General features: G+C 69.8%; 56 protein-coding genes (2 of these 56 running past the window's edge). 20 read left to right on the forward strand and 36 right to left on the reverse strand.

The genetic code is table 11. The annotated features are described in order from the left end of the window. Both ABD235_RS14510 and ABD235_RS14515 read left to right on the forward strand, forming a co-directional pair. A protein-coding gene (locus ABD235_RS14510; RefSeq protein ID WP_344174308.1) for a CaiB/BaiF CoA transferase family protein crosses the window boundary here: on the forward strand, positions 1-205 show its end. The gene continues 941 nt to the left of window position 1, outside the view; the window shows 205 of its 1,146 coding nt (coding positions 942-1,146); its start codon lies beyond the left edge, outside the window; the stop codon is at positions 203-205. Next, on the forward strand, positions 193-1,620 hold the full coding sequence (locus ABD235_RS14515) for a carboxyl transferase domain-containing protein (RefSeq protein WP_344174313.1): 1,428 nt from the start codon (positions 193-195) through the stop codon (positions 1,618-1,620). Before ABD235_RS14510 ends, ABD235_RS14515 begins: the two co-directional genes overlap by 13 nt. Here ABD235_RS14515 and ABD235_RS14520 read toward each other — a convergent pair. Both ABD235_RS14520 and ABD235_RS14525 read right to left on the reverse strand, forming a co-directional pair. Then, positions 1,613-1,849, reverse strand: a complete 237-nt coding sequence (locus ABD235_RS14520; RefSeq protein WP_344174315.1) for a response regulator transcription factor — start codon at positions 1,847-1,849, stop codon at positions 1,613-1,615. The genes ABD235_RS14515 and ABD235_RS14520 overlap by 8 nt on opposite strands. Next, positions 1,795-2,358: a hypothetical protein gene (locus ABD235_RS14525; RefSeq protein WP_344174317.1), complete on the reverse strand. Its 564-nt coding sequence runs from the start codon at positions 2,356-2,358 to the stop codon at positions 1,795-1,797. The genes ABD235_RS14520 and ABD235_RS14525 overlap by 55 nt, the downstream gene beginning before the upstream one ends. 225 nt (positions 2,359-2,583) lie before the next feature. Between ABD235_RS14525 and ABD235_RS14530 the strand changes: the two genes are divergently transcribed. Then, positions 2,584-3,153, forward strand: a complete 570-nt coding sequence (locus ABD235_RS14530; RefSeq protein WP_344174319.1) for a CGNR zinc finger domain-containing protein — start codon at positions 2,584-2,586, stop codon at positions 3,151-3,153. Here the strand turns inward: ABD235_RS14530 and ABD235_RS14535 are convergent. Together ABD235_RS14535 and ABD235_RS14540 are read right to left on the reverse strand one after the other, a co-directional pair. Next, positions 3,150-5,066: a protein-arginine deiminase family protein gene (locus ABD235_RS14535; protein WP_344174321.1), complete on the reverse strand. Its 1,917-nt coding sequence runs from the start codon at positions 5,064-5,066 to the stop codon at positions 3,150-3,152. The genes ABD235_RS14530 and ABD235_RS14535 overlap by 4 nt on opposite strands. Positions 5,067-5,156: 90 nt before the next feature. Continuing rightward, positions 5,157-6,101, reverse strand: coding sequence for a ring-cleaving dioxygenase (locus ABD235_RS14540; protein ID WP_344174323.1), 945 nt, complete (start codon positions 6,099-6,101; stop codon positions 5,157-5,159). Positions 6,102-6,223: 122 nt separating this feature from the next. Here ABD235_RS14540 and ABD235_RS14545 point away from each other — a divergent pair, with 122 nt between their 5' ends. Continuing rightward, complete coding sequence (locus ABD235_RS14545; protein ID WP_344174325.1) at positions 6,224-6,799, forward strand: nicotinamidase; 576 nt, start codon at positions 6,224-6,226, stop codon at positions 6,797-6,799. Here ABD235_RS14545 and ABD235_RS14550 read toward each other — a convergent pair. From ABD235_RS14550 to ABD235_RS14565, 4 genes are all read right to left on the reverse strand, one after another. Then, positions 6,792-8,327 (reverse strand): AbgT family transporter, encoded by a 1,536-nt coding sequence (locus tag ABD235_RS14550; protein WP_344174327.1) that lies wholly within the window; start codon positions 8,325-8,327, stop codon positions 6,792-6,794. The two genes, ABD235_RS14545 and ABD235_RS14550, sit on opposite strands and share 8 nt — an antisense overlap. A 1-nt stretch (position 8,328) precedes the next feature. After that, complete coding sequence (locus ABD235_RS14555) at positions 8,329-9,300, reverse strand: CE1 family esterase (protein WP_344174329.1); 972 nt, start codon at positions 9,298-9,300, stop codon at positions 8,329-8,331. Positions 9,301-9,420: 120 nt separating this feature from the next. Then, positions 9,421-10,170: a creatininase family protein gene (locus tag ABD235_RS14560; RefSeq protein WP_344174332.1), complete on the reverse strand. Its 750-nt coding sequence runs from the start codon at positions 10,168-10,170 to the stop codon at positions 9,421-9,423. After that, on the reverse strand, positions 10,167-10,859 hold the full coding sequence (locus tag ABD235_RS14565; protein WP_344174334.1) for a FadR/GntR family transcriptional regulator: 693 nt from the start codon (positions 10,857-10,859) through the stop codon (positions 10,167-10,169). Before ABD235_RS14565 ends, ABD235_RS14560 begins: the two co-directional genes overlap by 4 nt. Positions 10,860-10,982: 123 nt before the next feature. Here ABD235_RS14565 and ABD235_RS14570 point away from each other — a divergent pair, with 123 nt between their 5' ends. Beyond that, the gene (locus tag ABD235_RS14570; RefSeq protein ID WP_344174336.1) at positions 10,983-12,461 is read left to right on the forward strand and encodes a M1 family metallopeptidase; all 1,479 of its coding nucleotides are present in this window, start codon (positions 10,983-10,985) and stop codon (positions 12,459-12,461) included. Then, complete coding sequence (locus tag ABD235_RS14575; RefSeq protein WP_344174338.1) at positions 12,461-12,688, forward strand: PLD nuclease N-terminal domain-containing protein; 228 nt, start codon at positions 12,461-12,463, stop codon at positions 12,686-12,688. Before ABD235_RS14570 ends, ABD235_RS14575 begins: the two co-directional genes overlap by 1 nt. A gap of 37 nt (positions 12,689-12,725) precedes the next feature. Here the strand turns inward: ABD235_RS14575 and ABD235_RS14580 are convergent, their stop codons facing one another. Beyond that, positions 12,726-14,588, reverse strand: coding sequence for a bifunctional metallophosphatase/5'-nucleotidase (locus ABD235_RS14580; RefSeq protein WP_344174341.1), 1,863 nt, complete (start codon positions 14,586-14,588; stop codon positions 12,726-12,728). Positions 14,589-14,690: 102 nt separating this feature from the next. Here ABD235_RS14580 and ABD235_RS14585 point away from each other — a divergent pair, with 102 nt between their 5' ends. Continuing rightward, positions 14,691-15,470: a polysaccharide deacetylase family protein gene (locus tag ABD235_RS14585; RefSeq protein ID WP_344174344.1), complete on the forward strand. Its 780-nt coding sequence runs from the start codon at positions 14,691-14,693 to the stop codon at positions 15,468-15,470. Here ABD235_RS14585 and ABD235_RS14590 read toward each other — a convergent pair. Beyond that, on the reverse strand, positions 15,467-16,093 hold the full coding sequence (locus tag ABD235_RS14590) for a hypothetical protein (RefSeq protein WP_344174346.1): 627 nt from the start codon (positions 16,091-16,093) through the stop codon (positions 15,467-15,469). The genes ABD235_RS14585 and ABD235_RS14590 overlap by 4 nt on opposite strands. Before the next feature lie 423 nt (positions 16,094-16,516). Continuing rightward, positions 16,517-17,338, reverse strand: coding sequence for an SCO6745 family protein (locus ABD235_RS14595; protein WP_425553116.1), 822 nt, complete (start codon positions 17,336-17,338; stop codon positions 16,517-16,519). 227 nt (positions 17,339-17,565) lie between these two features. Between ABD235_RS14595 and ABD235_RS14600 the strand changes: the two genes are divergently transcribed. Next, positions 17,566-17,931, forward strand: a complete 366-nt coding sequence (locus ABD235_RS14600; protein ID WP_344174351.1) for a DUF2255 family protein — start codon at positions 17,566-17,568, stop codon at positions 17,929-17,931. Between the two features lie 155 nt (positions 17,932-18,086). On the opposite strand, the gene ABD235_RS14605 is transcribed toward ABD235_RS14600, so the two are convergent. After that, positions 18,087-19,283 carry a homogentisate 1,2-dioxygenase gene (locus ABD235_RS14605; RefSeq protein WP_344174353.1) on the reverse strand — a complete coding sequence of 399 codons (1,197 nt, stop codon included), beginning with the start codon at positions 19,281-19,283 and terminating at the stop codon, positions 18,087-18,089. A gap of 74 nt (positions 19,284-19,357) precedes the next feature. On the opposite strand from ABD235_RS14605, the gene ABD235_RS14610 reads away from it, so the two are divergent. The 3 genes from ABD235_RS14610 to ABD235_RS14620 all read left to right on the forward strand — a co-directional run bounded on the left by ABD235_RS14610 (position 19,358) and on the right by ABD235_RS14620 (position 25,288). Next, a complete protein-coding gene (locus ABD235_RS14610; RefSeq protein ID WP_344174356.1) occupies positions 19,358-20,206 on the forward strand; it encodes a hypothetical protein in 849 nt (282 codons plus the stop codon). Positions 20,207-20,221: 15 nt separating this feature from the next. After that, positions 20,222-21,424: a fumarylacetoacetase gene (gene fahA, locus ABD235_RS14615; protein WP_344174358.1), complete on the forward strand. Its 1,203-nt coding sequence runs from the start codon at positions 20,222-20,224 to the stop codon at positions 21,422-21,424. 96 nt (positions 21,425-21,520) lie between these two features. Then, a complete protein-coding gene (locus ABD235_RS14620; protein WP_344174360.1) occupies positions 21,521-25,288 on the forward strand; it encodes an endo-alpha-N-acetylgalactosaminidase family protein in 3,768 nt (1,255 codons plus the stop codon). Between the two features lie 54 nt (positions 25,289-25,342). On the opposite strand, the gene ABD235_RS14625 is transcribed toward ABD235_RS14620, so the two are convergent. From ABD235_RS14625 to hppD, 7 genes are all read right to left on the reverse strand, one after another. Further along, positions 25,343-25,768, reverse strand: coding sequence for a hypothetical protein (locus ABD235_RS14625; RefSeq protein WP_344174362.1), 426 nt, complete (start codon positions 25,766-25,768; stop codon positions 25,343-25,345). A gap of 83 nt (positions 25,769-25,851) precedes the next feature. Then, on the reverse strand, positions 25,852-27,120 hold the full coding sequence (locus ABD235_RS14630; protein ID WP_344174364.1) for a HAMP domain-containing sensor histidine kinase: 1,269 nt from the start codon (positions 27,118-27,120) through the stop codon (positions 25,852-25,854). A gap of 37 nt (positions 27,121-27,157) precedes the next feature. Next, a complete protein-coding gene (gene cseB / locus ABD235_RS14635) occupies positions 27,158-27,823 on the reverse strand; it encodes a two-component system response regulator CseB (RefSeq protein WP_344174366.1) in 666 nt (221 codons plus the stop codon). A 39-nt stretch (positions 27,824-27,862) separates the two neighbouring features. Next, positions 27,863-28,474: a hypothetical protein gene (locus tag ABD235_RS14640; RefSeq protein WP_344174368.1), complete on the reverse strand. Its 612-nt coding sequence runs from the start codon at positions 28,472-28,474 to the stop codon at positions 27,863-27,865. A 164-nt stretch (positions 28,475-28,638) separates the two neighbouring features. Then, positions 28,639-30,015 (reverse strand): FAD-binding oxidoreductase, encoded by a 1,377-nt coding sequence (locus ABD235_RS14645; RefSeq protein WP_344174371.1) that lies wholly within the window; start codon positions 30,013-30,015, stop codon positions 28,639-28,641. Between the two features lie 70 nt (positions 30,016-30,085). Further along, positions 30,086-30,556 (reverse strand): hypothetical protein, encoded by a 471-nt coding sequence (locus tag ABD235_RS14650; protein WP_344174373.1) that lies wholly within the window; start codon positions 30,554-30,556, stop codon positions 30,086-30,088. A gap of 134 nt (positions 30,557-30,690) precedes the next feature. Further along, on the reverse strand, positions 30,691-31,893 hold the full coding sequence (gene hppD / locus ABD235_RS14655) for a 4-hydroxyphenylpyruvate dioxygenase (protein ID WP_344174375.1): 1,203 nt from the start codon (positions 31,891-31,893) through the stop codon (positions 30,691-30,693). Positions 31,894-32,048: 155 nt separating this feature from the next. On the opposite strand from hppD, the gene ABD235_RS14660 reads away from it, so the two are divergent. Further along, entirely contained in the window at positions 32,049-32,519 is a 471-nt protein-coding gene (locus ABD235_RS14660; protein WP_344174377.1) for an Lrp/AsnC family transcriptional regulator, read from the forward strand. 35 nt (positions 32,520-32,554) lie between these two features. Here ABD235_RS14660 and ABD235_RS14665 read toward each other — a convergent pair whose 3' ends face one another. Then, entirely contained in the window at positions 32,555-33,199 is a 645-nt protein-coding gene (locus ABD235_RS14665; RefSeq protein ID WP_133977902.1) for an IclR family transcriptional regulator, read from the reverse strand. Positions 33,200-33,254: 55 nt separating this feature from the next. Here ABD235_RS14665 and ABD235_RS14670 point away from each other — a divergent pair, with 55 nt between their 5' ends. Next, positions 33,255-34,004: a hypothetical protein gene (locus ABD235_RS14670; protein WP_344174382.1), complete on the forward strand. Its 750-nt coding sequence runs from the start codon at positions 33,255-33,257 to the stop codon at positions 34,002-34,004. A 6-nt stretch (positions 34,005-34,010) separates the two neighbouring features. On the opposite strand, the gene ABD235_RS14675 is transcribed toward ABD235_RS14670, so the two are convergent. Next, positions 34,011-35,246: an MFS transporter gene (locus ABD235_RS14675; protein WP_344174384.1), complete on the reverse strand. Its 1,236-nt coding sequence runs from the start codon at positions 35,244-35,246 to the stop codon at positions 34,011-34,013. 88 nt (positions 35,247-35,334) lie between these two features. Between ABD235_RS14675 and ABD235_RS14680 the strand changes: the two genes are divergently transcribed. Then, positions 35,335-35,523: a hypothetical protein gene (locus ABD235_RS14680; protein WP_344174388.1), complete on the forward strand. Its 189-nt coding sequence runs from the start codon at positions 35,335-35,337 to the stop codon at positions 35,521-35,523. On the opposite strand, the gene ABD235_RS14685 is transcribed toward ABD235_RS14680, so the two are convergent. Then, positions 35,524-36,228, reverse strand: coding sequence for an SDR family NAD(P)-dependent oxidoreductase (locus ABD235_RS14685; protein ID WP_344174390.1), 705 nt, complete (start codon positions 36,226-36,228; stop codon positions 35,524-35,526). A 159-nt stretch (positions 36,229-36,387) separates the two neighbouring features. On the opposite strand from ABD235_RS14685, the gene ABD235_RS14690 reads away from it, so the two are divergent. Beyond that, positions 36,388-37,251, forward strand: coding sequence for a helix-turn-helix transcriptional regulator (locus tag ABD235_RS14690; RefSeq protein ID WP_344174393.1), 864 nt, complete (start codon positions 36,388-36,390; stop codon positions 37,249-37,251). Positions 37,252-37,620: 369 nt separating this feature from the next. Here the strand turns inward: ABD235_RS14690 and ABD235_RS14695 are convergent, their stop codons facing one another. Both ABD235_RS14695 and ABD235_RS14700 read right to left on the reverse strand, forming a co-directional pair. Further along, on the reverse strand, positions 37,621-39,423 hold the full coding sequence (locus ABD235_RS14695; protein WP_344174396.1) for a DEAD/DEAH box helicase: 1,803 nt from the start codon (positions 39,421-39,423) through the stop codon (positions 37,621-37,623). Between the two features lie 51 nt (positions 39,424-39,474). Then, positions 39,475-40,059: a Uma2 family endonuclease gene (locus ABD235_RS14700; protein ID WP_344174399.1), complete on the reverse strand. Its 585-nt coding sequence runs from the start codon at positions 40,057-40,059 to the stop codon at positions 39,475-39,477. A gap of 129 nt (positions 40,060-40,188) precedes the next feature. On the opposite strand from ABD235_RS14700, the gene ABD235_RS14705 reads away from it, so the two are divergent. Continuing rightward, positions 40,189-40,458: a DUF3039 domain-containing protein gene (locus ABD235_RS14705; protein WP_344174401.1), complete on the forward strand. Its 270-nt coding sequence runs from the start codon at positions 40,189-40,191 to the stop codon at positions 40,456-40,458. A gap of 46 nt (positions 40,459-40,504) precedes the next feature. Here the strand turns inward: ABD235_RS14705 and ABD235_RS14710 are convergent, their stop codons facing one another. From ABD235_RS14710 to ABD235_RS14720, 3 genes are read right to left on the reverse strand one after another with little or no spacing between them, the layout of a single operon-like run. After that, a complete protein-coding gene (locus ABD235_RS14710) occupies positions 40,505-41,062 on the reverse strand; it encodes a YqgE/AlgH family protein (RefSeq protein WP_344174404.1) in 558 nt (185 codons plus the stop codon). Positions 41,063-41,069: 7 nt separating this feature from the next. Next, positions 41,070-41,429 (reverse strand): VanZ family protein, encoded by a 360-nt coding sequence (locus ABD235_RS14715; protein WP_344174407.1) that lies wholly within the window; start codon positions 41,427-41,429, stop codon positions 41,070-41,072. Between the two features lie 29 nt (positions 41,430-41,458). Continuing rightward, a complete protein-coding gene (locus ABD235_RS14720; RefSeq protein WP_344174410.1) occupies positions 41,459-42,895 on the reverse strand; it encodes an NAD-dependent malic enzyme in 1,437 nt (478 codons plus the stop codon). Positions 42,896-43,025: 130 nt separating this feature from the next. On the opposite strand from ABD235_RS14720, the gene ABD235_RS14725 reads away from it, so the two are divergent. Next, complete coding sequence (locus tag ABD235_RS14725) at positions 43,026-44,021, forward strand: LacI family DNA-binding transcriptional regulator (protein WP_344174412.1); 996 nt, start codon at positions 43,026-43,028, stop codon at positions 44,019-44,021. 20 nt (positions 44,022-44,041) lie between these two features. Here ABD235_RS14725 and ABD235_RS14730 read toward each other — a convergent pair whose 3' ends face one another. The 4 genes from ABD235_RS14730 to ABD235_RS14745 all read right to left on the reverse strand — a co-directional run bounded on the left by ABD235_RS14730 (position 44,042) and on the right by ABD235_RS14745 (position 49,165). Next, positions 44,042-45,049, reverse strand: a complete 1,008-nt coding sequence (locus tag ABD235_RS14730; RefSeq protein ID WP_344174414.1) for a substrate-binding domain-containing protein — start codon at positions 45,047-45,049, stop codon at positions 44,042-44,044. A 16-nt stretch (positions 45,050-45,065) separates the two neighbouring features. Continuing rightward, positions 45,066-46,091 (reverse strand): ABC transporter permease, encoded by a 1,026-nt coding sequence (locus ABD235_RS14735; RefSeq protein WP_344174417.1) that lies wholly within the window; start codon positions 46,089-46,091, stop codon positions 45,066-45,068. Continuing rightward, the gene (locus ABD235_RS14740) at positions 46,088-47,635 is read right to left on the reverse strand and encodes a sugar ABC transporter ATP-binding protein (RefSeq protein WP_344174419.1); all 1,548 of its coding nucleotides are present in this window, start codon (positions 47,633-47,635) and stop codon (positions 46,088-46,090) included. Before ABD235_RS14740 ends, ABD235_RS14735 begins: the two co-directional genes overlap by 4 nt. 381 nt (positions 47,636-48,016) lie before the next feature. After that, entirely contained in the window at positions 48,017-49,165 is a 1,149-nt protein-coding gene (locus ABD235_RS14745) for a CaiB/BaiF CoA transferase family protein (RefSeq protein WP_344174421.1), read from the reverse strand. 46 nt (positions 49,166-49,211) lie between these two features. On the opposite strand from ABD235_RS14745, the gene ABD235_RS14750 reads away from it, so the two are divergent. Next, on the forward strand, positions 49,212-49,625 hold the full coding sequence (locus tag ABD235_RS14750; RefSeq protein WP_344174423.1) for a DUF6855 family protein: 414 nt from the start codon (positions 49,212-49,214) through the stop codon (positions 49,623-49,625). Here the strand turns inward: ABD235_RS14750 and ABD235_RS14755 are convergent. The 4 genes from ABD235_RS14755 to ABD235_RS14770 all read right to left on the reverse strand — a co-directional run bounded on the left by ABD235_RS14755 (position 49,622) and on the right by ABD235_RS14770 (position 53,795). Next, a complete protein-coding gene (locus ABD235_RS14755) occupies positions 49,622-50,140 on the reverse strand; it encodes a dihydrofolate reductase family protein (RefSeq protein WP_344174425.1) in 519 nt (172 codons plus the stop codon). The two genes, ABD235_RS14750 and ABD235_RS14755, sit on opposite strands and share 4 nt — an antisense overlap. Positions 50,141-50,224: 84 nt before the next feature. Further along, the gene (locus tag ABD235_RS14760; protein ID WP_344174427.1) at positions 50,225-51,175 is read right to left on the reverse strand and encodes an alpha/beta fold hydrolase; all 951 of its coding nucleotides are present in this window, start codon (positions 51,173-51,175) and stop codon (positions 50,225-50,227) included. A gap of 2 nt (positions 51,176-51,177) precedes the next feature. Continuing rightward, positions 51,178-51,993, reverse strand: coding sequence for an SDR family NAD(P)-dependent oxidoreductase (locus ABD235_RS14765; protein WP_344174430.1), 816 nt, complete (start codon positions 51,991-51,993; stop codon positions 51,178-51,180). Further along, positions 51,990-53,795: a hypothetical protein gene (locus ABD235_RS14770; protein ID WP_344174433.1), complete on the reverse strand. Its 1,806-nt coding sequence runs from the start codon at positions 53,793-53,795 to the stop codon at positions 51,990-51,992. The genes ABD235_RS14765 and ABD235_RS14770 overlap by 4 nt, the downstream gene beginning before the upstream one ends. A gap of 93 nt (positions 53,796-53,888) precedes the next feature. Between ABD235_RS14770 and ABD235_RS14775 the strand changes: the two genes are divergently transcribed. Continuing rightward, on the forward strand, positions 53,889-54,653 hold the full coding sequence (locus ABD235_RS14775; protein WP_344174436.1) for a MerR family transcriptional regulator: 765 nt from the start codon (positions 53,889-53,891) through the stop codon (positions 54,651-54,653). On the opposite strand, the gene ABD235_RS14780 is transcribed toward ABD235_RS14775, so the two are convergent. Further along, the gene (locus tag ABD235_RS14780; RefSeq protein ID WP_344174439.1) at positions 54,650-55,642 is read right to left on the reverse strand and encodes an aldo/keto reductase; all 993 of its coding nucleotides are present in this window, start codon (positions 55,640-55,642) and stop codon (positions 54,650-54,652) included. The genes ABD235_RS14775 and ABD235_RS14780 overlap by 4 nt on opposite strands. Positions 55,643-55,751: 109 nt before the next feature. On the opposite strand from ABD235_RS14780, the gene ABD235_RS14785 reads away from it, so the two are divergent. Further along, positions 55,752-55,831 carry the 5' portion of a fibronectin type III domain-containing protein gene (locus ABD235_RS14785; RefSeq protein WP_344174440.1) on the forward strand. 1,432 nt of this gene lie beyond the right edge of the window, so 80 of the gene's 1,512 nt are visible here — the first part of the coding sequence; its start codon is at positions 55,752-55,754; the stop codon falls past the right edge of the window.

Here is a 55,831-nt window from a genome sequence, read left to right on the forward strand (position 1 = left end):
GCTCGACGAGGTGTACGAGTGGGAGCAGACGGCGAGCCAGGGACTGCTGATCGACGTCGAACATCCGTCGCTGGGGTCGGTGCGGTTGCCGGGGCCGCCGTTGCGGTTCTTCGGGGCTGACGGCGACGAGAGGACGCGACGGGATCACGGAGCGCCGCCGACGCTCGACCAGCACGGCGAGGAGATCCGGAGGTGGGTGTCGTGAGCGCCCGGCCGAGTGCGCGGGAACTGATCGAGGTCGTGCTCGATCCGGGCTCCTTCGAGTCCTGGGACGAGCCGGCCGACCTGAGTGGTCACTCCCCTGCCTACCTGGAGCAACTCGAGGCGGCCGCCAAGCGGTCGGGGGCGGACGAGTCGGTGCTGACCGGGCGCGGGCTGATGCGCGGGCGGCCGGTCGCCGTACTGGTGAGTGAGTTCGCGTTCCTGGCCGGGTCGATCGGGCGGGCGGCGGCGGCGCGGATCACGTCCGCCGTACGCCGGGCGACCGCGGAAGGCCTGCCGATCCTGGCCTCGACAGCGTCGGGCGGAACGCGCATGCAGGAAGGCGCCCCGGCGTTTTACGAGATGGTCCGGATCTCGCGCGCGCTGATGGAGCACAAGGCCGCCGGCCTGCCGTACCTCGTCCACCTCCGCCACCCGACCACCGGCGGCGTCTTCGCGTCCTGGGGCTCACTCGGCCACGTCACCGTCGCCGAGCCCGGCGCCCTGGTCGGCTTCCTCGGCCCGAAGGTGTACCAGGCCCTGTACGACGAACCGTTCCCCACCGATGTCCAGACCGCGGAGAACCTGGCAGAACACGGCGTCATCGACGGCGTCGTCGAGTCCGTCGACCTCCCGGTGCTGCTCGACCGAGCCCTCGGCATCCTCGTCGATCCCCCGGCACCGCCCGAGCTCGCCCGACGGACAGCCGCTACCCTCCCCGTCAGTGAGACCGTCGCGGAGGCTGACGGGTTCGTCGGCGGCTGGGACGCGGTGACCGCGACCCGGCGAGCTGATCGAGCCGGAGTGCGCGAGTTCCTGCGCTTCGCGTGCAGCGGCACGGTCCGGCTGACCAGCGCGGACGCCAACGTGCTGGTCGCGCTCACCCGCATGGACGGCCGCCCCTGCGTCCTCGTCGGCCAGGACCGCGAGTCCGACCGCCCACTCGGCCCGGCCGCGCTCCGCACTGCCCGCCGCGGCATGCGACTCGCCGAGGATCTCGGCCTGCCCCTCGTCACCCTCATCGACACCGCCGGCGCGGAACTCTCCCGCGCGGCCGAAGAAGGCGGCCTGGCCGGCGAGATCGCGCAGTGCATCGCGACGATGAGCACGCTGACCGTACCGACCGTCTCCGCCCTGCTCGGCCAGGGCACCGGCGGCGGCGCGCTGGCGTTGCTCCCGGCAACGACCGTGATCGCCGCCGGCCACGCTTGGCTCGCGCCGCTACCGCCCGAGGGCGCCAGCGCCATCATGTACGGCGACACCACCCACGCCCCCGCGCTCGCGACCGCCCAGCGGATCGCGGCCACGGACCTCCGCGCCGCCGGCATCGTCCACCACGTCGTACCGGAACTCCCCGACGACACCGCGGAGTCACTCACCACAGCCCTCGCCGCCGAGATCGCCCACCACCTCAGCTGAGCTTGCTCCGCGCGTAGCGAACCCCAGCAGCGAACCGGGTCCGAACCTGCAACGCCTCCAGCAACCGAGCCACCTCGTACCGCACCGATCGCACACTCAGCCCGATCCGCTCAGCGATCTGGTCGTCGGTGCAGCCCTCGCACAGCAACTCGGCGATCACCTGCTGCCGACTCGTCAGATCAGCCTCCGGCTCGGCCAGCTCACTCGCCCGTACGGCGGTCTCCCGCACCGCCCGCAAGTACTGCCCGGCCGCGTTGACCGCCTCCAGCCGCCGATCAGCATCAGGCTGCGCTGCCCGTCGACGACCGGCCCCTCGAGCACCACCCGCTCGCCGTCGAACACCTTCAGCTGGATCGGCCCGTACGCCAGGTGGTACGGCATCTCCTCGGCCGCGATCAGGAACTCCGTCATCGCGTCGGTCCCACCGGTCACGTCGAAGAAGCTCGTCATCCGGACCCCACGCTCGACGAGGACCTGGTTCAGCTTGTGACTCGGCGCGAAGCTCTCGACGCTCTGGCACTGCGTGGAGGTCACCGCGGTCAACTCGGAGCAGTCCCAGCACAGGTCGTGCAGCCACTCCCGCAGCCCGACGCTGTCCCGCCCGAAGACCTCGACCTCGACACCCTGCCGGCGCCCCGCCAACCACTCGTCACAGAACCGGGCGCGCACCACCTGCAACCGCAACGAGGCGTCCCACACCTGCTGCCGTACCGGGAAATGAGCCAGTACCCGTTCCACAATCCCCACCCCCGTGGCGAATCCGACCTCGACGCCGGGAATCCTGCCACGCCCGACGATCACCCGCCGCGCTCGGAGTGTCGCCCGCGGCAACCACTCCGGCATCAAACGTTGGCTTGGCGCCGGGCCGGCGTGGTCGGCACTGCGGCCGAAGAACAGCAGAAGCGGCCGGTGATGGACGCAGCGTTCGTTGCGTCATTCGACGTCACCTGTCAAACTGGTGACGTGGAGCATGCCTTTCCCTGCGGGAACACCGCCCTCGACTTCGTCGGCACGCTGAAGGCGCGCCGCAACGCCGTACCGCTGGAGACGCTCACCGGGCCCGGCAAGCTCGAGGCCTGGTACCGCGAGGCCGGCGTCGTGGCCGGCAGCGAGGTCACCTGCGCCGCCGACGACGTGCCCCAGGCCGTCACGGTTCGCGAAGCGATCTACACGCTCGTCTTCGCCCGGCTCAACGAGCTCCCGTACGACGACCACGCGGCCGAGATCGTCAACGCGGCCGCCCGCGTCCCTGCGGCGGTCCCCCAGCTTCTCCACAACGGCCACCGCATCGAGGCCACCGCCGAGCAGGCTCTCTCGTCCGTCGCCCGCGACGCGATCGCCATCCTCGGCGGCTCGGACGCCGAGCTCCTCAAGGAGTGCGGACGCCCCGAGTGCACCCAGGTGTACCTGGACCGCTCCCGAGGCGGCCGCCGCGAGTGGTGCGCGATGGAGACCTGCGGCAACAAGATGAAGGCCAAGGCCTACCGGGCGCGGAAGAAGGACCAGACCCGCCCGGTGTCGGCCAGGCCTTAGTTCCACCACCTCGTCGACAGCGAGTCGCGCAGGGTGTTCGTCGCGCAGTGGATCTCACCCTCGGACACGTGCTCCGAGGTCAGGTCGTCGGCGTAGGTGACCTGGTAGCCGATCCCGCCCAGCGCCTTGCCGATCGCCGTCGCGAAGACGTCCTGGCCGTCGACCACCGGCCCGTACGGCTTCGGCGCGACGTACCGGCCGCCGTTCAGCACCAACCCGTTCACCGCACCTGGGATCTCCGCCACCGCGTCCCGCATCGCGTGCAGCTTGGCGATCGCCTGGTCCTTCTCCGGCCCGTCCTCCAGCTGGCTGATCTCGGTCTCGAGCATCCCGTAGTCCATCGACTTCGCCGTGAACAGCGACGGCACCCGCACCAGGTCCGCGTCGGTCAGCCCGGCCTGCGCCTTCAGCACCTCGACGTTCGCCTGGATCTTGGCCGCGGCCCGCTCGTTCGTCTCCACGAACTGCTGGTCGGCCAGGAACTCGGAGGTGCTCCGCTGATCGATCCGCAGGTCGTACGGCCACTCCAGCTCCGGCAACCCACCGTGCATGATCTCCCCGCCGTGCCCGCTCTTCTGTACGCCGCGCAGCAGTTCCAAGCCGGCCGCAGGATCGGCGACCAACGCCTTCCATCCCCACCGGCTCCCCGGCACCACCACGAACTGCAGGAACTCGTCGACATGTCCCACGGTCAGCCACGACGTGTCCAGCGCCAGCGGGTCCTGCATCCCCTGCGACTTCAGCAGCGTCACCATCTCCGGCGCCGGCCCGGTCTTCCCGTGCTCGAACCCGTCGCCGCCGATCACGATCCGCCCGACCGGATGCCCAGGCGTCGGCGGGATCGTCTCGAGGTTCCCCATCGAGTCGTAGCTGTCGTTCTCCTCCGGCACCGGTACGTGCTCGACGTGCACGCCCGCGACATCAGCCCCCGCGAGGTCGGTGAAGATCACCCGCGACCCGACCCGGCGCGAGTCGTTCACCGACCCGAGCAGCACCTTCATCCCCTGCGGCTTCCCACCCGGACCGGGGATCGACATGTACGCCGGCTCGAACAGATCCTGTGTCCAGCTGTCGTCCCCCTGGTCGAGCAGCTGCACCCCACCCGGTACGCCGGTCTGCTTGACCACCTTGTCGACCTGCTTGCGCCAGGCCGCCCCCACCTTGTCGCTGTCTCCCGCGGCCCCGGCGAACACCTTCTGCACCCGCTGCGTGTTGAGCTGGGTCAGCACCGGCGCCTCCTTCAGCGCAAGGGCCCCGGTCGCCGACGAACCGTTGCCGCTGACAACAAGCTTCAGCGTCGCCGTACCGTCCCACGCGGCCGCGTCCCGGACGATGTCGCGCCCCTCGATCCCCAGCTCGACCCCGTGCCGCACCTCGTCGGCCGTCAGCACGGTCGACGGCGACCACCCCGACGTCCGTTTCACGAACACCCGCACGTGATCGGTCGACACGGTGATCCGGCCCGTAGCACCGGCCGGCGCACCAACCCAAGGCGCAGTCCGCACCCGAGCCAGGTCCTTTGCGTCCTGAGCCCCGTTGACCACCGCATCGGCAGCGTCGTTGCAGGCCGCCATCGTCCGATCCGCGACGTTCTTCTGCCGCTGGTACGTGCGAACGAGCTCCTGGTACAGCCGCTCCGCCTTCTCCTTGTCCGGTTCCTTCTCCAGTTCCTCCTTGCGCTGGTAGAAGGCGTCGTCGTACGCCGCCTCCTGCGCGACCGCGTCCTTCGCCACCGTCCGCGCCTTCGCCCGGCACCGCCCGGCGTCGTCGTCCAGATTGGCCAGGAACAACACCGAGCCACCAGTCAGGTGGTCCCCGTGCAGTGCGGCGACCGGCCCACCGACAGCTCCGGCGGGCAGGGCACTACCGAGCAGACCGGCGGCCACCGCGCCGGTCAAGAGAAGACGTGACATGCGGTTCCTTATGACTCGGGAATGGGTCGAGTCACAGGCTCGCGAAGACTTTTCCGGATCCTGTCAGGATCCGGTCCGCAGCCGGTCCTTTCAGCTGGGCAGCTCGATGGACGGCAGCGTGTTCTCGATCTGCTCCCGGTTCGGCTCCAGCCACGGCGGCAGCTTGAGCTTGCGGCCCAGCTCCAGCAGCGGCTCGTCGACGGTGAACCCCGGCTGGTCGGTCGCGATCTCGAGCAGCACGCCGCCCGGCTCGCGGAAGTAGATCGACGTGAAGTACTGCCGATCGAGAATCTCGGTCACCTCGGCGCCCGACTCGATCAGCTGCTCCCGCCACTCTGCCTGCGTCTCCCGATCGGGCGCCCGGAACGCGACGTGGTGCACCGTGCCGCCCGCCTGCAGGCCCTTCTCGCCGGCGCCCGCGGCAACGTCGACCAGCGTGCCCGGGTTGTCGCCCGACATCGTGAACCGAGCCCGTCCGCCGCTCTCGTCACCCAGCGTCATCCCGAGCATCCCGCCGAGCAGCTCGGCCGTCGGCTCCAGCTCGGCCTCGGTCACCGTGATCGCGTGCAGCCCGCGGACCGCGTGCTCGGCCGGAATCCCCGCCGCGCCGTCCCAGCCCGACCGCGAGTCGCCCTCGGCCGCGACCAGCTCGATCACCAGCCCGTCGGGGTCCCGGAACGCGATCACCTCTTCGTCCGTACGCCGTACGGGCGCGTCCGCGTCGACCTTGAGCCCGGCCAGGTGCTGCTGCCACCACCCGAGGCTCTCCGGCGGGATGCTGAACGCGGTCGCCGTCGCCAGCCCGGTCCCCTGCTTGCCGTCCGGCGCCTCCGGCCACGGGAAGAACGTGAGCAGCGTCGACGGCAGACCCGCCTCGTCCCCGTAGTACAGGTGGTAGAGCTCGGGCCGGTCGAAGTTGACCGTCTGCTTGACCAGCCGCAGCCCCAGCACCGTCGTGTAGAAGTCGATGTTGCGCTGCGGATCGGTCGCGACCGCCGTGACGTGGTGCAGGCCGTGCGGCGTGATCGGGTTCATGCTCTCAGCATCCCTCACCGTCGTGCACGCGCATAGGTAGGCAGCAGGGCCGCTCGTGCTGCTCCTCACCGCGATCCGCGGCCGCGGCTTGTACCGTAAGGGCAGGAGAGAGGAGTCCCGCGATGACACGGGCGCTGATCGTGGTCGACGTGCAGAACGACTTCTGTGAGGGCGGCAGCCTGGCCGTCGCCGGAGGCGCGGACGTCGCGTTCCGGATCGGGCAGCTGCTGCACGAGTGGCACGAGGCCGACCCGAACGACCGCAGGTACGGCTACGTGGTGGCCACCCGCGACCACCACATCGAGCCGGGCGACCACTTCTCCGACGAGCCCGACTTCGTGAACTCCTGGCCCCGGCACTGCGTGGCGGGCACCGACGGCGTCGGCTTCCACCCGAACCTGGACCCCCAGCCGTTCGACGCGATCTTCGACAAGGGCGAGTACGCCGCGGCGTATTCGGGTTTCGAGGGCAAGTCCCACGACGGGGACGGCCTGGCCGCCTGGCTGCGGGACAAGGGCGTCACCGAGGTCGAGGTGTGCGGGATCGCGACCGACTACTGCGTCCGCGCGACCGCCCTGGACGCGCACCGCGAGGGCTTCACGACGACGGTGCTGACCGGGCTCACCGCAGGGGTGGCACCGGCCAGCACCGAACAGACTCTCGTCGAGCTGCGGACCGCGGGGGTCGCGCTTACCTGACCGGCGCTCCCGGTCCCAGCGGGATGCCGAGCGCCCACCAGGCCAGGAAGAGCAGCGTCCAGGCGATCGTCATCGCGACCGCCAGCGGCACCGTGTACGACGCCAGCGTGCCGACGCCGGCGTCCTTGCGGTAGCGCTGCAGGAAGCCCAGCGCCATCACGAAGTACGGGCTCATCGGCGTGATCGCCGTCGACCCCGAGTCCGCGATCCGGAACAGCGCCTGCGTGGTCTCGGCCGGCACGTTCAGCAGCAGCATCATCGGCACCAGGATCGGCGCGGTCAGCGACCACATCGCCGAGCCGCTGGTGACCAGGATGTTGATCAGCGTCAGCAGCACCAGGATGCCGAGGAAGATCACCACCGTCGGCGCCCCGATGTCTCCCAGCCAGCGCGCCGACTCGGCCGACAGCAGGTCGCCGATACGGCTCCAGCTGAAGTAGGCCAGGAACTGGGCGATCGCGAAGAACAGCACCAGGACCGGCGCCATCTGCTTGATCCCCTCGGCCATCAGCTTCGGGACGTCGCCGGCCTGCTTGATCGTGCCGACGGTCACGCCGTACGTGATGCCGACCAGGCCGAACAGGACCGCGACGACCATCGCGATGCCGTCCAGGAACGGCGACTCGACGATGCTGCCGTTCTCACCGCGCAACGGCGAGTCGTGAGGCAGCAGCATCGCGACGATCGCGACCGCGGCGACCAGGAACACGATCCCGGCCCGGCGCAGGCCGCTGCGCTCGCGGTCGGACAGGTGCAGTGCGTCCGGGTCGTCGCCCGGCGCGTCCGGGTCGGCGTCCAGGTCGGTCCGCTTGCTCAGCACCAGCCGGACCACGAGCGTGATCACCAGCGACAGCAGGATCGACGAGGCGATGTTGAAGAACCAGTTCGACAGCGGCGAGATCGACGCGTCCGGGTCGACCGTCCTGGCGGCCGCCTCGGTGATGCCGGCGAAGATCGCGTCGTTCGGCGTCGGGATCGGGCTGGCGTCGTACCCGGAGGCGATCGCGGTGTAGGCCACCACGATGCCCAGGATCGGCGACCGGCCGACGGCCCGGAAGGCCAGCCCGCCGAGCGGGACCAGGATGATGTACGCCGCGGCCGACGCGACGTGCGCCATCGTGCCGGCGAAGGCGACCGCGAACACCACCATCGAGGTGGGCACCCGGGACACGCTGACCTTCATCAGCGACTGCAGGAAGCCGGTCCGCTCGGCCAGCGCGACACCCATGATGACCACCACGATGGTGGCCATCGGCGGGAACTCGGCGAAGTTCGACACCGCCGTCGAGACCGCCATCTGCAGGCCGTCGCCGGACAGCAGGTTCTGCACCGCGACGGTCTTGCCGTCCTTGGGCGAGACCACCGACACGTCAAGCACCGAAAGGATCCAGCTGACCACCGCGAGGATCGCGGACAGGATCCAGAACAGCCAGAACGGGTGCGGCAACGCGTTGCCCGCCTTCTCGATCACCGCCATCGCCCTCACCAGGCGGGGCAGCTCCTTGGCCTCCTCGGTCGCCGTGCTCATCTCAGCTCCTCAGCTTGTGCGCGCGGAAGAACGCACCGATCAGCTCGTGCGCCTCGAAGGTCTGGGTGACGTAGCCCGGACCGGACGCCGCGTCCGAACCCGGCCAGCTGTGCCCGCCGTCGGTCACGGCGACGTGCACCACGTCGGCCTTGCAGCCCTTGTACGTCGCGGTCAGGACGTCGTCGCCCTGGGTCGTCAGGCGCGGCTCGGGATCGCAGTGGTTGCGGACCGCCCAGTCGCGGGTCCAGGTCTGCACGCTCGGCAGGTCGCGCGACCCGTCGCCGCCGTACGGGATGGTGGTGTCGCCGGTCCCGTGGATGTCGAGCACGGGGATCGGCCGGCTCGGCGCGCAGCGGCCGCCCTCGATGTAGAACGCGCCGGCCACCGGGGCGATCGCGGCGAACCGGTCGGCCATCCGGCAGGCCAGGATCCCGGTGAAGCCCGCGCCGTTGGACTTTCCGGTCGCGTAGACCGCGTTCTTGTCCACGCAGTACGCCGCCTCCAGGCTGTCCAGCAGGTCGGCGGTGAACTTCACGTCGTCGACCCCCGCCTTCGAGTACGGCGCGCCCTGCCAGGCCTGCTTGTCCTCGTCACCGAGCACACCGTTGGGGTAGGCAACGATCGCGTCGAGCTTCGACAGGTCCGAGAAGGCCTCGGTGAACGCACCGGTCTTGCCACGGCCGTGGTAGACGACGATCAGCTGCTGCGCCTTCTTCGCGTCGTACTTGGCGGGCAGGTGCAGGCGGTAGGTGCGCTCGATGCTACCGCTGACCAACGTGTAGTCGGCGCCGGTCCCGGGCTGCTGAGCTGTTTGCTTGGAGCAACCAGTACTGCGGTCGGCCGCAGCGTCCTGCTGCTCCTGCGCGGTCCCGGCCGCCGGGGCGGCGATGGCCGGGACCAGCGGCGTACCGGCCACGGCGGTCACCAGGCCGGCCGTGACCAGGCCGGCGAGGGCAAGGCGATGGAGTCTCATCAGGGGTGCCTCCTCGGGCGTGCGGCCTGCGGGCGGGCAGGCTCGCGCCTGGAACGCATCGGGCGTGTCCAGTGAGTGTGCGGAATCGGCCGGTCGCGGCGGCGCCGCGACCGGGCTGGGTCAGGCCGAGAGGAGCTCGTCGGCGAAGGCTGCGATCCGGTCGGCGGCCGTCTCGACCAGGAGACGACCCTGCTCAGCGGTGGCGCGTCGGGGATCTCCCAGGACGCCACGCTTGTGGTACTCGTCGAACCCGACCGACATCCGTGGTCCCTGCTTGGTGCGGGACAGGCGGGCGGGGGTGCTCAGTTCGTCGAACGTCAAGGCGCCGGGCTCCAGTTGCTCGGCGTGGACCAGCTCGGGCGCGAGGTACAGCATCTGGGCGGTCTCCGCCTCACCGGCGTGACCGTGCACCTCGCTGACGTCGGTGATCAGGTCGGAGACGATCTCGGTCAGCGGGGTCCAGGCGAAGGTCAGGTCGCTGCGCACGTACTCCTGTGCCAGCACCGACAGCGCGGCGTTGTTGCCGCCGTGCCCGGTGACGACCAGGAACTGCCGCCAGCCGTGCTGGAACAGGCTGTCCACGAGCTCTCGTACGACGGCGGCGAAGGTTGCCGGGGACAACGTCATCGTGCCGGCGAAGGCCATGTGGTGCGGCGAGACGCCGTACGTCAGGGGCGGAGCCACCACGGCCCGGCCCGCCAGCCGCTCGGCGACCAGGTCGGCCACGCCGACGGCGCGGACGGTGTCGGTCGACATCGCCATCCCGCCCCCGTGCTGCTCCTGGGCGCCGACCGGGATGATCACCAGCGGCGCCGTACGGACGGCGTCCTTGGCCTGGTCCGTGGTCATCTCGGCGAGTCGGTTGATCACGGGAGCTCCGGGAAGGTGGCGGCCTCGACGGCGGCGCGGATGTTGTCGAGGTGCTCGCGGGTCAGGCACTCGGCCTCCTGGGCGTCCTGCGCGCGGACGGCGTCCAGGATCGCGCGGTGCTCCTCGTGGTCGCGTTCGCGGTTGTCGTACAGCTGCCGGATCTGCTGCTGCTCGCGCAGCCGGACCTTCAGCAGCGAGGTCAGCACCTCCTCGAGCAACGGGTTGCCCGAGGCGGCGGCCAGCTCGACGTGGAAGTTCAGCGCGAACGCCGGTCCGCCGGGCGGCACGAGCGCGTTGGTGACCGCGGCTTCGAGGCGTTCCAGGTTCTCCGCGCCGCGTGCCAGCGCCGACTGACGGGCGACGGCCGGCTCGATCACCAGGCGGGCGCCGATCAGCTGCAGCACCGACTCCTTGGTGATCGGCGGGCGGTGCGGGTTGGCCAGGACGACGTTGTTGATCGTCGGCCCGACATACGTGCCGGAGCCGTGCCGGAACTCGACCGCACCGGTCGCCTCCAGCTTCCGCAGCGCCTCGCGAATGGTCGGCGTGGTCAACTCGAACCGCTTGGCCAGCTCACGCGCGGACGGGATCGCGTCCCCCGGGCCGAGATCCTGGTCCCGGATGATGCCCAGGATCGCCTCGGTCAGGCGATCGGACAGGCTCGGCGTCTCCGCGGTTGAGTAAGTCACAAAGTGACTAAATCACTTAGCCTTTCGCCACGTCAAGACCTCGTCGACCTACGACTTCCGTAGGGCCTGAGCCCGGCCCTGGGGTCGATGTGCGGTCTGGTCCGGTTCGGCCAGGCTGGTCCCATGCCTACTCCTCACCGCATCACGGCGTTGCTGGCAGCAACCATCGGACTCACCCTCACCACCGGCGTCGCGGTCGCAACTCCCTTCACCCCGGGCGCCCACAGCGCGGGCGACCGGCTGTTCCCCACCCTCGGCAACGGCGGGTACGACGTCCAGGACTACGACCTCAGCCTGCGGTACCAGCCGGACCGTACGACGATGGCCGCCTCCGTCACCGTGCGCGCTCTGGCCACGCAGGCGCTGTCGTCGTTCAGCCTCGACTCGGTCGCCCAGCAGATCACCGCGGTCCGCGTCGCCGGCCGCGCGGTTCCGTACCGGCTGGATCCGGCGGCCGAGAAGTTGATCGTCACCGCGCGGATCCCTCAGGACGCGTTCTTCACGGTCAGGATCGACTACGTCGCCGACCGGTCGAAGAACCCGGCACCGCCCGGCACGACACTCCCGCCAGGAGTCGACTGGCCGATCGAGGCGTGGGTCAAGACTCCCGACGGCTTCTCGACGTTCGGTCAGCCGAACCGCGCGCACCAGTTCTTCCCGTCGAACGACTACCCGAGCGACAAGGCCCGCTACACCGTCCGCCTGACCGCGCCCAGCGATCGGACCGCGGTGTCGGCCGGGCGGCTGCTGGCGTCGTACCAGCACGGCGGTGAGAAGACCTGGATCTACCGGACCGATCACCCGATCAAGCCCGACGTGCTGCCGATCGCCGTCGGGCGGTTCCGCGAGATCAAGCAGACGGGTCCGCACGGGCTCCCGGTGCGCAGCTACGTCTCGCTGGCGAAGGCTCCTGACGGCAAGGCCTACTCGGACGCGATGGAGTTGACCGCACGCGAGACGCCGGCGCAGCTCCGTTGGATCGAGCAGCAGCTCGGGCGGCCGTTCCCGTACGAGAAGTACGGCGTACTGGGACTGATGAGCGCGTACAACGGCGTCGCGCTCGAGACTGCGACTCTGTCCACCTTCGGCGGTGGCCTGTCGCTGCCCCCGAAGGACGAGGCGCCGACGCTGGTGCACGAACTGGCCCACCAGTACTTCGGCGACTCCGTTGCCATCCGCAACTGGGACGACATGTGGCTCAGCGAGGGCCACACCCGGTACTACGAACGCAAGTACGCCGCCGAGCGCGGCTTCATCGACCTCGACGCCGAGCTGCGGTCGTCGTACGCGGCCGACCAGGCCAACCGCGACGAGCAGGGCCCGGCCGGCCACCTGAAGAACTCCGGATCCGTCCTCTTCGACACCGACGTACCCGGCCAACTGATGCTCACCGGCCTGAACCTCCTGGTCGGCGACGCCACCTTCCGCCGGATCGAGCAGACCTTCTACGACCGCTACCGCGACGGCGTCGCCTCCACCGCCGACTACGTCGCAGTAGCCAACCAGGTCTCCGGCCGCGACCTCACGGCGTACGTCGACAGCTGGCTCTACGCTCCGACCACGCCACCGATGCCGGGCCACCCGGACTGGAAGGCCGCCTGATGAACTCCCTCGCCCTCAGCAACGACACCCTCGGCACCCTCGGCGGCGCCGGCATCATCGCGATCCTCGCCGCCTACGCCCTGCTCGTCCTCGGCGCGCTCGTCAGCTCGCTCACCGCCCCGCAGTCCGGCGGCATGAAGCTCGTCTGGCTCGTCTTCATCATCGTCGCGCCGTTCATCGGCAGCCTGCTGTGGTTCCTGTTCGGCAAGCGCAGCACCTACGCCTGACCTGTGGCCGCCGCCCTGGTGGGCGGCGGCCACCTGCTCACGCGGTGACGACGATCGGCGCGCCGTTCGAGACCAGCGCCCAGTCGGTGGTGGCGAACGCCGCCGGGTCGACCGAGCCGGTGGCGGTGACGTAGTCGATCATCAGCTGGCGGATCTCGACCTGCTGGTTGTAGAGGACCGGCGCCTTGGAGATGTGCGGGAAGTTGCCGCCGCCGGACTGGCGATAGTTGTTGACGGCAACGACGAACTGCTGGTCCGCGGCGACCGGCGCGCCGTCGTACGACAGGCCGGTGATCCGCGAGCCGACCGGCTTGGCGATGTCGATCCGGTAGACCAGCGGCTTGGTCAGGCCGCCCACGATGTCGTAGTTGTAGTCCGGCGTCCCGTTCGGCGCGGTCGGGGTCGGCGCGTTGGTGACTTGGTCCGGCGTGAACGGCCCGGTGCCGCTGACCTGCTTGAAGTACTGCGCGCTGAACTCCAGGTACTCCTGGACCTGCGCGCCGGTCAGCTTCACCGCGAGCAGCGTGTTGTCGAAGATGTAGAGCCCGGCGACGTCACGCACCGACACGTCCCCGGCCGGGATCGCGGCCGCGCGGTTGAACGGCGCCGCGATCGCGAGCACCGGCAGCGTCGCCTCCGGCGTACCGGCGATCGCCTTGCTGACCGCGTCGGCCTGGACGAAGTTGACGAAGTCGAGCGCGGCCGTGTCCTCCCAGGGCGCCGTCGCGGCCGACATCGCCGTCGTACAGGTGCCGATCTTGGAGTTCACGTACCCGATCACCTGGTCGTGGTCCTTCTGCAGCAGCCCGACCACCTTCGGGTCGGCCGCGACCGTGTTCGCGTTGAGCACCTGGCTGTGCCGCGCGACGACCTTCCACCGGCCGCGCTGCTGCTGCAGGTCGAGGTCGATCTGCGCCAGCCGCATGCCCCACTTCAGCGGCTCGACCAGCACGACCTGCTCGCCGGTCTGCTGGTTGGTGACGAACCGCTCGGCGATCTCCTGGTGCGCGTGGCCGACCAGGACGGCGTCGATGCCCGGGACCTGCTCGGCCATCGGGCCGGCCGCGTTCTCCGGCACCGGCAGCGCGTCGCCGTACGACGAACTGAGGTCGATGCCGCTGTGCGCGGACACGATCACGACGTCGGCGCCCGCGCGGCGCACCCGCGGCACCCAGTACTTGGCCAGCTCGACGATGCCGCCGAACTTGATCTTGTTCTCGACCGTCGCCTTGTCCCAGATCGCGATGCCTGGGTTGGTCAGGCCAAGGATGCCGACCGTGATCGGCCGGCCGGTGCCGGGCACGTGCACGCGCTTCAGCACGTACGGCGGGAAGACCGGCAGCCCGGTGGTCCAGTCCTGCGCGTTCGCGCCGAGCAGCGGGAACTTCAGCTGCCGCTGGAACTTGCGGAGGATGTCCAGGCCGTAGTTGAACTCGTGGTTGCCGAGCGCGGCGGCGTCGTACCCGATCGCGTTCATCGCGGCCGCCATCGGGTGGACGTGGCCGCCGGTGATCGGCTCGATCTTGGCGTAGTAGTACGCCAGCGGGGTGCCCTGGATGGTGTCACCGGCGTCCAGCAGCAGCGGCGCCGGGCGGTGCCGGTCCTTGGCGATCTCGGCGCGGGCGGCCGTGACCAGGGTGGAGATCTTCGCGAGACCGATGTCGTTGTGCGCCGAGTCGTCGTACTCGGTGTTCTTGAAGTAGTCCCAGTTGAAGACGTTGCCGTGCAGGTCGGTGGTGCCGAGCACGCTCAGGCGCACGGTCTTTTGACCATGTCCGCCTCCGTGGGTCTGCCCGGCGTACGCCGGGGCCGCCTGGTACCCCGCAGCCACCAGCGCGGTCGCCGCCGCGCCCGAGATCATCGTGCGCCTGCCCATCGTCCGGTCACCGTTGTCCGTCATCTCTCCGCCTCACGCGTCGTTGGTCACAACGCCCGCCACGATACGGGCGACACGCGCCGTGACAACGCCGGGATGGCCCGGGGCTGCGAGAGGATGCCGCTCATGCTCGTGCCGCCGCCCGGCAAGCTGATGCTCGCTGCTGCCGTCCTCCTCGGGGCCGCCCTCGCCCAGGCCGCCCAACCCGCCGACCACCCGGTGACCGTCGCCGCGCCGCCGATGCGGCCGGTCGCGGCCCACGGTCCGCTCGCCGTCCACCTGGCCGATGCCAAGCCCGGTACGAAACCCCGGACGACGAAGCCGCCGACACGGAAGCACCAGCGCACGGACAGCTGGAACCCGCAGGCCGGGGGCAAGGTGCTCTACCTGACCTTCGACGACGGCCCGCAGCCGGTGTACACGCCGAAGGTGCTCGCCGTACTGGCCAAGCACCACGCGCAGGCGACGTTCTTCGTCCTCGGCCGCGAGGCCGCTGCGCACCCGGCGCTGGTCGAGACCACCCGCCGGGCCGGCCACAACATCGGCAACCACACCTGGGACCACCCGATGCTCACCAAGCTGTCGCCCACGCGGTTGCGCCAGGAGATCTCCGCCGGCGTGAAGTCGATGTGCTTCCGCCCGCCGTTCCGCGACACCAACGCCCACGTCGCGGCCGTCGCCGCGGAGTACCACCAGCACCAGGTGCTGTGGGACGTGGACACCCGCGACTGGGAGAAGCCCGGCGTCGACGCCATCGAACGCGCCCTGTTGCGCGGCGCGCGTCCCGGCGCGATTTTCCTCATGCACGACGGCGGCGGCAACCGTTCCCCAACCGTCGCCGCGCTGGACCGGGCGCTCACCAAGCTGTCAGCCAGGGGCTACACGTTCCGCTCGCTGCCCTGCTAGCGGAGCATCGCCGTCTTCCCACCCGAGTAGTGCTGGAGCGCCTGATCGATCACGTGGATCGGCTGATCAAGCGCGTTGACCGCGAACATCCCCGTCGGCTTGAGCAACGGATGCGGCTTCACCACCGCCCGCACCGCCGGCTGATCCAGCCCGCGCACCCCCGCGGTGGTGGCACCGACCCCACGCTGCAGCCGCAGCTCCAGCACGTACTGCCCGAACACCTTCACCTGCTGAAACCCCCGCACCGACTCCCACGGCAGCATCACGGCGTACGAGCCCCCTTCGCACGCCAGCTCCAGCGCCTTCGGCGACATCCGCATCGCCACCGGCTGCAACTCGTTGGCCGCGAACCACCGCTCCCGATCCTTCACCAACCGCAACGCCAACGCCGTACTGGCCACCAACGGCACCATGCTCGCGATCAGCAACAGCATGAACGGCCACATCCCCGACCCCTGGAACGCCAGCAGCGCGTACACCGCAATCCCGATGCCCAAGGCCCCGATCCCGGCGGTCACCCAGGCCCCCCGCCGCAGCCCCTTGTGCACAGCCTCCCGCCGCCGCAGCACCGCCTCCCGATCGATGCCGACCACAAACGTCTGCACCGGAACCTGCTCGCTCATCCCCCTAGCCTCCCAGGCCGGCAGCCCACTCGCCTGTCGACACCGCCAACCGCCGGATAGCGCGCCAGGCCGCCTGTGGCTGAGGTCGAGCCGCGCACTGAGGCCGGCGTGTGCCCTGCGAGCGGCTGCTCTCCTCGGCGAACGTGCACCACTCACCAACCTCGGTGGATCCGCAACGATCACGCTCAGCCTGCCGGTAACGGCGAGCGTCCGCACAGGTTGGTGAGTGGTGCAGGTCCGCCAACCCCACCGCCGTCGCCGTGCACCACTGATCAACCTCCGCCGAAGTACCCCGTCGCCGCCTAGCTGAGCGTGATCGCCGCAGATCGGCGGGGGTTGATCAGTGGTGGGCGTCGGTGCGCCCGGCTCGCGAGCACACCATGGACCCGGATCCAGCCATGCACTCCCCCTTGCTACCGGCGCTCAGAACGGACGGGCGGCGTTGACCTTTTCGATGATCGGGGCGAGGCCGGTGACGAGTTCCTCGATCTCGTCGGGCTCGAGGCAGGTGTACGCCGGGGCGGCGAGCTCGTCGGTGAGGTCCTCGATCTCGGTCCGGAGCTTGCGGCCGGCCGGGGTGAACCAGCCTTCGTCGTCGACCAGTCCGCGCCGGCGGAGTCCGTCAACCACTGCCTCCAGCTCCTCGTCGTTCAGCGGGTCGAGCCGGCCGAAGTCGCGCGGCTTCATGTCCCACAGGAGCGCCTGCAGTACGTGCGATTCCTGGCCGTTGATCCCGGCGGCGACCAAGGCGGCCAGGTGACCGTCGCCACGGTGCTCTCGCAGCAGAGTCGCCGCGTGCCACAAGCGGGCGACGGGCTCCTCCGGCACCGGCAACGACCGGAGCCCGGCGAACAGCATCCGCCCATCCACCGGCACGCTGAACGCGGCCTTCAAGAACAGGTCCGCAGACCGCGCGATCACCGGGCTGTCCGCCAGCTCCCCCAGAATCGCGCGCAACGCCTTCACGCACCCCCGCTCCCGAGCGGCGAGCACCTCCTCCGGCGTAGCGACCTCCCAGCAACTCGGAACACAAGCCGCAACCTCACCCGGCGCGAAGTTGTAGAACAAAGCATCCACAACCTCAGCCGGCACCCGGCCCAACGGCGCCGACCGCGAGGCGAAGTACAGCGGCCAGTACCCCTCGTACCCGAGCGCCTGCAGCTCCTCGTTCGGCTCATCAGCCATGTAGGCGACCTCGTGAAGCGGAACGAAAAGCTCCTTGAGCCGCCGAGCAACGGTTTCCATCTTGGGTGACTCTCCTCGCGTCGGACCGGTCCGTCACCGGCCTCTCACACTGTCTACGAAGTGCCCATCGGGATTCCGACAAGCTTGCCCGGAAATTTCTGAGGGGTAATGACAGGGTCTGGCAGCCCCGTCAGGACGACGTAGCGTGAAAGGGGTGCCGTCCACGGCCACCGTGGAAGGTCCGAAGACCACCGTTGGCCGACGTCTAGCTGAAGGAGCCTCAGCACATGAGCACCTGGACCGCGGAAGAGCTGGCCACCCTCGACCGGATCGACGAGATCCGCGTCGCCGGACGCCGCAAGGACGGATCACTGCGCACCCTCACCATCGTGTGGCACGTCGTCGTCGACGGAAGCCTGTACGTACGGTCGGTCCGCGGCGCCGAGGGCGCTTGGTACCAGGGCGTCGTCCATCACCACGAGGGCGCGATCGCCTGGGACGGCGAGACCCGCGCCGTCAGCTTCATCCCGGACACGACCGTCGACGATCAGCTCGACGCGGCGTACTACAAGAAGTACGGCACCGGATCCTCGAGCCAGGCGATCACCAACGCCGCAGCCAGAGCCACCACCCTCCGCGTCGAGCCGAGGTAGCACGCGGCAACCATCGAGACCACTTCGGCGACGAGGCCGTCGGCGCGCCGGCGCGCTGAGCTGTGCGCGCGCCAGCCCGCAGTTGAACCCAGGGTGGGCGGGAGCAGGCACCGTAGTGAGCGCCAGCGAACGGAGGCGCCCGCGTGGGGGAAGCCTCAGCCCCCGAGGCGCCGGCCTGACCAAGTCCAGGCGTAGACGCCGTCGTCGACCGCCGTACCGCCCTCGCCCAGCTCCAACGGGCGGAAGGTGTCGACCATGACGGCCAGCTCCTCGAAGGACTCGGCACCCAAAGACGCCTCGATCGCAGAGGGTTGGGGCCCGTGGGCGTAGCCGCCGGGGTGCAACGAGATCGAGCCGAGGCCGATGCCGGAACCCTTGCGGGCTTCGTAGTCGCCGCCGCAGTAGAACATGACCTCGTCCGAGTCGACGTTCGAGTGGTAGTACGGCACCGGCACCGACAGCGGGTGGTAGTCGACCTTGCGAGGCACGAAGTTGCAGATGACGAAGTTGTGGCCCTCGAAGACCTGGTGGACCGGTGGCGGCTGGTGGATGCGGCCGGTGATCGGCTCGAAGTCGCTCACGTTGAAGGTGTAGGGATAGAGGCACCCGTCCCACCCGACGACGTCGAAGGGATGGGTCGCGTAGGTCATGCGCGAGCCGACGATCCCGCCCGGCCCGTTGCCGCGGTGCTTGACCAGGACCTCGACGTCCACACCGTCCACCACGTACGGCGTCGCAGGCGTCACCAGATCCCGCTCGCAGTACGGCGCGTGCTCGAGGAACTGCCCGTACCGCGACAGGTACCGCTTCGGCGGCGCGATGTGGCTGTTCGCCTCGATGCAGTACGCGTGCACCCCGTCAGCGCCCGGCAACCACCGATGCGTCGTCGCCCGCGGGATCAGCACATAGTCGCCCTCGCGCGCCTCCAGCACCCCGAACACCGTCTCGACCGTCGCCGAGCCCTTCTCGACGTACACGCACTCGTCGCCGATCGCGTTCCGGTAGTACGGCGACGGCTCGCCGGCCACGACGTACGAGATCCGGACGTCGCCGTTCCCGAGCACCAGCCGCCGGTGCTCGACCACGTTCGAACCGGCCGGCCCGTCGAAAAGGTCGTGCAGTTTCAGGTGCCGAGGCGTCAGCGGGTGGTTCGCCGTGGTCGAGAGGTCCGGCAGCGACCACACCTGGCTGTCCACGATCGCCGACGGCACGCCGGAGTGGTACAGCAGCGACGAATCCGACGAGAACCCCTCCTCGCCCATCAGCTCCTCGTAGTACAGCGCGCCGTCCGGGTTCCGGAACTGGGTGTGCCGCTTCGGCGGGACCTGCCCGACCTGCCGGTAGTACGCCATGACTCCTGCTTCCGCATCGCCGTTTATCGGACACGACTGTCCGCTTACCGAAAGCATCCGTTAGGCTCGGACCCATGTCAACCGTCCCACCGCTGTTCCGGCACCTGGTCGACGACGCCTCCATGTTCCCGCCCGGGAACCTCCCGCTGCCCGAGGCCGTGCCCGCTCACCGCGCGTACGCCGGTACGCCGTACGCCGACCTGGTCGGCGCGTTCGTCACCTCTGACCAGGACCTGATGAAGGTCGCCGCCGAGGTCGCGAAGACAGGCGATGGCCCCCTGAACGTCTCCGTGGTGGTCACCGGCGGCGCCGGCGGCATCGAGCCCGCCATCCGCTACGGCGACCGCTCGAAAGACCTCACCGTCACCGCCATCGAGGTCCGCCTCCGCGACGAGGACGACCTCTCCCGCAACGCGCTCCGCGTCGTCCGCGCCTGCGACGACTGCCTGGACGAGGAAACCGCGTTCGTCGAGATCGGCCTCGACGGCGCGTGGGAGCGCGCTCTCGACGTCGTCGCCGACGCCGGGTACAACGCGAAGCTCCGCACCGGCGGCCTCGACGCCACACTGTTCCCCGGCAGCGATCAGGTCGCCGCCTTCATCACCGCCTGCCTCGACCGCGAGGTCGCGTTCAAGTGCACGGCCGGCCTGCACAACGCGGTACGGCACACCGCGGCCGACACCGGCTTCGAGCACCACGGCTTCCTGAACGTCCTGCTCGCCACTCGCGCATCTCTCGACGGCGCCGGCCTCGACGACCTCACCGCGCTGCTCGACGAGCGCGACGGCAAAACCCTGGCCGCCAAGGCCACAGACATCAACGACCAGCAGGCCGAGAGCACTCGCCGCTGGTTCACGTCGTACGGCTCGTGCAGCATCACCGAGCCGTACGACGACCTGAAAATGCTTGACCTCCTCGGCTGAGAACTGGAGCGCCCTGTGACCTGGATCGACCTTCCCGACGCCACGCCGTTCGGCCCGGACAACCTGCCGCTCGGCGTGTTCCGGCTCGGCGACGAGGAGCCGCGGATCGGCGCCGCGATCGGCGACCACCTGATCGACCTGGCGCCGGTCGCGTCGGCGCAGATGCTGGACGGGTCGCAGCTGTTCAACCAGCCGACCCTGAACGCGTTCCTCGCGCTCGGCCGCCCGGCCTGGAAGGCGACCCGCGAGTGGCTGCTCGACCTGGTCCGCAACGAGAACAACCGCGACGCCGTCGAACCGCATCTCGTCCCGCGTGACGCCGTGACGATGCTGCTCCCGTTCGAGGTCGCCGACTACGTCGACTTCTACGCCTCCGAGGTGCACGCGACCAACCTCGGCCGTCTGTTCCGCCCCGATTCCGAGCCCCTGCTGCCGAACTGGAAGCACCTCCCGGTCGGCTACCACGGCCGGGCCGGCACGGTCGTTGCCAGTGGCACTGACATCGTCCGCCCGTCGGGCCAGCGCAAGGCGCCCACCGACACCGAACCGTCGTACGGGCCGTCCCAGCGGCTCGACATCGAGGTCGAGCTCGGCTTCGTCGTCGGTACGCCGTCCGCACTCGGTACGCCGGTCGGCGTCGACGCATTCGAGGACCACATGTACGGCGTGGTGCTGGTCAACGACTGGTCGGCGCGCGATTTGCAGGCGTGGGAGTACGTCCCGCTCGGGCCGTTCCTCGGCAAGTCGTTCGCGACCTCGATCTCCCCGTGGGTGGTGTCGCTGGAGGCACTGAAGGACGCCATGGTCCCACTCCCGCAGCAGGACCCCCCGGTGCTCCCGTACCTCCGAGGAGACCTCCAGAACCCCGACATCACCTTCGAGGTCCGCTGGAACGGCCAGCTGGTGAGCACCCCGCCGTACCGGGAGATGTACTGGTCCCCCGCGCAGATGCTGGCCCATCTCTCGGTCAACGGCGCCTCCGTCCGCACCGGCGACCTGTACGCCTCCGGCACCGTCAGCGGCACCGCGAAGGACCAGCGCGGCTCCTTCATCGAGCTCAGCTGGGGCGGCCGCGAGCCGGTCACCGTGAACGGCGAGGAGCGCACGTTCCTGCAGGACGGTGACGAGGTCACGATCACGGGGTGGGCGACCACGAAGGACGGCCGGAGGATCGGCCTCGGCGAGGTCACCGGACGGATCACTCCTGCGCGAAAGTGAACAAAACCTGTTCGTAGCTGTTCGTTTCTATTGACTACTGCTCGGTCCTGAGCACAGAATCCTCGACGACCCGCCCGTCGTCCGAGGAGTGCGCTCGTGATTCCCATCCGTCCAGCGGCCGCCACCGCCGCTCTCGCGCTGACCGCGGCGCTGCTGGCGGCGCCGTCAGCCGGCGCCGCCGCCAGCCGAACCACCGGCCCGCTGACCCTCAGCTCGACCGAGCTGACCGTCACCGTCGCCGCCGACTTCCCCCGCGTCGTCCAGTACGCCGACAACGCCTCCGGCCGGATCCTCGGCGGTCAGCCGGACGCGATCTCGACCGTCACGATCAACGGCACTGCCCGGACGGCGCACCTCAAGAGCCCGCCCACCGTCGAGGGCGCCAGGGCCGTCTACCACCTCGCCTTCGACGCGCTCCCCGGCGTCGAGCTGGACGCCAGCCTCGCGCTCGCCGGCCGCGTCACCACGTTCGCGATCGACGCCGTCCGCGACACCGAGGCCGGCCGGGTCGGCACGATCGACATCCCCGACCACGACCTCGTCTCGGTCTCGAGCACCGAAGCACAAGCGACCACCGCGTTCACCACGCTCGACCCCGACTCCACCCGCACCGCCGACAAGATCACCCCGGTCACCGCCGCCACCCCGGCGGAGTCGGCACCGACCGGAGCGGCGTACGCGTTCGTGAGCACCAGCGGGCTGGCCGCCGGGATCGAGTCCAACTCGACGTACGACAAGCCGTCCGGCCAGTCGGTCGACGACGGCGCCCGGTTCTGGCACCGCGCTCGTAAGGCCGCCGACGGCACCACCCGGGTCGGCGTCTGGAGCGGCCAGTGGACCTACCGCGCCGACACCTCGCCGTCCACGGAGCCCTTGCCCTGGGCAAAGGTCGTGGTGACTCCGGACGCCAACCAGGACAAGACGGTCGACTGGCAAGACGGCGCGCTCGCGTTCCGCGCGATCATGACCGAGCCGAAGGGTGGTGAATTGGTCAAGGACCGGGTGATCACGCACATCCCGTTCAACTTCGCCAGCCAGGCCACGCACCCGTTCCTGCGCACGCTCGACGACGTCAAGCGGATCTCGCTGAGCACCGACGGCCTCGGCCAGCTCGCGCTGCTCAAGGGCTACGGCTCGGAGGGCCACGACTCGGCGCACCCGGACTACGGCGGCAACTACAACGTCCGGGCCGGCGGCCTGACCGACCTCAACACGCTGCTGAAGAAGGGCAAGGGCTGGAACGCCGCGTTCGGCGTCCACGTCAATGCCACCGAGTCCTACCCCGAGGCCAACGCCTTCAGCGAGGACCTGGTCGACAAGTCCAGCAAGGGCTGGAACTGGCTGAACCAGAGCTACTACATCAAGCAGCGCCCGGACCTTGCCACGGGCAACATCGTGAAGCGGTTCCAGCAGTTGCGCGACGAGACCGACAAGAACCTGCAAGAGCTCTACATCGACGTCTACTACCAGTCCGGCTGGCTGGCCGACGGTCTGACCCGGCAGCTCGCCGACCAGGGCTGGCAGATCGCGACCGAGTGGGCCGACCGGCACGAGCGGACGTCGCTGTGGTCGCACTGGGCCAACGACCTGGACTACGGCGGCGCGACCAACAAGGGCCTGAACAGCCAGATCATCCGGTTCGTCCGCAACCACGAGAAGGACGTCTGGAACGCCGACCCGATCCTCGGTCAGAGCTCGCTGGTCGAGTTCGAGGGCTGGACCGGCGAGACGGACTGGAACAAGTTCTCCGCCAACGTCTGGCAGAAGAACTTGCCGGCCAAGTACCTGCAGCAGCAGAAGATCACCGACTGGAACGCGAGCGACATCCGTTTCACCGGCGGTGTCCGCGGCGCGGTCGAGAACGGCAAGCGCACCCTGTACGCCGGTGACGCCAAGGTCCTCGACGGCGACAAGTACCTGCTCCCCTGGGACGGCAACAAGAAGCTCTACCACTACAACCCCGAGGGCGGCCTGACCGCTTGGCGCGTCCCGGCGCAGCTCGCCACCGCGACCAAGTTCACCGTCTACAAGCTGACCGACACCGGCCGCGTGAAGGTCAGCACGGCCCCGGTCCGCAAGGGCGTCGTCACCCTCGACGCCGTCGCCGGGCAGCCGTACGTCCTCTACCCCGACCAGGCACCGCAGCAGGTGGCGGCGAACTGGGGCGAAGGAAGCCACCTCAAGGACCCCGGCTTCAACGCCGGCAACCTCACCGCGTGGAGCCCGACCGGTTACGCCAAGATCGACACCCTTGGCACCGGCCAGCACGTCGCCGTACTCGGTCCTGAGCAGACCTCGCTCAAGCAGCGCATCACCGGCCTGACCCGCGGAAAGACCTACAGCGCCTCGGCCTGGATCGAGATCGAGCCCGGCAAGTCACGCCGTACGACGATCAGCGCGGGCGGAGTCAGCAACACGATCACCCGCTCGACCGCGCAGAACCGGGTCGCCTCGGACGACAAGAGCGACGCCTACTACCAGCGCGCCCGGGTCGTCTTCGCTGCCGCCGGCAACAGCACCGACCTGACCATCGCGGCCGCGGCCGGATCGGCCAAGGTCCGGATCGACGACGTCCGGGTCGTGGAGACGAAGCGGCCGGCCGCCGGACTGGTCGACGACTTCGAGAACGTCGACCAGGGCTGGGGCCCGTTCGTGAAGGGCGACTCCGGCGGTACGACGGACCCGCGCACGAGCCTGGCCCGCAAGCACGCGCCGTACACGCAGGCCGGTTGGAACGGCAAACTGGTCGACGACGTGCTCGACGGCGACTGGTCGCTGAAGTCGCATGAGGAGAACCAGGGCCTGGTCTACCGGACGACTCCGGCGACGGTGCCGTTCACGCCGGGCCACAAGTACAAGGTGAGCTTCGACTACGAGAGCGGCCAGGCCGGGCACTACGCCTGGATCCAGGGCGTCGACCGGCCCGCCTCAGTCGAAGTGAAGGCGACTCCGATCGGCGCGCAGCGAACCAAGGCGACGTTCAGCCAGGAGTTCGTGGCCGGTTGCGGCGGCGACTACTGGGTCGGCCTGCGCAAGCTGTCCGGCGGTGGCGACCAGGCCGACTTCGTCCTGGACAACTTCGCCGTCACCGATCTCGGCAAGTCGTCCGAGGCCGCCGACTGCACGTCACTGGCGCTGTCCGGCCTCAACGGTCTCGTCTCAGGCGAGGCCAACGACGTCACCGCGACCTTCACCAACAACGACACGGTGGCGGCGACCACCATCACGCTGGGCCTTCAGGCACCGGCCGGATGGACCGTCGAGGCAACGACTCCGGCGACCCACGCATCGGTTGCCGCGGGCACCAGTGTGACCACGGTCTTCGCGGTCACCCCACCCACCGGTACGCCGGAGGGCAAGTACCCGCTGTCGGCGACCGGCGGCCGCGCGACCACCACGGCGGAGGCGACCCTGCTGCCGCCGGGGATCGTCCCGCAGTCCCGGATCAAGATCACCGACGTCTCCAGCGAGGACCCCGCTACGGACGGCCCGGCGACCGCGGCACTGGACGGAAACCCCAGCACGCTGTGGCACTCGGCCTGGTCCGAGGTCCCGACCCCGGCGACGTACCCGCACCACATCACGCTCGACCTCGGGACGTCGTACGCGGTGGACGGTTTCAGCTACCTGCCCCGGCAGTCGGGCACGAACGGGATGTTCAAGGGCTACGAGCTGTACGTCAGCACCGACGGCCAGAACTGGGGTACGCCGGTGAAGACCGGTGAGTTCCCCAACTCGACCGCCGTGCAGCGGCTCGAGTTCCCCGCGGTCACCGGCCGCTACGTGAAGTTCGTCGGCACCAGCTCGCTCAACGGCGCGGTCTTCGGCTCGGCCGCCGAGCTGAACGTCTACGGCACGCGCTAGTACGACGACAGCGGCGCCACCTCTCCCCCGGGAGGTGGCGCCGCTGTGCGTGGCTCACTTGGTGACGGTCACGCTCACCGCGGCGCTGGCGGCCTTGGCGGTGACGACGCGGAACTTGTTCACGCCGACGCGACCGCTCTGCACCCACACCGAGTAGGTGGCCTTCGAGGTCACCTTGGTGGTGGCCGGGAAGTTGACCCACTTGCCGTTCTCCAGCCGCTGCACCTGGACCTTGGTGTTCGCCGCGATGCCGGTGGTCTTGCCGGTGAACGCGACCTTGGCCCACGCCTTGGCCGTGGCCTTGTCGGACTTGATGCTGATCGTCGGGGCGGCCGCGACGCTCGACGCGACCTGGGCGCTGTGCCCGGCGGTCGGAGCGGCGGAGGCCTGAACGGTGCCGAGGGCAACGGCTCCGCCGGCCACGGTGAGGCCCGCGAGCACGGCGACGGAACGGCGGACGAGCTGAGAACGAACGCGCATGATTTTCTGATTTCCCCTCGTATGGAACGGATTCCGGTGAACCCGACGTGAGAGGAGACGCTGCCCCGGCAGCAGAAGTTGTGTTAAGAATCCGTCTCAGGTGACGGCGGCAGGACCAGCCGGGCCAGTGCGCCACCGGTCGGCGCGGCCCCGAACGTCAGCTCGGCCCTGAGCACCTTGGCGTGGCCGGCCGCGATGGTCAGCCCGAGTCCGTGCCCCGCGCCCCGCTCGGCCATCCCGGAGCGGAACCGTCGGGGGCCTTCGGCAATCAGTTCCTCCGGGTACCCGGTGCCGTGGTCGACGACCTCGACGGTCCGGCCCTGCACGGTCACCTCGATCGGCGGGCGGCCGTGCCGCAGCCCGTTGACGATCAGGTTGGCCAGGATCCGCTCGACCCGCCGCGAGTCGGTCGACACCGTCGCGTCCGGTCCGGTCAGCCGTACGACGACGCTGTCCGGCGCGATCGCCTGCTGCATCCGCAGCCGGCCGACGGCCGAATCGACGAACGCCCCGAGGCCGATGTGCTCCAGATCGGCCTGCTCGACGCCGGAGTCGAACCGGGCGATCTCCAGCAGGTCCTCGACGAGGCCGCGCAGCACCTTGGCGCGGTCGCGGACCAGTTCGCTCGGCCGGCTCGGCGGCAGCAGTTCGGCCGCCGTCAGCAGGCCGGTCACCGGCGTCCGGAGGTCGTGCGCGACGTCCGCGGTGAACCGTCGCTCGGCCTCGAGCTGGCCACGCAGCGAGCTGGCCATCGAGTCGATCGCCGTCGCGAGCGCGTGCACCTCGTCCTTGTTCCGGCTGCTCACCTTGCCGTCGCGTTTGCCGATCGTCTCGACCGCCGAGGCGTCCAGCTCACCGCCGGCGATCCTGCGCGCCGTACCGGCCACGGCGACGATCCGCCGGGACAGGCTGCCGGCCGCGACCACGCTGACCAGAGCGACCATCGCGACCGTGCCGATGCCGCCGATGATGAGGGCGCGCCGGAGCGCACGCATCGAGGCGTCCTCGTTGTCGTAGTCCTGCACGATCGACAGGACCTTGCCGCCCTTGACGCCGACCGCGGCCCACATCTTCGGGTTCGGCGACCCGGTCTTGAACGTCGCCCGCTTCCCCTGCCGGACCGCCTCGAGCAGCTGGTCCGGTACGGCGGGATCGTCCAGCTGCGACCCGAGCACCTCGACCTCGTTGAGGTTGTAGGTGTCGGCGGCCGCCTTGATCCGTTCGTCGGCCAGTCCCCGCGTCCGGTCCAGCCGCGACGACTCGGCCTGCGTGTAGACCGCCACGCAGAGCACGAGGATCGCCAGCGAGGAGACCAGCAGGAAGATCAGGCCGAGCTTGCTCCGCAACCCCACGGGTGTCCTCCGTCCCTCGGGTCAGGTGCGGAGGAGCCTACGCGCGAAGCTTGTACCCGAAACCGCGGACGGTCTCGATCCGGTCGGCGCCGATCTTGGTCCGCAGCCGCTGCAGGTGCACGTCGACCAGCCGGCCGTCGCCGCCCCACTCGTAGTCCCAGACCCGCTGCAGCAACGTGCTGCGGCTCAGCACCACACCCGGGTTGTTCGCGAACTCGATCAGCAGCTTGAGCTCGGTCGGCGTCAGCTGGACGGTGCTGCCGCCCCGGCGTACCTCCAGAGCCTCGCGGTCCAGCTCCAGGTCGCCGAACGACTCGACGCCGGCTCCGGTCGCCGGGCTCGGCCGCTCCGGGTCCACGACCGCGCGCCGCATCACCGCGCGCAGCCGGGCGACCAGGACCTGCGTGTCGAACGGCTTGGTCACGTAGTCGTCCGCGCCGGCTTCCAGCCCCAGTACGACGTCCAGCGCGTCGCCGCGGGCGGACACCATCACGATCGGGACCAGGCTGGTCTCGCGGATTCGGCGGCACACGGAGATGCCGTCCAGGCCGGGCAGCATGATGTCGAGCATCACCGCGTCCGGGTGGATCTTCTCGAAGCTCTCGATCGCTTCCAGGCCGTCCTCGGCCGTGGTGACGTCGTAGCCGTGCCGCTCGAGGGTCAACTGAGTCGCCTCACGGATCACCGCGTCGTCCTCGACCATGAGGATGCGCGCTGCCGGTTCTTCCGGTACCACTGAAGTTCAGTCTCCCTTTTGGTCCTGCGAGCTCTCCAACAACATCTGCCGACCATTCCAACGGTAGACCTGCAGCCGAGTTACAGATGGGCAGCACGGTTTGTCGTTCGTGCCGAAAACTCCGGACTCCACGACGAGCTGACCGCTCCGGCTGGCACTGATCTTGACCTGGTCTCCCCTCAGACCCCAAATCCGGCGCGGACCGGTGGGCTCGGCGGCCATCAGGACTGCACCGTAGGTGAAGCTCCTGTCCAACTGGATGTAGACCACGAGCTGGGGGTACTGCGACTTCGTGACGTTCACCGTGGGGCCGCGGCTCATGCACCGCTCCACCACGACGCAGGTGTCCAGGATGCTGCGGAAGAAGGGTTCGAGCTTCTTGTCGGCCAGCAGCTTCAGCCGGACCTGGCCGAGGCTGACCGTGACCGGAGCCGTACGGCGGGGGTCCGGTGTCTGCTGGCCGAATCCCTTCGTGCTCGGCGTGGCGGCCGGCGCCGGCGACGTACTGGTCGCGGGCTCGGCGCCCTCGACCCGCAGGCCGCTCCCGTTCGCGCACCCGGCCGAGAGCATCAGGGCGACCGCGGCCAGCGCTGCCGGCAGCATCTGCCTAGCTCGCATGGGTCGCCTCCTGAAGTGCCTCACCGAACAGTTCTTTCCCCCGTGTCCCAGTGATCGGACAACTACCTTCCATAGTGCGGCCCCGACGTCACAGCCGGCGGCCACAAACGTCCAGTGGCCTCGGCAGTTCCGTTGCGGTTGAGTCACAAAAGGTGGAACAACTCTCAGCTCACGACCACCTTGCCCGGATTCAGCACGTTCTGCGGGTCCAGCGCGGCCTTGATCGAGCGGTGCACCGACAGCGCCACCGGGCCGATCTCCTCGGCCAGCCAGTCGCGCTTCAGCACTCCGACGCCGTGCTCCCCGGTGATCGTTCCACCCAGCTCCAGGCCGATCTCCATGATCTTGTCGAACGCGAGCTGCGCCCGCCGGGCCTGCTCGGGATCAGCCGCGTCGAACACGACGGTCGGGTGCATGTTGCCGTCGCCGGCGTGGCCGAGCACGCCGACGGTGATGTCGAGATCGGCGGCGACCTTCTCGGTCGCGCCGATGAAGTCGGCCAGGCGGGACCGCGGGACGCAGACGTCGTCGATCATCGTCGTCCCGAGCTCGTCGAGCGCGAGCAGCGCCGCCCGCCGGGCCTCCAGCAGCAGGTCGCCTTCGGCCTCGTCGTCGGCCTCGATGCACTCGATCGCGCCGTACTCGCGGCACAGCTTCGCCACGGTCGCGATGTCGGCCGCGCCCGCGGCACCACCAGCGTCGGACTGCGCGATCAGCATCGCCGCCGCGTCCTCGGGCAGGTCCATCCGCTTGTACGCGTTGACCGCGCGGATCGTGGTCCGGTCCATGATCTCCAGCAGGCTCAGCGAGACCCCGGACCGGATGATCTCGACGATCGCCTCACCGGCCGTCACCCCGGAGCCGAACAGCGCCGCCATCGTCCGTGGCTTGGCCGTCTCCGGCCGCAGCGCCAGGGTCGCCTCGGTGATGATCCCGAGCGTCCCCTCGCTGCCGACGATCAGCTTGGTCAGGTCGTAGCCCGCCACGCCCTTGACCGTCCTGCGGCCGGTGCGCAGGATCTCGCCGTTGGCGAGCACGACCTCGAGCGCGAGCACGTAGTCCGTGGTCACGCCGTACTTCACGCAGCACAGCCCGCCGGAGTTGGTCGACAGGTTGCCGCCGATCGAGCAGAACTCCCAGCTGGACGGGTCCGGCGGGTAGAACAGGCCCTGCTCGGCGACCGCGCGCGACAGCACGGCGTTGAACACGCCGGGCTGCGTCACGACGTACCGGTCGACGGGCTCGATCGCGAGGATCTTGTCCATCTTCTCCAGCGAGACGACCAGGCAGCCGTCCAGCGCGTTCGCGGCGCCGGACAGGCCGGACCGCGCACCCTGCGGAACCACAGGCACGCCGAACTCGGCCGCGACCCGCATCGCGGCCTGGACGTGCGCGGTCTCCCGGGCCAGTACGACGGCGGCCGGCATCCCGGCCGGGCAGAACATCGCCCGGTCGTACCGGTAGCTCTCCATCCGGTCCGGATCGGTGACCAGTGCTTCCGGAGGCAGGACCTGACGCAACCGCTCGACAACCTCACTCATGGCTTCGAGCCTAGTAGGCACTCGGTGCCGTGGCAGCTTGTCGTCTCGCGGATGTGTCGTGCGCTCGCGGTCAGCGGGTGCGGGCGGTCCGGTTCTCGGAGATCTTGTCCCAGCCGCTGCCGAAGTTGCGGAACTCCCGGGCGACCGCCGTGAACGTCGTACTGGTGTCGCGCGACTTCACCTTCGGAGTCCGGCAGGTGCGCTGCCCGGCCACCACCGCGCCGGTGCCGCCGCTGCTGTCGCAGGACAGCATCCGGCCGTTGTTGGACCCGCCGGTCTGCACCAGGTACGCACTCGTCATCGCGTACGACGGCAGCTTCGCGTCCATCACGACCTCGGCCCAGTACTGCGAGCAACTGTCCCGCATCAGCTTCACGTCGCCCCAGCCGGGCGGCTTGTTGTCGCGGAAGATCTGCGCTGACGAGATCGGTTTCGCACCCGGGCAGCTGGCCTCTTCGACGGCCTGAGCTGGTAAGGCCAGAGCGATCGTGCCCGCTCCGGCCAGGCCCGCGGTGCTGAGCAGAATGCCCAGTGTCTTCATCGGAAACCCTTCCTGGACGTGCGCCCCGACGCCCGTCCACTGGGCAGCGTACGCGAACCGCCCCTGACCTGACAGTCAATCCGGTAATCGGACGTTGAACGGTCGGTATCAGGGGCGGTACCCAGCGTGTCGGCTCAGAGGTTGCCGCGGCGCTCCTGCTCGCGCTCGATCGCCTCGAACAGCGCCTTGAAGTTGCCCTTGCCGAAGCCGAGCGAGCCGTGCCGCTCGATCAGCTCGTAGAACACCGTCGGCCGGTCGCCGAGCGGCTTCATGAAGATCTGCAGCAGGTAGCCGTCCTCGTCGCGGTCGACCAGGATCTTGCGCGACTGCAGCTCCTCGATCGGGACCCGCACGTGCCCGATCCGCTCCCGCAGCTCCGGGTCCTCGTAGTAGGAGTCCGGCGTGGCCAGGAACTCGACGCCGTTGGCCCGCATGATGTCGACGGTGCGCAGGATGTCGTTGGTGGCCAGGGCGATGTGCTGCGCGCCGGCGCCGTCGTAGAACTCCAGGAACTCGTCGATCTGCGACTTCTTCTTCGCGATCGCCGGCTCGTTCAGCGGGAACTTGACCCGGTGGTTGCCGTTGGCCACCACCTTGGACATCAGCGCCGAGTAGTCGGTGGCGATGTCGTCACCGATGAACTCCGCCATGTTCACGAAGCCCATCACCTTGTTGTAGAACGTCACCCACTCGTCCATCAGGCCGAGCTCGACGTTGCCGACCACGTGGTCGATGGCCTGGAACAGGCGCTTCGGGTGGCCCTCGGGCCGCTGCACCTGGGTCTCGGCGGCGACGAAGCCGGGCAGGTACGGGCCGTCGTACCGGCTGCGGTCGATCAGCGTGTGCCGCGTGTCGCCGTACGCCGCGATCGCCGCGCGGCGGACCGTGCCGTGCTCGTCGGAGACGTCGTGCGGCTCCTCGAGCACGGTCGCACCCTGCTCGCGGGCGTGCTTGATGCACTTGTCGACGTCCGGCACCTCGAGCGCGATGTCGGAGACGCCGTCGCCGTGCTTGCGGTGGTGGTCGTTCAGCGGGCTGTCCGGCGTGACACCGCCGGTGATCACGAAACGGCCGGAGCCGGCCTTCAGCACGAACGCCTTGTGGTCCTTGTTGCCGTGCTCGGGGCCGGAGTACGCGACCAGGTCCATCCCGAAGGCGAGCTGGTAGTACTTCGCGGTCTGGGTCGCGTTGCCCACCACGAAGACGACGGCGTCCATCGCGGTCACCGGGAACGGGTCGCTGCTCTCGTCGTACGGGACGAGGCCGACGAGCTGCTTGAGCTGGTCCAGATCCAGCTCGGCGTCGAGCTCGGCGGGGGTGAGGTCGGTGCTGGTCATCGCGGGTCCTCCCGGTCGGTGGCTAGCTTGCCTGGGAGCCTCGCTGGTGGCGGACAGGTTGCGCAACAGTTCTCGTTTTGACTGGTCAGCTTGTGCAGTATTCTCAGGTTACTGTTGGGCTATTTGGTCACCCTGACCACTGCTTGGAGGCTGGCATGACGGTCGACGCCCTGGACGCCCGGATCCTTGATCTGTTCGCCGCCGAGCCGCGGGTCGGCGTCCTCGAGGCGTCCCGCCGCCTCGGCGTCGCGCGGGGCACGGTGCAGGCCCGCCTCGACCGCCTCCAGCGCGACGGCGTCGTCCGCGGCTGGGGCCCCGACGTCGACACCGCCGCCATCGGCTACCCCGTCACCGCCTTCGCCACCCTGCAGATCGAGCAGGGCTCGGGTCATACGACGGTCGCGGCTGCTTTGGCTGCCATTCCGGAAGTGCTCGAGGTCCACACGATCACCGGCGCCGAGGACCTCTGGTGCCGCATCGTCGCCCGCTCGAACGCCGACCTGCAGCGCGTGATCGACCAGGTCGTCATCGTCCAGGGCATCCAGCGCGCGTCGACGGTGATCGCGCTGGCCGAGCAGATCCCCCACCGGGTCCTGCCGCTGCTGCGGGCGGCGACCTCCAAGTAGGCCGGCTCGTGACCTCGCCGAACGCTCCATGGAGTTCAGGCGAGGCGCTTGGCTACTTCTACTGCGGCCCGGGCCACCCGCGGGCCGACGAAGTCGCGGTCCAACTTGCCGAGCACGACCACGCCGATGCTCGCCTCGACACCCGGCACACCCAGCACCGGGCTCGACACGCCCTGCGCGCCGGCTTGCAGTTCACCCGCGGTGATGACGAACGGACGTCCCGCCGGATCCGGCTTCCGCCGGCCCGCCAGGATCGCCTTGCCCGCCGCGCCCTGGTCGAGCGCGTGCCGCGAGCCCATCCGGTACGACACGTGGAAGTCGGTCCAGCTCGGCTCGATCACCGCGATCGCGAGCGCCTCCTCACCGTCGGCGACGGTCAGGTGCGCGGTGGCGCCGGTGTCCTCGGCGAGCGATCGCAGGACCGGGAGTGCGGCGTCACGCAGCGTCGGCTGGACGCGGCGGCTGTAGTGCAGCACCGCGAGTCCGAGGCGGGCCCGGCCCTCGCTGTCCCGGCGTACCAGGCGGTGCAGCTCCAGCGTGTTGACCAGGCGGTAGACCACCGTCCGGCTGACCCCCAGCGACGCCGCCAGCTCGGTGATCGACAGGCCGTCCGGGGCGTCCGCCAGCAGCTCGAGGACGGTCAGTCCCCGATCGAGCGTCTGGGACGTCTCTGCCGGCACAGCCGAAGCGTATCCGCTTTTCGGGCGCGGACCGATGGCGCCGTATCTTGCTGCCGTGCGAAATTACTGGTCACTCCTCCCGGCCATCGCCGTCGCGGTCGTCCTGATCCTGCTGTACGCCGTACCGACGCTGATCAATCCGCAGTGGACGACCACCGTGCTCGGGCTGTTCCAGCAGCACCCCGAGGACGCCGATCCGGCCGGCCGGCGGATGACCCCGAAGCGGATCCGGTCCCGCCGGATGCTCGCCGGACTGCTCGTCGTGGTCGCGCTCGCGCTGGTCGGGTTCAACGTCTCGCTCAACCGGGAGGCGAACGGCTGCTACCAGGCCGCGATCGCCTGGGGCGCGGTCCCTCGCGACCCGGTCGGCAACCAGGAGCGCACCACCGACGACCCGTGCGTGAACATGATCTACGGCTCGTTCATCGGCGACGGCTCCGGCGAGGTCTTCGAGGACAAGCAGCAGCCGGTCCTGATGTACCAGCTGATGGGTGACAAGAAGCCGAAGTACGTGAAGTGGGTCCAGAACCGGCCGTCGTACGACGACGGCGACCTGCTGATCGGCGTCGGCGCCGACTGCTCGCTCGACCTGAAGGTCGACGAGGGCGAGGACAAGATCACCGCGGTGATCGACATGGAACAGCCGTGCCCGGTCGACGACCAGATCTCGCTGACCCCGATCAAGCTGAAGAAACCGATCGGCGACCGCAAGCTGGTCACCGTCGGCGGCAAGGAGCTCCAGCAGATCAACCCCGACCTGGACTCCTGGCCGACGGTGCTGAAGAAGCTCGTCACCGGAGGCTGACCGGCCTCAGCGCAGGGCGCGGACCTCGGCGTCGTACTCGCGGAACGGGCGGTTGCGGGCGAGCAGGATCAGCAGGCCGACGATGCACGCACAGGCGCCGCCGGCGAGCGCGATCGTCGGGGTGGTCAGGTCGGCCGTCGTACCGGCCACAAAGTCGCCGAGCCGCGGCCCGCCCGCGACGACCACGATGAACACTCCCTGCAGGCGTCCGCGCATCGCGTCCGGCGCCGCCGACTGCAGGACGGTGTTCCGGTACGCCGAACTGACCATGTCGGCCATCCCGGACATCGCCAGCAGGGCCACGCCGAGCCAGATCGTCCGCGCGAACCCGAACAGCCCGACCGCCGCCGCGTACGCCGTGATCGCGACCACGATCGCGATGCCCTGCCGACGGACCCGGCTCACCCAGCCGGAGAACAGCACGCCGAGCAGCGCCCCGATCGCCGGCGCCGCCTGCAGCAGGCCGACGGTCTTCACGCCGCCGCCGAAGAACGCGCCCGCGACCGCCGGGAACAGCGCCCGCGGCTGCGCGAACACCATCGCGAGGATGTCGGCCAGGAACGTCGCCAGCAGCGCGGGCGCCGCCCGCAGGAACGTGAACCCTTCGAGCACCGACCGGATCCCGGCCCGCCGGACTTCACCGGTCGGCGGCACCGGCGGCAGCCGGAACAACGCGTAGAGCGCGGCCGTGAACGTGATGACGTCGACCAGGTACGCCGCCGCGAACCCGTGCCACGCGATCACCGACGCCCCGAGCAGCGGCCCCGCGGTGAACCCGAGGTTGAACGCCGCCTGGCTCAACGTGTTGGCCGCCGGCAGCAGCTCGGGCCGGATCAGCCGCGGGATGATCGCCGACCGCGCCGGGTTGTTCACCGCGAAGCAGGCCGACTGGACGGCGACCACGGCGTACAGGACCCAGACCTGTTCCCAGTCGAGCACCGATTGCACGACCAGCACCATCGAGAGCAGCCAGAGCCCGGCCGAGCTCACCAGCGCGAGCGTGCGCCGGTCGATCGCGTCCGCCATCGCACCGCCGTACAGGCCGAAGACGATCAGCGGCACCAGCGCGAACAACCCCACCAGCCCGACCGCGAACGTCGACTCGGTCAGCGCGTAGACCTGGATCGAGACGGTCACCGCGGTCATCTGCTGGCCGAGCTGCGAAACCGTCGATCCGATCCAAAGCCGCCGGAACTCCGGTGACTCCTTGAGCGGTCGGACATCGGTCAGCAGGCGCGGCACGTAGGTAACCTATGTCACGAGGTGACGTCCCTTACCAGGACCTCCAACTCGTGGGCACCGGACGCCGTGCGGCTGCGTCTACTCCCGTATGACGAACCAGCCGCAAGCCCCTTCGCTGACCTGCCCGCTGTGCCGTTGCCCCCAGTTCCAGCAGGAGGAGGCCCGCAGCGACTCCCGCTGGGGCTTCACGTCCCACCGGATGACGCTGCTGGTCTGCCAGAACTGCCGGTACGTGCTGCACTTCTACGACAAGAACTCGATCTTCGACTTCGACTGATCACCAGGGCAGGCGGCCCTCCTCGGCGTGGAGCTGTCCGGTCGGACCGTCGGCCGGCAGCGTGGCCAGCCGTACGGCGACCGCCGCCCCCTGGGCCGGCGTCCTCGGCGCGTCCCAGCCCCCCATGTCGGTCGCGCAGTTGCCGGGGTCGGCGGCATTGACCAGGATGCCGTCGGCCCTGAGCTCGTTGGCGAGCATGACGGTCACCATGTTCACCGCCGCCTTGGACGCGTTGTACCCGGTCGTGAGCACGCTGGACATCCGCGACTCCGGATCACCAACGCGCGTCAGCGACGACAGCTCAGTCGACAGATTCACGACCCGCGCCCGCTCAGCCCGCCGAAGCAACGGCAACATCGCCTGCGTAGTCGCCACCAGCCCCAGCACGTTCGTCTCGAACCCCGCCCGCAGCGCTTCCACCGGCACCTCACTCACCGGCCCGTCCCCGTCCGGAATGATCGCCGCGTTGTTCACCAGTACGTCGAGCCGCCCGTACGTCTGCTCGATCCACCCAGCGGCTTCCTTGCTGGTCTGCGCGTCGTTCACCTCAACCCGCACCGCCGCCGCTTCAACCCCGTCCGCAGCCAGTTCCTTCACCACCGCCTCGGCCCGCCCGAGATCCCTCCCGCCAACCACCACGATCCACCCGAGCTCCCCGAACTGCCGAGCGATCTCCCGCCCGATCCCCTTGGTAGCTCCCGTCACAAGCACAACCTTCTGCTGAGTCATGCCCCAACCCTCAGCCGCTTTCGCCGCCCCCGGCAGAGTCCGTCGATCCAGGGACGCCCGGTCCTCCCCAGCCCGCGTCCAGCCAGGGACCGGGCGTCCCTGGCTGGTTGTTCGGCGTCCTGAGATTCTGGACGGGTGGACAGGGCCCAGCTAGCAGACTTCCTCCGGATCCGGCGTGAACGGCTTCGCCCGGAGGACGTCGGACTGCCCGCGGGACTCCGCCGCCGTACGCCGGGGCTGCGGCGCGAGGAGGTCGCTTCGCTCGCGACCATGTCGACCGACTACTACACCCGGCTCGAGCAGGCCCGCGGGCCGCGGCCGTCCCGGCCTGTCCTGGCCGGGCTCGCTCGGGCGCTCCAGCTCTCTACCGCGGAGCGCGACCACCTCTTTCGGCTGGCCGGCGAACAGCCGGGTCCGCCGCCAGGGCCGCCCGTCGACGTGCGGCCCGGCGTGCTGCGTATGCTCGCTCGCCTCGACGTCGCTGGTCTGGTCCTCGATGCCAAGTACGACGTACTGGCGTGGAACCCGCTCGCGGCCGCGCTCATCACCGACTTCTCCGCGCTTCCGGTCCGCGATCGCAACCTGCTCCGCCTGCGGTTCCTCAGTGGGACCGACCAGAGCGAACTGTTCGGTGGCGAGCAGACCGCGGAGTTCGCCCGCGAGGCTGCCGCGGAGTTGCGGGCGGCGACCAGCAAGTACCCGGACGACACGTCGATCAGGACGCTCGTCGCGGATCTGTGTGCGGGGAGCGAGGAGTTCGCTCGGATCTGGGCGCTGCATGAGGTCGGTACTCAGCAGACGATGTGCCAGACGCTCCACCATCCTGTGGTCGGCCGCATCGAGGTTGTGTGCGAGGTGCTCGTCATTCCTGAGCGCGATCAGCGGGTGATCCTCTACACCGCTGAGACTGGCTCGGATTCCGATCAGGCGCTTCGGTTGCTGGAGGTCATTGGGACCCAGTCGCTCGTTGCTCGGCCGTCGTTCCGTGGTGGGTCGTGAGCACTCGTTGGTGGGTGCGAACTGGTGGTCGGCTGACCGGCTGGGGCTGAGGTTGCTGGTTGGCTGACCGCGCTGTGGTTGGCGCTCGGTGGGCATGCTCGCGTGGGTCGGGCCTCGCGGCGCCGGCTGCCGGTTCGGCTTTTGGGTGCGGGTAGGTGCCACCTGTGAACTTCTTGCCTACCTCCGCCGGTCTGCCGTCTGCAGTGGTCTGTTTGGGCAAGAAGTCAGCAGGCGTCACCTTGGGGCCGGTGGGTGAGGTGCTCACCTTTGGCTTCGGTGGGGGGCGGTTGTGGCTGAGGTTGCTGGTCGGCTGACCGGCTGGGGCTGGGGCTGGGGGTCGCCTGCTTGCTGACCGGCTGTGGGACGGGCTCAGGCTCGGCGTTGGGTGGCCCAGTCTCGGATTAGTTCTATGCGCTCCTTCAGTTGGGTGGAGGAGGCGTGGGCGGCCGCTGGGCCGCCTAGTTTGCGGCGGAGGTCGTTGTGGATGACGCCGTGGGGCTGGCCGGTGCGGTGGTGCCAGGCGGCTACCAGGCCGTTGAGTTCTCGGCGGAGGAGGGCTACCTGTTCGTGGGTGGCCAGTTCGGTGGGGGTGGGGTCCGCGGATGCGGAGCTCACTCCTCGTTGGGAGCGTTTTTGCTGGGCTATCGACTTGTCCTGGCGCTTCTTCAGGAGCTCGCGGACCTGGTCGGGTTCCAGCAGGCCGGGGAGGCCGAGGAAGTCCATCTCCTCGTCGGAGGCGAGGTCGCCACCGGTGCCGTAGTCGCCGCCGTCGAAGACGACGCGGTCGAAGCTGGCGTCGGAGCCGAGCGCCTCGAACTTGGCGTCGAGGTCGTCGCTGGCGCCCTCGGCCTGGTTGGCCTGCTTGATCAGGTCGTCCTCGAGGGCGAAGATGTCGCCGTCCTCGTTGCTGTTCTTGCGACCGAGGACGTGGTCGCGCTCGACCTCCATCTCGGCGGCGAAGCCGAGCAAGCGGGTGACCGACGGGACGAACACCGACGCGGTCTCGCCGCGCTTGCGGGCACGGACGAAACGCCCGACGGCCTGGGCGAAGAACAACGGAGTGGAGGTCGGCGTCGCGTAGACCCCGACGGCCAGGCGCGGGACGTCGACGCCTTCGCTGACCATCCGGACCGCGACCATCCACCGCGACTCGTCGCCGGAGAACTTCGCGATCTTCTTGCTCGCCGCCTTCTCGTCGGACAGCACGACGGTCGGCGCCTCGCCGGTCAGCTCGCGCAGGACCTTGGCATAGGCCCGAGCGGTGTTCTGGTCACCCGAGATCACCAGGCCGCCCGCGTCCGGCATGTGCCGCCGGACCTCGGTCAGCCGCTTGTCCGCGGCCGCCAGTACGGCGGGCATCCACTCGCCGGTCGGGTCGAGCGCGGTCCGCAGCGCCTGCGCGGTCAGGTCCTTGGTCAGCGGCTCGCCGAGGCGCGCCGCGACCTCGTCGCCGGCCTTCGTCCGCCAGCGCATCTCACCGGAGTACGACATGAAGATCACCGGGCGGACCACGTGGTCGCGCAGGGCGTGCCCGTACCCGTAGGTGTAGTCGGCCTTGCTCCGGGCCGCGCCGTCGTGCCCGTACTCGTACGTGACGAACGGGATCGGGTTGTCGTCGCTGCGGAACGGCGTACCGGTCAGGGCGAGCCGCCGGGTGGCCGGCTCGAACGCTTCCTTGACCCCGTCGCCCCAGCTGAGCGCGTCACCGCCGTGGTGCACCTCGTCGAGGATGACCAGCGTGCGGAACCGCTCGGTCCGGACGCGGAAGGCCAGCGGGTTCACCGCGACCCCGGCGTACGTCACCGCGACGCCCTGGAAGTCCTTGTTGGTCCGTCCCTTGCCGCCGGCGAACGCCGGGTCGATCGCGATCCCGGCCCGGTCGGCCGCCTCGGCCCACTGGATCTTCAGGTGCTCGGTCGGCGTCACCACGGTGACCCGGTCGATCACCCGCCGGTGCAGCAGCTCGGCGGCGACGGTCAGCGCGAACGTCGTCTTGCCCGCGCCCGGCGTCGCGACCGCCAGGAAGTCCTTCGGCTGCTTGTCCATGTAGAGCTGGAGCGCTTCCGCCTGCCAGGCGCGCAGCTTGTTGGCGGTGCCCCAGGCTGCGCGGTCCGGGTAGGCCGGAGGAAGCACGGCTGGTGGTGCTGGCACGTGCGAATCCACGGACGGCATACTCCCCCGATACTCGACTGTCGGCCGTGCAGGAACGTTACCCGAGAACGCTCAGACAATCAGATCGGCGGGCACCACCTCGACGTCGTACGGGCTGGTCAGGCGCGCGATCTCGTCGCCGGAGACCTTCGCGACCTGCGCATATGCCCCGTCCTGCATCTCCCAGACGATCAGGGTCGGCGTGTCGGGATCGACCACCCAGTAGGACGGGCAACCGGCTGCTTCGTACCGGGAGAACTTGAGCATGGTGTCGATCCGGCGGGTGCTCGGCGAGAGCACCTCGACGGCGAGCAGCGGCGCCGTGGGCAGGTCGCGCTCGGTGAAGTCCTCCCGTGGGGCGACGAGGATGTCGGGCTGCACAAGGGTGTCCTCCGACAGTGCGACGTCGAAGGGCGCCGACAGAACGTACAGATCGTTCGGGCAGTTCTGCATCAGGCGGTGAAACAGGCGGCCGACCGCCAACTGGTGCCGAAGTGAAGGCGCCGGCGTCATGACGAGGACTCCGTCGATGAGTTCGTACCGATGGCCGTCATTCGGCACTCGGTACAGATCGGCTCTGGTCAACGGGCGGAACGGTGCCCAGGGCATGGTGAATTCGGGCTCGGGCTGGGTCTCGATGGGTTCCACGAGTGTCATGCTGCCTCCTTGAGTTGGTCACACCAAGAACATGCCGCGATCTGCCCCGGCTCCGGCGGTTGTCCACAGGGCAGTTCGTTGTGGATCGGTTGCGGCGGCCGCTGGGGCGATCCGCCTACACTCGGTGCCATGAGTACTCAGTTGAGCCCGGGTGCCGAGACCGTTGTCGACGAGCGCACGCAGCCGTCGCTGGACAACGGTGACCACGAGCGGTTCTCGCACTACGTGCCGAAGGACAAGCTGACCGAGGCGATGGTGATGGGCACGCCGGTGGTCGCGCTGTGCGGCAAGGTCTGGGTGCCGAGCCGGGACCCGCAGAAGTTCCCGGTCTGCCCGGAGTGCAAGGAGATCTGGGAGTCCCTCAACCCCGGTGACGACGACGGCGACAAGGACGAGTAGCCGCCACGACGACCAGCCGGTCCCGCGCGGGGCCGGCGCGGCCCGGTCAGTTCTGCGTCGGGTCGTCCGGGTATGTCGCCAGGTAGGCCATCTGGTCCTTCTGGCGGCGTAGCACACGCCGCCACAGGCCCTCGGGCCGCAGGCTGAAGACGTCGTCCGGCTCCGACGGTACGACGTACCAGGCGCCCTCGGTGATCTCGCCCTCGAGCTGGCCGCCGGACCAGCCGGCGTACCCGGCGAAGATCCGCATCCGCTGGATCGCGCCCTCGAGCAGCGCCGGCGGGACATCGAGGTCGATCAGCCCGATCCGGCCGAAGCACTCGCGCCAGCCAGGTGGGTCGGCGGACTCGATCACCTCGGCCACCGCGAGGGCGCTGTCGGTGCCGACCGGGCCGCCCATGAACAGCACGCCGGGCTCGTTGACCGTGTCCGACCAGTCGGGCAGCACCTGGTCGACCTCGAGGTCGGCGGCCCGGTTGACCACCACGCCGAGAGCACCGTCCTCGTCGTGGTCCAGCAGCAGGATGACCGAACGCCGGAAGGGCGGCTCGTCGAGCAACGGGGTCGCCACGAGCAACGATCCGGTCAGGGTCGAGGCCGTCATGACCCCATCATGTCGTGCCGCGGGACTTTTGTACTGCGCGAAACCCGAGCCACGCGCCGGTCGCGGTGCCGAGCAGGTCCGCGAGCGAGTCGAACGGATCGCCGCTGCGGTCCGGCAGCAGGTAGTGCTGGACGAACTCGCTGCCGATCGCCTGCACGACCAGCGCCGCCAGCAACCACCGCGCCGGTACGCCGACCCGCAGGCCGAGGTAGGCGACCGCCACGAAGATCGCGAAGTGCGCCACCTTGTCGGAGTACGGAATGCTGCTCGTGTCCGGCCCAGCCTGGTGCGGCGAGTACAGCCCGTACAGCTGGACCAGGCAGGCCAGCACGAAGCCGGCCCGCCAGGCCCACAGTCGAGTGCCCACCCCACGGACGCGGGTCGCCGAGTCCGGCACTACAGCGACAGCGACGGCGCGTCGTCCGGGAACACCTCGGCCGCCGGCGCCTTGCCCCCGGCGGCGTCCCGTACGGCGTGCGCGACCATCGTGTGCACCTCCGGGTGGAACACGCTGGGCACGATGTAGCTGGCGTTCAGCTCGTCGTCGGTGACGACGCCGGCCAGCGCCTTCGCGGCGGCCAGCTCCATCTCGAGCGACACCTTCGACGACTGCGCGTCGAGCAGACCGCGGAAGACGCCGGGGAAGACCAGCACGTTGTTGATCTGGTTCGGGAAGTCGCTGCGCCCGGTGGCGACGACCGCGGCGTGCTCGCCGGCAGCGGCCGGGTCGACCTCGGGGTCGGGGTTGGCCAGCGCGAACACGATCGAGTCGTCGTTCATCGTGGCGATGTCGTCGCCGTTCAGGATGTTCGGCGCGGACACCCCGATGAACACGTCGGCCCCGGCCACCGCGCTCTTGAGGTCACCGCTGAGCTGCGCGGCGTTGGTGTTCTCCGCGATCCAGCGCAGCTCCGGCGACAGCCCGTCGCGCCCGCTGTGGATGACTCCACCGATGTCGGCCACGCAGGTGTCCTTGACCCCGGCCGCGATCAGCAGCTTGAGGATCGCCGTACCGGCCGCACCCGCTCCGGACAGCACGATGCGGACCTCGCTGATGTCCTTGCCGACCACGCGCAGCGCGTTGTAGAGCGCGGCGACCACGACGATCGCCGTCCCGTGCTGGTCGTCGTGGAAGACCGGGATGTCCAGCTCCTCGCGCAGCCGGGCCTCGATCTCGAAGCAGCGCGGCGCGGAGATGTCCTCCAGGTTGATCCCGGCGAAGCCCGGCGCGATCGCCTTGACGATCGTGACGATCTCGTCGGGGTCCTGGGTGTCCAGGCACAGCGGCCAGGCGTCGATCCCGGCGAACCGCTTGAACAGCGCGGCCTTGCCCTCCATCACCGGCAGCGCGGCCTTCGGGCCGATGTTGCCCAGGCCCAGTACGGCGGACCCGTCGGTGACGACGGCGACGCTGTTGCGCTTGATGGTCAGCCGGCGCGCGTCCTCGGGGTTCTCGGCGATCGCCAGGCAGACGCGTGCGACGCCCGGGGTGTAGATCATCGAGAGGTCGTCACGGTTGCGGATCGGGTGCTTGGCCTCCATCGAGATCTTGCCCCCGAGGTGCATCAGGAACGTCCGGTCGGAGACCCGGCCGATCTCGACGCCCGGCACCGCGCGCATCGCCTCCACCAGGCGGCCGGCGTGCGCGGTGTCGGCGGCGGCGCAGGTCACGTCGATCCGCAGCCGTTCGTGGCCCGAGGCGGTCACGTCGAGCGCGGTCACCAGGCCGCCGGCCTGCTCGACCGCGGTCGTCAGTTTGCTCACCGTCGAGCCGCCCGCGGGCACCTCGAGCCGGACGGTGATGGAGTAGGAAACGCTCGGCAAGGCAGTCACGCCCGCGATCTTCTCACGACCGCCGCAACGGCTGGAGGTTCCGTACGTTGCGTCCACGGCCACTCACCGACCAAGCCGCTGGGTAATCCTTTACTCGGCGGCTAGGCTTCCGCCAGCGGAGGGAGAAGCCATGGCCACGATCAGCGACGTCGCCGCGCTCGCGGGCGTCTCGACGGCGACCGTCTCGCGGGCCCTGAACGGCAAGGCGACGGTCGATCCGGACCTGGTCGCCCGGGTGCGCACGGCCGCGGTCCAGCTCGGCTACCAGCCCAACGGCCCGGCGCGGAACCTGCGCCGGCAGGAGGCCGCGGTGGTCGCGCTGATCATCTCCGACGTGGAGAACCCGTTCTTCACCGCGATCGCCCGCGGAGTCGAGGACGTCGCGCACGAGGTCGGCTACTCCGTTGTGCTGTGCAACTCCGACGAGAGCGCGACCAAGGAGAACCGCTACATCGACATCGCGATCCAGGAAAGGGTTGCCGGTGTCATCTTGTCGCCGACCGGTACGACGTCGTCGGTGGAGAAGCTCGCCGCCCGCGGGACGGCGTTCGTCGCGGTCGACCGGCCGTTGCCGCAGCAGGACAGCGACGTCGTACTGGTCGACACGCGCCTGGCCGCACGGCAGGCGACCGAGCACTTGATAGCCCAGGGCTATCAACGCATCGGCTGCATCACCGGCCCAGCAGGAGTCCGTACGGCGGACGACCGGCTCGCCGGCTACCGCGACGCGCTCAAGGCGGCGAAGCGGCGGAGCTCCACCAAGCTCGTACGGCGTACCGAGTACAAGGCCGCCGGCGCGCACAAGGCGGCCCAGGAAGTGCTCAGCCAGGAGGAGCCGCCGGATGCGTTGCTGGTGGCGAACTCGGCCATGGCGGTCGGCGTGCTCCAAGCCCTTCAGGAGAAAGGCATCCGGCCCGGCCAGGACGTCGGGATCGTTGCCTTCGACGACGCGCCGTGGGCCGCGCTGGTCGATCCCCCGCTCTCGGTGGTCGCGCAACCGGCGTACGAGATCGGCACCGTGGCCGCCCGGTTGCTGCTGGCAAGGATCACCGACGGCACCCGCCCGCCGACCACCACCACCCTCGGCGCCCGCCTGATCGAACGCGGCAGCTCCCACCGCGGCTGAGCGGTGGGAGCAGCACCACGTCAGCCGTTCGGGTTCTCCTGCGCGTAGATCTGCGCCGCGTTGGCCTTGTCGATCAGCCGCGTCGGCAGCACCTGGGACTTCTCGACCGTTCCGCAGTCCACCAGGATCTTCTTCGCCGCGGCGATCGCTTCCTTGCCGTTGGTCGGGTACGTGAAGGTCGCGGTCAGCCGGCCCTGCTCGACAGCCTTGATCCCACCGGACGGGATCGGCAGCGCGTCGATGCCGATGAACTTCATCTCCTTCTCCCGGCCGACCGCCTTCGCGGCCAGGTACGCACCCTCGGCCATCGGGTCGTTGTGCGCGTAGACCACGTCGATCTTCGGGTGCGCCTTGAGCAGGGCGTCCATCTGCGCCTGGCCCTTCTCCCGCAGCCAGTCGCCGGAGGCACTCCCGATCACCTTGATCTTCGGGTTGGCCTTGATGCCGGCCGCGAAGCCGTCGTGCCGCTCGGCCTGCGGCGTCGCGCCGGCCAGGCCCTTGAGCTCGACCACCGACCCGCCGTTCGGCAGCACCTTCTCGGCGACGTACTTGCCGGCCTCGGTGCCGATCTGCACGTTGTCGCCGCCGATGAAGCCGGTGTAGGCGTCGCCCTCGACCTTGCGGTCCAGCACCAGCACCGGGATGCCCTTGTCGTAGGCCTTCTTCACCACCGCGGTCAGCGGCTTGGCCTCGTTCGGGCTGATGATCAGCAGGTCGATCTGCTGGGTGATGTAGTTCTCGACGTCGGCGACCTGCTTGGCGTTGTCCTGCGCGGCGTCGGCGAACTTCACCTCGAACTGCGGCACCTCGGCGGCCGCCGCCTTGATGTCGTCGTCCATCCGCTGCCGGTACGGCTCGGCCACGTTGGCCTGGCTCATCCCGATCACGTACTTGCCGTCGGCCCCTTTGCACTCCTTGGAGCTCTGCGCCTGCGGTTCGTCGGAGGTCCGTTCGCTGGTCGTACCGCACCCGGCCAGGACCAGAGCGGTGACGGCCGCGACGGCCAGGGACAACTTGTGGATCTTCATCAGGGGTGGACCTTCCTCACGAGGCGGGCCGGAGCCGTTGCAGCGCGGCCGCCGCGACGATCACCAGGCCCTTGATCAGCAGCTGGATGTTGGAGTCGATGTTGTTCAGGGCCAGCACGTTGTTCAGTACGCCGAGCAGCAGCGCGCCGGCCACCGTCCCGGCCACCGAGCCGCGCCCGCCGGCCAGGCTGGTGCCGCCGATCACCACCGCGGCGATCGCGTCGAGCTCGTAGCCGATGCCGTCGTTCGGGCTGCCCTGGTTGAGCTGGACCGCGTGCACCACCCCGGCCAGCGAGGCGAGCAGCCCGCAGATCGCGAAGACCGCGATCTTGACCCGGATCACCGGTACGCCGGACAGCCGCGCGGCCTTCTCGTTGCCGCCGACGGCGTACAGGTGCCGGGAGAACGCGCTGATCCGCAGGAACACGACGGCGGCGATCGCGACGACCGCGAAGATCAGCACCGGGATCGGGACCAGCCCGCCGAACGTGCGCTCACCGAGCAGCGCGAAGCTCGACGGCGCCTCGTTCGGCCCGTCGCCGTACGCGATCGCGACGCCCTGCCCGTCGGACCAGATCCTGGCCAGACCCCGGGCTATCTGCAGCCCGGCGAGCGTCACGATGAACGACTGGATCCCGATCATCGCGGTCGCCATCCCCTGCAGCGCGCCGAAGACCAGGCCGATCGCCAGCACGACGACGATCGAGGGCAGGAATCCCCAGTCGCTCTCGACCATCAGCACCGCCGACCCGACCGCGGCCAGCCCGAGCACGGCGCCGACGGACAGGTCGATGCCGCCGATCAGGATCACGAACGTCATCCCGACCGCGATGATGCCGATCTCGGAGACCGCGCGGACCACGTTGGCCAGGTTGTCCGCGCTGAGGAACAGGATCTCGCCGTCGCGCCGGGGCGAGAAGATGATCGCGGCCACGAACACCGCGAGCAGCCCGAACACGCTCTGGAACCGGAACAGCGTCGCGGCCACTCCTCCGGACGCCCGCTCGACCGGCGTCGCGGGCTTGTCCTGCACGGCGGTCACTTGCGCACCTCTTCGAACACGGCGCTCTCTCCCATGGCGGCGGCGAGCAGATCACTCTCGCCGGAGTCGGATGTCCTGAACGACGCGACGTCGCGTCCGTCCCGCAGTACGACGACGCGGTCGCAGACGCCGATCAGCTCGGGCAGCTCCGACGACGCCAGCAGCACCCCGAGGCCCTGCCCGGCCAGTTCGCCCAGCAGGCGGTAGATCTCGGCTTTCGCCCCGATGTCGACGCCGCGGGTCGGCTCGTCGAGCAGCAGCAGCTTGGGCTCGGTCAGCAACATCTTGCCGAAGACAACCTTCTGCTGGTTGCCGCCGGACAGGGTGCCGACGTCGTCCTGCAGCCGCCCGAACTTGAGCCGCAGCCGGTCGGCCATCCTCACCGACGCGAGCCGTTCCATCCGGCGCGCGATCACGCCGAGCCGCCCGTACGCCGGAAGGCTGGACACCACGGTGTTCGCCAGGATCGAGTGGAACAGCACCAGCCCGGACGCGCGCCGGTCCTCGGGGACCAGCCCGATGCCCTGCGCCAGCGCGTGCCGTGGGCTGCGCGGCCGGATCTCCTTGCCCTGCAGGACGATCCGGCCGGTTCGCGTCCCGCCGGGCGCTACGCCGTACAGGGTCTCGAGCAGCTCGGTGCGGCCGGCGCCGAGCAGGCCGCACAGGCCGACGATCTCGCCGGAGCGGACGGTCAGCGAGATGCCCTCGGGATCACGCCGGCCGGGGCGCGGGCGCCGGGGCTTCAGGACCAGGTCCTCGACGCGCAGCAGCTCGTCGCCGGTCGGGGCGTCCGGCGTACTGAACATGGTCTGCACCGGACGGCCGACCATCGCCTCGACAACCTCGGCAGTGGTGAGCTTGCGCGGGTCGAAGGTGGTGACGATCTGCCCGTTGCGCAGCACGGTCGCGCGGTCGGCGACCTGGGCGATCTCCTCCATCCGATGGCTGATGTAGACGATGCCGACGCCCGAGCGGCGCAGCTCGCGGATCACCGCGAACAGCCGCTCGACCTCGGACGTCGTCAGCGCGGAGGTCGGCTCGTCCATGATCAGCACGCGGGCGTCGAGCGAGATCGCCTTCGCGATCGTGACGAGCTGCTGCTCGCCGACGCGCAGCTCGCCGACCGGGCGGCGCGGGTCGAGGTTCACGCCGCTGCGCTCCAGCAGCGCCCGAGCCTCACGGTCCATCCTGCGGCGGTCGACGGTCCGGTACGGCGTCCGCAGCTCGCGGCCGAGGAAGATGTTGTCGGCGACCGACAGCGCGGGCACCAGGTCGAGCTCCTGGTGGATCATCGCGATCCCCGCCGCCTGCGCGTCGGTCGGTCCGCCGAAGTGCACGGTCTCGCCGGCGATCTCGATCCGCCCGTCGTAGTCGGTGACGTCACCGGACAGGATCTTCATCAGCGTGGACTTGCCGGCCCCGTTCTCGCCGAGCAACGCGTGCACCTCGCCGGAGCCCAGGCTGAACTCGACCTCGTGGCACGCCTGCACCCCGCCGTACCGCTTGCCGATCCCCGACATCCGGACCAGGGCGGACTCGGCCATGACACCTCCGCGATCGGGTGAGTAATCGATTTCCCGGACGCTATGCCTGTGCTCGCCAGCCCGTCAACCCCTGGCCTCGTCCGGGACGGGAATCGATATCCGACGGCGTCTTCCGACCCTAGGAGCGGGCGTGCCTCGACGACACCTGTTCGAGCCAGGTCGAAAGGTCGACGCGCACCACCGTCCAACCGCGCCAGCTCAGCGCGACACGCCGTGACACGCCGTGCGAAGGGCTGCTGCCGGGTGGTTGATCAGTGGTGGGCGTCGGCTCCGGGGCCGAGCCCGCGCCGGGCCCAGGCGCGGACAGCGGCCGCGCGGGCCGTCCGCGGACAGCGGCTGCGCGCGCGGACAGCGGCTGCCGCGACGGTCCTGGTCGGGGGTTCAGTCCTCGTCCAGCCAAGCCCGTACGGCGTCGTTGTGCTCGCCGAGCCGCGGCGGCGGCAGGTTGGTCTCCCGCGCACCGGCGTACGCGTTGTCGTCGAAGCGCAGCGGCGGCCCGGGCAGCTGGATCGTCCCGAGTTCCGGGTGCTCGACGTCGATCAGCAGCCCCTGGGACAGCGTCTGCTCCCACTCGTAGACCTGCTGGAAGTCGCGCACCTTGCCCGCCGGGATCCCCGCGTCCGCCAGCCGCTGCAACCACACATCGGCCGGCTCGGCGGCAAACGCGGCCTCGATCGCCGCGGTCAGCACGTCCCGGTGCGCCACCCGGTCAGGGTTCGCCGCGAAGCGCACGTCGTCCGGGTCGAGCCCGACGATCGGCGCGAACGTGCGCCACTGCCCCTCGCTGCCGACCGCGACCTGGATGCTGTCGTCCCGCGTCCGGTACATCCCGTACGGCGCGATCTGCGCGTGGTGGTTCCCGACCCGCTCGGGCAGCTGCCCCGCGACGGTCCACTTCGTCCCGTGGAACGCGTGCACGCCGACGACCGACGCGAGCAGCGACGTCCGAACCACCCGTCCCCGCCCGGTGATCGAGCGTTCGTGCAGCGCCGCGAGGGCGCCGTACGCGCCGTACATGCCGGCCAGCAGGTCGGCGATCGGCATCCCGGTCTTGGTCGGTTCGGTCGCGCCGGTGATGCTCATCAGCCCGCCCTCGCCCTGCGCGATCTGGTCGTACCCGGCGCGCCCTCCCTCGGGCCCGTCGTGCCCGAAGCCGGTGATCGAGAGGATCACCAGGCCCGGGTTGAGCTCGTGCAGCCGCTCGACCGAGAACCCGAGCCGGTCGAGCACCCCCGGCCGGAAGTTCTCGATCAGGACGTCGGCCTTGCCGACCAGGCGAGTCAGGAACTCCTTGCCCTCGGCCGACTTGAGATCGGCCGTCACCGATTCCTTGTTGCGGTTGGCCGACAGGAAGTACGTCGACTGGTCACCCACGAACGGCGGCCCCCACCCCCGGCTGTCGTCCCCGCCGGCCGGGGTCTCGACCTTGATCACCCGCGCCCCGAGATCCCCCAGCATCATCGCGGCATGCGGCCCGGCCAGCGCCCGGGTCAGATCCACGACCACGACGTCCGAAAGAAGGTTCTGCACCCGTCCACCCTAGGGGCGTACCGTCGGCAGAAGAGGGGGCATCACCATGGCGAACTTCACAGGCACCGGTACGACGGACGATCCCTGGATCCTGACCACGCCACCCGGCAAGAGCCAGTTCGAGGTCTACCGCGACGAAACAGCCGAACCACCGGCGCTGGTCTGCCAGGTCGGTACGACGAAGCTCAGCTACCACCTGCGCTGCATCGAGGACCTCCACGCGATGCTCACCGAGCACGCCGACTGGATGCCACTCGGCAACGCCGACGAGCAGAAACCGGCCGCCCCCGGCACCGTAGAGGCCTGGGCCCGCGCCGAGGACAACCCCGTCGGCGGCTGGTACGGCCTCCGCAAGGGTTACCGCGGCCGCTTCGGCAACTACGTCCCACCCGTCCTCGAGGCTCTCGGCCTGGCCGAGCTGGAGCACAACCCCCGCAACAACCGCATGCGCGCGCTCTAAGCCTTCACGTAGGTGACGCCGATCGCGCCGGTCGGGTACGGCGTGGTCGCGGCGGCCTTCCACTCGGTCGGCTGGACGCCGTCGAACCACCGGGTCCCCTCGCCGACCGTGATCGGGTCGACGATCAGGTGCAGTGCGTCGACCAGCCCATCGGCCAGCAGGGTCTTCACCAAGGCGACGCTCCCCGTGATCACGACGTCGGACTTTTCCCGCAACCGCCGGACGTCGTCGACCGCGATGCGTGCCGAGTTCGCCCACCCCAGCGCCTCGTCGCTGCTGGTGACGACCCGCTTGGCGATCCCGTTCATCAGGTCGGCCATCGTGCCGTCGGCAGTCGGCCAGTAGCCGACGTGCTCGTCGTACGTGTTCCGCCCGAGCACCATCACCTCGGACGCCGCCAGCAGCGCCTCGGTCTCCGCCCCCATCTCCTCGCACCAGAACGGGCCGTGCCAACGGTCCGGCGAGGACACGACGCCGTCGAGCGTGACGAACAGTTCCGCGGTGAGCTTGGCCATGATCTTGTCTCCTTCGCAGTGGTTTCCCTTTCACCACTGCGTCGGGCGGCCGGCGGGCGGATCGACATCCGGACGACGAGAAGTTCAGGCGACCGCTTTGCGGGCCAGGGACGCCAGGCGGTGGGTCACGTCGCGCGGCCGTTCCTGCATCAGCATGTGGCCGGCGCCCGGGTACATCCACAGCCGCGACGACGGGATCAGCTGGGCGATCCGGTTCGCGTGGCGGGGAGGCAGCAGGCGGTCGCGGGTGCCGTGCATGACCTCGACAGGGATGTCGTCCAGTACGGCGAGCGCGTGGCCGAGGTCGTGCTGGGTGATCGCCTCGAAGAAGCCGCTGAACGACCGGCCGGGCAGGGTCTCCAGGTCGGCCAGCAGGACGTCGACCTCGGCGGGGTCGACCTTCTTGCCGAACACCAGCTGCCTCAGCGCGGGCCGCCGCAAGCGGGTCGAGGCCACCTGCCGCCACGCCCTCGCAGCCTCCTGCTCGGCCTGTACGACGACCGGCTTGCGCCGCTTCTCCATCCGCGCGCCCGCCAGGTTCATCGCCCGCGGCGCCACCACCGCGGCCGCGCCGTCGAGCCGCGCCGGCAGCCCGAACGCCCGCGACGTCATCTGACCGGACGACGTACTGACCAGCGCCGCGCCCACGATCCGCGACCCGAACAGCTCCGGCCGCTGGTCCGCCAGCGCCATCAACGTCATCCCGCCCATCGAGTGCCCGGCGTACACCACAGGTCCCGACGGCGCGACCTCGTCCAGCACCGTGACCAGGTCGTCCGCGAGTTGCTCGATCCGCGTCGTACCGACCGGCGCCGCGTCCGACCGACCGTGCCCTCGGTGGTCGTAGGCAACAACCCGAACCCCGTCAGCCCCCAGTACGCCGGGCAACCCCGCGAACTGGTGATGCCAGCTCCGCGTCGAACACGTCCAGCCGTGCGCGAGCACCACTGTCACCGGGGCGTCCGGCGAGCCCGCCGTCTCCACGTGCAACCGCACGCCGTCCGGCGTGATCACCCCAGCCCGCTCTGCCTGCATGGTCATATCTTCCCCAGTCGATCCGTCAGTTCGCCCAGACCACGCCGCCGTTGGTTGGTCCGCGACCGCACGATCCGGTCCGCCACCGACGGCAGGTGCCGCGCCATCGCGACGCCGATCCCGGTCGTCCGCGTCGACGCCCGGTTCCGCGGTGGTCTACGCGCGGCGGCGACGTCCACGATCGTGCCGACCACCTGCGCGACCGTCTCGGCCGGCAGGAACATCCCGAGATCCACCCCACGCGCCAGCGAGGCGTCGTGGATCGGCGTCGGCACGTACCCCGGGTAGATCACGCTGACGTCCAGGTGCCGTCCGTTCTCGATCCGCAGCGCGTCGGCGTACGTGTCGATCGCGCGCTTGGAGACCAGGTACGACGCCGCCAGCGGCAGCGTCACGTACGCAAGCCCCGACGACACGAAGATCACCCGTCCCTTGGCCTCGCGCAACGCAGGCAGCGCGGCCGCCGTCACGCCCCAGCCGGCGAACAGGTTCACCTCGATCACCTTGCGCGCGGTCGCGTCCGGCGCGTCGCCGGCCAGCGCCGGTACGCCGATGCCCGCGTTGTTGATCAGCAGGTCGAGCCCACCGAGCCGACCGATCGCCTCGTCGACCGCCGCCGGGATCAGCTCCGGCTGCGTCAGGTCGCACTCGATCACGTCGTCGCTCTTCCGCAGGTCGAGCCCGACCACCGTCGCGCCGCGCTCCCGCAGCCGCTCGACGGTCGCCGTACCGAAAGCGCCCGCGGCACCGGTGACCAGCGCCCGCTTCCCGGCCAGGTCCCAGGAAGTTCGCCGCACGAACCCGCCCCGGCCCGTCACGCTGTCTCCTTCTCGCGGTCGCCCGAGCTCAAGTACGCCGAACGCATCCGTCCACCTCGAGCCCCACGCCCGACCAACCAGGCAATCCCGAGCAGCTCCAGCACCCCAACCACCGCGAGCAGCGCGTACCCGCCGTTCCACATCCACCGCGGTACGTCGGTCCGCTCCTCGCGCCGCAGCACCTCCTGCTCGCCGATGAACTGGACGGTCTGCCCGTCCGACACCTGGATGGCCGGCTTCTGGATCGCCGCGTCCTCCGGCGCGTAGACCCACGCCGCGACCAGGTCCCGTGAGCCCTGGTGCAGCCGGACCATCGACTTCCACTTCCCGTACATCGGCAGCGGCTCCTCGGACCGATAGACACCGTCGGCAACCTTCTGCAACGGGTGCAGCTCCAGACCGCCGCCCTGCCAGGCCATCGCCTCGAACCAGCGGGCTCCCTCGGCCGCGTCGACCGGGTCGACCTTCACCGTCACGTACGCCGTCGGCTCGGCGCCGGTGGCGACCCGCTCCAGCGAGATCGTTGCCGACACCCCCGGATCGGCCGACCGCGGCACGCAGAAGAACACGACACCCAGGACCGCGACCAGCCCGACCGCGCCGAGTTGATGCGTACGCCGTACGGATGGTTCCGCGCGTACTTCACCCGCGACCTCGGCGTACCGCGTCGCCAGCCAGGCCCCTACCAACCCGGCCCCGATCCCCGCGACCAGCCCGAAACCGAGGGCCGACGGCAGCAGCGCAGCGGGCCAGCGGATCGGCATCCAGATCTGACTCCACCCGTACTCCGCCAGCAGCCCGACCGTGCCGATCAACGCACCCGAGACCGCACCCAGCCGGAAGCGATTCTTGTTGCCGAGGGCAAACGCCGTCAGCTCGACCAGCACCGCTTCGACGATCAGCAACGGGAAGTGCCCGAGGATCTCACCCAGCGGCTGGTCGACCGCCCAGGCGATCCCGCCGCGAATGACCAGGTAGACCGCCAGCGCGCCGAAGGTGCTGAACCGCCCTCTGCGCGCTCGCAGCACCGTGAACGCCAGCGCCGCCCCGAACACGATCAGGATCGGCTGCAGCACCAGCGGGAACTGCGGCACACCGTAGTTGAACTCGGTGCTGAACAGGTCCCACGCGATCAGCAGGGCGCCGACGGCAACGACTTCCTGGAACCGGCGCCGAAGGTTGCCGCCGACAAGTTGTTCCACCTCGGCCGAGGCCAGCAGCCGCGCGAAGATCGACAGCACCACGCCGCCGATCATCAGCAGGTGCGTCGGCCCCCAGAGCGTGACGTCCTCACCGAACAGCCGGTGCCACACGTCGTCCAGCGGGAAGCCGACCAGCGCGAAGGTGCCGCACACGGTGACCAGCGCCGCGCTGCACGGGATCCGCCAGCCCGCGGTCAGCTTGATCGTCCGGGCCGGCAACGGCTTGCGGGCGAGCGCGATCGGCAGCACGCCGGACACGATCACACCGAGGATGCCGAAGAAGATCGGGTAGTGCGCCGGCGTACCGAACGGGCCGGTGTCGCGGCCCTTGTCGATGTGCACCGCGATGTCCCACCAGACGCCGAAGGCGCAGGACAGCAGCGAGACGGCGTGCAGGTACGGCGTGAGCGCGGCCCATCGGGGGACTCCGTCCAGTCTCCCGATGGTGTCCGCGAGACGCCCTACCAGCGTGGCGTGCCCGGTCCGTTCGCGCCACAGCAGCACGGCGAGTGCGACGTACATCAGGCCGACCAGGCCGGTGACGATCGCGATCTGGTCGAAGCTCGCGGTGCCGGTCGAGGCGGCCAGTGGGACGGTCATCGCGTCGCTCCTGGGGATCGGCGGAACACAAGGCATGCGCCATGAAGGATGTTACATAGGACATGTAACGTCGAGTCTGGAAGACTGTCAAGGGTGGAGGGACAGCAGGCCGCACCGGCCACCGAGGAGTACACGGTCGACCAGCTCGCCGCGAAGGTGGGCATGACCGTCCGGAACGTGCGCGCGTACGCCGGACGCGGGCTGATCCCCCCGCCGCGCCTGGTCGGCCGCACCGGTTACTACGGCGCCGACCACGTGGCGCGCCTCACGCTGGTCCGCGAGCTGCTCGACAAGGGCTACACGCTGGCCGCGGTCGAGCGGATGATGAGCGAGCTGCCCGACGGCGCGCTCGCGCTCGGCGTCTTCGAGACCCTGGTCAGCCCGTGGACCCCGGCCGAGCCCGAGGTGATCACCGAGCAGCAGCTGGCCGAGCGGGCCGGCATCCCGCACGACGCCGCGACGATCGACAAGCTGATCGCGCTGGGCATCGCCGAACGCGTCGAGGACGACCGCCTCCGCATCCCGAACCCGGACCTGCTCCGGACCGGCCTGGAGGTGATCAAGCTCGGCGTACCGCTGGACGCGATCTTCGAGATGCTGCCCAAACTCTTCGAGCAGGCCGACCAGGTCGCCAAGATCTACGTCGAGCTGTTCCGCGGCACGGTCTGGCGCCAGTTCGCCGACGCGGGCCTGCCCGCCGAGGGCTGGCCCGAGATCCAGCGCACGCTCGAGAACATCATCCCGCTGGCCGGTCAGGCCCTGGTCGCCGCCTTCCGCGAGTCGATGGGCCGCGAGATCGAGATCGCGGCGTACGAGGAACTCGGCCTCCCACCCAACGACCTGCCGTCCACCGGCTAGCCCCGGCGTACGAACTGCGGCATCCGCAGGATGTTGTGCGGGTACGGCAACGGCTTCTCCCCCGCCTCGGTCAGTCGCCGCATCTGCTCGTCGTCGAGTGCCCAGCCGGTCGCGCCGAGGTTGTCGGCCAGCTGCTCGGGCGTCCGTACGCCGATGATCGGCGCGGTCAGTCCCGGCCGCTGCATCACCCAGCGCAGCGCGACCTGTGCCGGAGTCCTCCCGGTCTCGTCCGCGACCGCCAGCAGTGTGTCGATCACCCGCCAGGTCCGGTCGTTGTCGTGCGCGGCCCAGTCGTCGTCGTTCGAACGGGAGCCGGCCGGAGGCCCGCCGGCCTCCTTCGTGTACTTGCCCGACAGCCAGCCGCCCGCCAGCGGACTCCACGCGATCACGCCGGCGCCCTCGTTCAGCGAGACCGGGATCAGGTCGAGCTCGGCGTCGCGGTCGAGCAGGTTGTACAGCGGCTGCAGGCTCACGTACGGCTCGAGCCCGCGATGCCTCGACAGGTCGATCGCCTTCTGGAACTGCCAACCGGTCAGGTTGCTCGCGCCGATGAACCGGACCTTCCCGCTGCTCACCAGCGCGTCGAGCGTCGTCAGGGTCTCCTCCAACGGCGTCGCGTCGTCCCAGACATGGATCTGGTAGAGGTCGATGAAATCCGTACCGAGCCGGCGCAGGCTCGCCTCCACACCGGCCATCACGTGCTTGCGCCCCGCGCCGCGCACCGGCAGCCCCGGCGCCGCTTCGCCGTACACCTTGGTCGCGATCACCAGCTCGTCACGGTCCTTGGTCTTCAGCCAGCTCCCGACGATCTCCTCGGACCGCCCGCTCGAGTAGGTGTCCGCGGTGTCGACGAAGGTCCCACCCGCCTCGACGAACGTGTCCAGCATCCGGTGCGCCGTCGGCTCGTCGGTCCCGGGCCCGAACGTCATCGTGCCGAGGCAGAGCTCGCTGACCTGCAGGCCGGTCCGGCCGAGAAAGTTCTTGTCCATCGACCCAGCCAACATCCTGGAGCGCGCTCCAGGTCAAGGCCCCGATTCACCAAAAGCCTGAACGCACAGTTAGCGTAGGGTCGCACACCGTGAATCTCCGAGGACGGTCATGAAGAAGCTTGTTCTGGTCACCGTGACCGTCGCCGCCGTGATCGCGGCCGCGCTGATCCCGTCGGGCCCGCCGGTCGA

Origin of the sequence: Kribbella lupini, assembly GCF_039529595.1 — a bacterium.
Classification (GTDB): Bacteria; Actinomycetota; Actinomycetes; order Propionibacteriales; family Kribbellaceae; genus Kribbella; species Kribbella lupini.

Bases quoted from the DNA above. Each gene is read 5' to 3' on its own strand.
- ABD235_RS14705 (WP_344174401.1), top strand. From the start codon at position 40,189: ATGAGTACTCAGTTGAGCCCGGGTGCCGAGACCGTTGTCGACGAGCGC.
- ABD235_RS14640 (WP_344174368.1), bottom strand. From the start codon at position 28,474: ATGCGAGCTAGGCAGATGCTGCCGGCAGCGCTGGCCGCGGTCGCCCTG.
- ABD235_RS14595 (WP_425553116.1), bottom strand. From the start codon at position 17,338: ATGGAAACCGTTGCTCGGCGGCTCAAGGAGCTTTTCGTTCCGCTTCAC.
- ABD235_RS14710 (WP_344174404.1), bottom strand. From the start codon at position 41,062: ATGACGGCCTCGACCCTGACCGGATCGTTGCTCGTGGCGACCCCGTTG.
- ABD235_RS14580 (WP_344174341.1), bottom strand. From the start codon at position 14,588: ATGACGGACAACGGTGACCGGACGATGGGCAGGCGCACGATGATCTCG.
- ABD235_RS14730 (WP_344174414.1), bottom strand. From the start codon at position 45,049: ATGAAGATCCACAAGTTGTCCCTGGCCGTCGCGGCCGTCACCGCTCTG.
- ABD235_RS14540 (WP_344174323.1), bottom strand. From the start codon at position 6,101: ATGAACCCGATCACGCCGCACGGCCTGCACCACGTCACGGCGGTCGCG.
- ABD235_RS14600 (WP_344174351.1), top strand. From the start codon at position 17,566: ATGAGCACCTGGACCGCGGAAGAGCTGGCCACCCTCGACCGGATCGAC.
- ABD235_RS14700 (WP_344174399.1), bottom strand. From the start codon at position 40,059: ATGACACTCGTGGAACCCATCGAGACCCAGCCCGAGCCCGAATTCACC.
- ABD235_RS14585 (WP_344174344.1), top strand. From the start codon at position 14,691: ATGCTCGTGCCGCCGCCCGGCAAGCTGATGCTCGCTGCTGCCGTCCTC.
- ABD235_RS14755 (WP_344174425.1), bottom strand. From the start codon at position 50,140: ATGGCCAAGCTCACCGCGGAACTGTTCGTCACGCTCGACGGCGTCGTG.
- ABD235_RS14750 (WP_344174423.1), top strand. From the start codon at position 49,212: ATGGCGAACTTCACAGGCACCGGTACGACGGACGATCCCTGGATCCTG.
- ABD235_RS14650 (WP_344174373.1), bottom strand. From the start codon at position 30,556: ATGAAGACACTGGGCATTCTGCTCAGCACCGCGGGCCTGGCCGGAGCG.
- ABD235_RS14660 (WP_344174377.1), top strand. From the start codon at position 32,049: ATGACGGTCGACGCCCTGGACGCCCGGATCCTTGATCTGTTCGCCGCC.
- ABD235_RS14625 (WP_344174362.1), bottom strand. From the start codon at position 25,768: ATGCGCGTTCGTTCTCAGCTCGTCCGCCGTTCCGTCGCCGTGCTCGCG.
- ABD235_RS14760 (WP_344174427.1), bottom strand. From the start codon at position 51,175: ATGCAGGCAGAGCGGGCTGGGGTGATCACGCCGGACGGCGTGCGGTTG.
- ABD235_RS14740 (WP_344174419.1), bottom strand. From the start codon at position 47,635: ATGGCCGAGTCCGCCCTGGTCCGGATGTCGGGGATCGGCAAGCGGTAC.
- ABD235_RS14610 (WP_344174356.1), top strand. From the start codon at position 19,358: ATGTCAACCGTCCCACCGCTGTTCCGGCACCTGGTCGACGACGCCTCC.
- ABD235_RS14770 (WP_344174433.1), bottom strand. From the start codon at position 53,795: ATGACCGTCCCACTGGCCGCCTCGACCGGCACCGCGAGCTTCGACCAG.
- ABD235_RS14695 (WP_344174396.1), bottom strand. From the start codon at position 39,423: ATGCCGTCCGTGGATTCGCACGTGCCAGCACCACCAGCCGTGCTTCCT.
- ABD235_RS14605 (WP_344174353.1), bottom strand. From the start codon at position 19,283: ATGGCGTACTACCGGCAGGTCGGGCAGGTCCCGCCGAAGCGGCACACC.
- ABD235_RS14570 (WP_344174336.1), top strand. From the start codon at position 10,983: ATGCCTACTCCTCACCGCATCACGGCGTTGCTGGCAGCAACCATCGGA.
- ABD235_RS14555 (WP_344174329.1), bottom strand. From the start codon at position 9,300: ATGAGACTCCATCGCCTTGCCCTCGCCGGCCTGGTCACGGCCGGCCTG.
- ABD235_RS14645 (WP_344174371.1), bottom strand. From the start codon at position 30,015: ATGAGTGAGGTTGTCGAGCGGTTGCGTCAGGTCCTGCCTCCGGAAGCA.
- ABD235_RS14545 (WP_344174325.1), top strand. From the start codon at position 6,224: ATGACACGGGCGCTGATCGTGGTCGACGTGCAGAACGACTTCTGTGAG.
- ABD235_RS14550 (WP_344174327.1), bottom strand. From the start codon at position 8,327: ATGAGCACGGCGACCGAGGAGGCCAAGGAGCTGCCCCGCCTGGTGAGG.
- ABD235_RS14725 (WP_344174412.1), top strand. From the start codon at position 43,026: ATGGCCACGATCAGCGACGTCGCCGCGCTCGCGGGCGTCTCGACGGCG.
- cseB (WP_344174366.1), bottom strand. From the start codon at position 27,823: ATGGTCGAGGACGACGCGGTGATCCGTGAGGCGACTCAGTTGACCCTC.
- ABD235_RS14575 (WP_344174338.1), top strand. From the start codon at position 12,461: ATGAACTCCCTCGCCCTCAGCAACGACACCCTCGGCACCCTCGGCGGC.
- ABD235_RS14535 (WP_344174321.1), bottom strand. From the start codon at position 5,066: ATGTCACGTCTTCTCTTGACCGGCGCGGTGGCCGCCGGTCTGCTCGGT.
- ABD235_RS14590 (WP_344174346.1), bottom strand. From the start codon at position 16,093: ATGAGCGAGCAGGTTCCGGTGCAGACGTTTGTGGTCGGCATCGATCGG.
- ABD235_RS14780 (WP_344174439.1), bottom strand. From the start codon at position 55,642: ATGGACAAGAACTTTCTCGGCCGGACCGGCCTGCAGGTCAGCGAGCTC.
- ABD235_RS14680 (WP_344174388.1), top strand. From the start codon at position 35,335: ATGACGAACCAGCCGCAAGCCCCTTCGCTGACCTGCCCGCTGTGCCGT.
- hppD (WP_344174375.1), bottom strand. From the start codon at position 31,893: ATGACCAGCACCGACCTCACCCCCGCCGAGCTCGACGCCGAGCTGGAT.